General features: G+C 70.7%; 39 protein-coding genes (2 of these 39 only partly in view). 25 read left to right on the top strand and 14 right to left on the bottom strand.

The window, feature by feature from the left end:
- Both qcrB and ACYQ8Q_RS34270 read right to left on the bottom strand, forming a co-directional pair.
- Positions 1-1,033, bottom strand: the 5' portion of a protein-coding gene (gene qcrB / locus ACYQ8Q_RS34265; protein WP_460070498.1) for a cytochrome bc1 complex cytochrome b subunit. It extends 533 nt beyond the left edge of the window; the window shows 1,033 of its 1,566 coding nt (coding positions 1-1,033); it begins with the start codon at positions 1,031-1,033; the stop codon falls past the left edge of the window.
- Positions 1,030-1,275 carry a WhiB family transcriptional regulator gene (locus ACYQ8Q_RS34270; protein WP_460070499.1) on the bottom strand — a complete coding sequence of 82 codons (246 nt, stop codon included), beginning with the start codon at positions 1,273-1,275 and terminating at the stop codon, positions 1,030-1,032. Before ACYQ8Q_RS34270 ends, qcrB begins: the two co-directional genes overlap by 4 nt.
- Positions 1,276-1,469: 194 nt before the next feature.
- Between ACYQ8Q_RS34270 and ACYQ8Q_RS34275 the strand changes: the two genes are divergently transcribed.
- Positions 1,470-2,351, top strand: a complete 882-nt coding sequence (locus tag ACYQ8Q_RS34275; RefSeq protein WP_460070500.1) for a sigma-70 family RNA polymerase sigma factor family protein — start codon at positions 1,470-1,472, stop codon at positions 2,349-2,351.
- 28 nt (positions 2,352-2,379) lie between these two features.
- Here the strand turns inward: ACYQ8Q_RS34275 and ACYQ8Q_RS34280 are convergent, their stop codons facing one another.
- Positions 2,380-3,315, bottom strand: a complete 936-nt coding sequence (locus ACYQ8Q_RS34280; RefSeq protein ID WP_460070501.1) for a sigma-70 family RNA polymerase sigma factor — start codon at positions 3,313-3,315, stop codon at positions 2,380-2,382.
- Between the two features lie 185 nt (positions 3,316-3,500).
- Here ACYQ8Q_RS34280 and ACYQ8Q_RS34285 point away from each other — a divergent pair, with 185 nt between their 5' ends.
- Positions 3,501-3,962 carry a hypothetical protein gene (locus ACYQ8Q_RS34285; RefSeq protein ID WP_460070502.1) on the top strand — a complete coding sequence of 154 codons (462 nt, stop codon included), beginning with the start codon at positions 3,501-3,503 and terminating at the stop codon, positions 3,960-3,962.
- Between the two features lie 185 nt (positions 3,963-4,147).
- Here the strand turns inward: ACYQ8Q_RS34285 and ACYQ8Q_RS34290 are convergent, their stop codons facing one another.
- The 4 genes from ACYQ8Q_RS34290 to ACYQ8Q_RS34305 form a co-directional block, all read right to left on the bottom strand.
- Entirely contained in the window at positions 4,148-4,489 is a 342-nt protein-coding gene (locus tag ACYQ8Q_RS34290) for a hypothetical protein (RefSeq protein ID WP_460070503.1), read from the bottom strand.
- A 35-nt stretch (positions 4,490-4,524) separates the two neighbouring features.
- Positions 4,525-5,880, bottom strand: coding sequence for an NAD(P)/FAD-dependent oxidoreductase (locus ACYQ8Q_RS34295; protein WP_460070504.1), 1,356 nt, complete (start codon positions 5,878-5,880; stop codon positions 4,525-4,527).
- 71 nt (positions 5,881-5,951) lie between these two features.
- Entirely contained in the window at positions 5,952-6,353 is a 402-nt protein-coding gene (locus ACYQ8Q_RS34300; protein WP_460070505.1) for a DUF1003 domain-containing protein, read from the bottom strand.
- 82 nt (positions 6,354-6,435) lie between these two features.
- The gene (locus ACYQ8Q_RS34305) at positions 6,436-6,885 is read right to left on the bottom strand and encodes an SsgA family sporulation/cell division regulator (RefSeq protein ID WP_460070506.1); all 450 of its coding nucleotides are present in this window, start codon (positions 6,883-6,885) and stop codon (positions 6,436-6,438) included.
- Positions 6,886-7,142: 257 nt separating this feature from the next.
- On the opposite strand from ACYQ8Q_RS34305, the gene ACYQ8Q_RS34310 reads away from it, so the two are divergent.
- A complete protein-coding gene (locus ACYQ8Q_RS34310; protein ID WP_460070507.1) occupies positions 7,143-9,971 on the top strand; it encodes an ATP-binding protein in 2,829 nt (942 codons plus the stop codon).
- Here the strand turns inward: ACYQ8Q_RS34310 and ACYQ8Q_RS34315 are convergent.
- A complete protein-coding gene (locus ACYQ8Q_RS34315) occupies positions 9,907-12,693 on the bottom strand; it encodes an ATP-binding protein (RefSeq protein WP_460070508.1) in 2,787 nt (928 codons plus the stop codon). The two genes, ACYQ8Q_RS34310 and ACYQ8Q_RS34315, sit on opposite strands and share 65 nt — an antisense overlap.
- A 312-nt stretch (positions 12,694-13,005) precedes the next feature.
- Here ACYQ8Q_RS34315 and ACYQ8Q_RS34320 point away from each other — a divergent pair, with 312 nt between their 5' ends.
- The 6 genes from ACYQ8Q_RS34320 to ACYQ8Q_RS34345 all read left to right on the top strand — a co-directional run bounded on the left by ACYQ8Q_RS34320 (position 13,006) and on the right by ACYQ8Q_RS34345 (position 22,107).
- Complete coding sequence (locus ACYQ8Q_RS34320; RefSeq protein ID WP_460070509.1) at positions 13,006-14,004, top strand: ROK family glucokinase; 999 nt, start codon at positions 13,006-13,008, stop codon at positions 14,002-14,004.
- A 156-nt stretch (positions 14,005-14,160) separates the two neighbouring features.
- Positions 14,161-15,594, top strand: coding sequence for a sugar porter family MFS transporter (locus ACYQ8Q_RS34325; protein ID WP_460070510.1), 1,434 nt, complete (start codon positions 14,161-14,163; stop codon positions 15,592-15,594).
- The gene (locus tag ACYQ8Q_RS34330) at positions 15,591-15,875 is read left to right on the top strand and encodes a WhiB family transcriptional regulator (protein ID WP_460070511.1); all 285 of its coding nucleotides are present in this window, start codon (positions 15,591-15,593) and stop codon (positions 15,873-15,875) included. The genes ACYQ8Q_RS34325 and ACYQ8Q_RS34330 overlap by 4 nt, the downstream gene beginning before the upstream one ends.
- A gap of 209 nt (positions 15,876-16,084) precedes the next feature.
- Positions 16,085-18,880 (top strand): ATP-binding protein, encoded by a 2,796-nt coding sequence (locus tag ACYQ8Q_RS34335; RefSeq protein WP_460070512.1) that lies wholly within the window; start codon positions 16,085-16,087, stop codon positions 18,878-18,880.
- A gap of 118 nt (positions 18,881-18,998) precedes the next feature.
- Complete coding sequence (locus ACYQ8Q_RS34340; protein ID WP_460070513.1) at positions 18,999-21,773, top strand: helix-turn-helix transcriptional regulator; 2,775 nt, start codon at positions 18,999-19,001, stop codon at positions 21,771-21,773.
- Between the two features lie 37 nt (positions 21,774-21,810).
- A complete protein-coding gene (locus ACYQ8Q_RS34345; protein ID WP_460070514.1) occupies positions 21,811-22,107 on the top strand; it encodes a hypothetical protein in 297 nt (98 codons plus the stop codon).
- Between the two features lie 48 nt (positions 22,108-22,155).
- Here ACYQ8Q_RS34345 and ACYQ8Q_RS34350 read toward each other — a convergent pair whose 3' ends face one another.
- The gene (locus tag ACYQ8Q_RS34350; protein ID WP_460070516.1) at positions 22,156-23,685 is read right to left on the bottom strand and encodes a UDP-N-acetylglucosamine 1-carboxyvinyltransferase; all 1,530 of its coding nucleotides are present in this window, start codon (positions 23,683-23,685) and stop codon (positions 22,156-22,158) included.
- A gap of 718 nt (positions 23,686-24,403) precedes the next feature.
- On the opposite strand from ACYQ8Q_RS34350, the gene acnA reads away from it, so the two are divergent.
- Positions 24,404-27,133 carry an aconitate hydratase AcnA gene (gene acnA / locus ACYQ8Q_RS34355; protein WP_460070517.1) on the top strand — a complete coding sequence of 910 codons (2,730 nt, stop codon included), beginning with the start codon at positions 24,404-24,406 and terminating at the stop codon, positions 27,131-27,133.
- 69 nt (positions 27,134-27,202) lie between these two features.
- On the opposite strand, the gene ACYQ8Q_RS34360 is transcribed toward acnA, so the two are convergent.
- The gene (locus tag ACYQ8Q_RS34360) at positions 27,203-28,207 is read right to left on the bottom strand and encodes a helix-turn-helix transcriptional regulator (protein ID WP_460070518.1); all 1,005 of its coding nucleotides are present in this window, start codon (positions 28,205-28,207) and stop codon (positions 27,203-27,205) included.
- A gap of 55 nt (positions 28,208-28,262) precedes the next feature.
- A complete protein-coding gene (locus ACYQ8Q_RS34365) occupies positions 28,263-31,991 on the bottom strand; it encodes a S8 family peptidase (RefSeq protein WP_460070519.1) in 3,729 nt (1,242 codons plus the stop codon).
- A gap of 257 nt (positions 31,992-32,248) precedes the next feature.
- On the opposite strand from ACYQ8Q_RS34365, the gene ACYQ8Q_RS34370 reads away from it, so the two are divergent.
- The 4 genes from ACYQ8Q_RS34370 to ACYQ8Q_RS34385 all read left to right on the top strand — a co-directional run bounded on the left by ACYQ8Q_RS34370 (position 32,249) and on the right by ACYQ8Q_RS34385 (position 36,813).
- Complete coding sequence (locus ACYQ8Q_RS34370) at positions 32,249-32,974, top strand: response regulator transcription factor (protein WP_460070520.1); 726 nt, start codon at positions 32,249-32,251, stop codon at positions 32,972-32,974.
- Complete coding sequence (locus tag ACYQ8Q_RS34375) at positions 32,971-34,485, top strand: sensor histidine kinase (RefSeq protein WP_460070521.1); 1,515 nt, start codon at positions 32,971-32,973, stop codon at positions 34,483-34,485. Before ACYQ8Q_RS34370 ends, ACYQ8Q_RS34375 begins: the two co-directional genes overlap by 4 nt.
- Before the next feature lie 61 nt (positions 34,486-34,546).
- Positions 34,547-35,527 (top strand): phosphotransferase, encoded by a 981-nt coding sequence (locus ACYQ8Q_RS34380; protein ID WP_460070522.1) that lies wholly within the window; start codon positions 34,547-34,549, stop codon positions 35,525-35,527.
- Between the two features lie 203 nt (positions 35,528-35,730).
- On the top strand, positions 35,731-36,813 hold the full coding sequence (locus ACYQ8Q_RS34385; RefSeq protein WP_460070523.1) for a lytic polysaccharide monooxygenase: 1,083 nt from the start codon (positions 35,731-35,733) through the stop codon (positions 36,811-36,813).
- 57 nt (positions 36,814-36,870) lie between these two features.
- Here ACYQ8Q_RS34385 and ACYQ8Q_RS34390 read toward each other — a convergent pair whose 3' ends face one another.
- Complete coding sequence (locus ACYQ8Q_RS34390; RefSeq protein ID WP_460070524.1) at positions 36,871-37,872, bottom strand: acetylxylan esterase; 1,002 nt, start codon at positions 37,870-37,872, stop codon at positions 36,871-36,873.
- A 229-nt stretch (positions 37,873-38,101) separates the two neighbouring features.
- Between ACYQ8Q_RS34390 and ACYQ8Q_RS34395 the strand changes: the two genes are divergently transcribed.
- From ACYQ8Q_RS34395 to ACYQ8Q_RS34420, 6 genes are read left to right on the top strand one after another with little or no spacing between them, the layout of a single operon-like run.
- Entirely contained in the window at positions 38,102-39,088 is a 987-nt protein-coding gene (locus ACYQ8Q_RS34395) for an ABC transporter permease (protein ID WP_460070525.1), read from the top strand.
- Positions 39,085-39,963: a carbohydrate ABC transporter permease gene (locus ACYQ8Q_RS34400; RefSeq protein WP_460070526.1), complete on the top strand. Its 879-nt coding sequence runs from the start codon at positions 39,085-39,087 to the stop codon at positions 39,961-39,963. Before ACYQ8Q_RS34395 ends, ACYQ8Q_RS34400 begins: the two co-directional genes overlap by 4 nt.
- Positions 39,964-39,984: 21 nt before the next feature.
- Complete coding sequence (locus ACYQ8Q_RS34405; protein ID WP_460070527.1) at positions 39,985-41,640, top strand: ABC transporter substrate-binding protein; 1,656 nt, start codon at positions 39,985-39,987, stop codon at positions 41,638-41,640.
- Positions 41,637-43,190 carry a GH39 family glycosyl hydrolase gene (locus ACYQ8Q_RS34410; RefSeq protein ID WP_460070528.1) on the top strand — a complete coding sequence of 518 codons (1,554 nt, stop codon included), beginning with the start codon at positions 41,637-41,639 and terminating at the stop codon, positions 43,188-43,190. Before ACYQ8Q_RS34405 ends, ACYQ8Q_RS34410 begins: the two co-directional genes overlap by 4 nt.
- The gene (locus ACYQ8Q_RS34415; protein ID WP_460070529.1) at positions 43,187-43,867 is read left to right on the top strand and encodes a hypothetical protein; all 681 of its coding nucleotides are present in this window, start codon (positions 43,187-43,189) and stop codon (positions 43,865-43,867) included. Before ACYQ8Q_RS34410 ends, ACYQ8Q_RS34415 begins: the two co-directional genes overlap by 4 nt.
- Positions 43,864-45,915 (top strand): beta-galactosidase, encoded by a 2,052-nt coding sequence (locus tag ACYQ8Q_RS34420; protein ID WP_460070530.1) that lies wholly within the window; start codon positions 43,864-43,866, stop codon positions 45,913-45,915. Before ACYQ8Q_RS34415 ends, ACYQ8Q_RS34420 begins: the two co-directional genes overlap by 4 nt.
- Before the next feature lie 6 nt (positions 45,916-45,921).
- On the opposite strand, the gene ACYQ8Q_RS34425 is transcribed toward ACYQ8Q_RS34420, so the two are convergent.
- A complete protein-coding gene (locus ACYQ8Q_RS34425) occupies positions 45,922-47,877 on the bottom strand; it encodes an alpha-glucuronidase (RefSeq protein ID WP_460070531.1) in 1,956 nt (651 codons plus the stop codon).
- Positions 47,874-51,644, bottom strand: a complete 3,771-nt coding sequence (locus ACYQ8Q_RS34430) for a GH92 family glycosyl hydrolase (protein WP_460070532.1) — start codon at positions 51,642-51,644, stop codon at positions 47,874-47,876. The genes ACYQ8Q_RS34425 and ACYQ8Q_RS34430 overlap by 4 nt, the downstream gene beginning before the upstream one ends.
- A gap of 310 nt (positions 51,645-51,954) precedes the next feature.
- Here ACYQ8Q_RS34430 and ngcE point away from each other — a divergent pair, with 310 nt between their 5' ends.
- From ngcE to ACYQ8Q_RS34455, 5 genes are all read left to right on the top strand, one after another.
- The gene (gene ngcE / locus ACYQ8Q_RS34435) at positions 51,955-53,418 is read left to right on the top strand and encodes an N-acetylglucosamine/diacetylchitobiose ABC transporter substrate-binding protein (RefSeq protein ID WP_460070533.1); all 1,464 of its coding nucleotides are present in this window, start codon (positions 51,955-51,957) and stop codon (positions 53,416-53,418) included.
- Between the two features lie 6 nt (positions 53,419-53,424).
- Positions 53,425-54,351 carry a carbohydrate ABC transporter permease gene (locus ACYQ8Q_RS34440; protein ID WP_460070534.1) on the top strand — a complete coding sequence of 309 codons (927 nt, stop codon included), beginning with the start codon at positions 53,425-53,427 and terminating at the stop codon, positions 54,349-54,351.
- A 2-nt stretch (positions 54,352-54,353) separates the two neighbouring features.
- Entirely contained in the window at positions 54,354-55,280 is a 927-nt protein-coding gene (locus ACYQ8Q_RS34445) for a carbohydrate ABC transporter permease (RefSeq protein ID WP_460070535.1), read from the top strand.
- Positions 55,281-55,596: 316 nt separating this feature from the next.
- Entirely contained in the window at positions 55,597-56,796 is a 1,200-nt protein-coding gene (locus ACYQ8Q_RS34450; protein WP_460070536.1) for an ROK family transcriptional regulator, read from the top strand.
- Positions 56,797-56,932: 136 nt separating this feature from the next.
- Positions 56,933-57,671: the 5' portion of a sugar ABC transporter substrate-binding protein gene (locus tag ACYQ8Q_RS34455; RefSeq protein ID WP_460070537.1), read on the top strand. The gene runs 347 nt beyond the window's last position; the window shows 739 of its 1,086 coding nt (coding positions 1-739); it begins with the start codon at positions 56,933-56,935; its stop codon lies off the right edge, out of view.

Raw genomic sequence — 57,671 nt, forward strand, 5'->3', positions numbered from 1 at the left:
CGATGAACGGATACGCGCCCAGGGCCAGGAAGAGACCGACGCCCACCGTCAACGGAATCAGGTTGTCGAGCGCCAGGGTGTGACCCCAGAAGTCGACCTCCCAGCCCGGCATCACCCGGAGCAGTCCGTCCGCCACGCCCATGTACCAGTCGGGCTGCGATCCCGCCGACACCTGGTCGGCACGGTAAGGCCCGTACTTCCAGACGGGGTTGATCTGAGCGACCGAGGCCATGACGAAGACGGCACCGCTCACCGAAAGGAAATACCCGGCTGACTTGATGACGCGTACCTTGGCCGGGACTCCCACGACGTTGCCGTTGGTGCGTCCACGGCCCGGGTACTGGGTGTGCCGGTGGTGGAACATCAGGGCCAGATGGGCGGTCAGCAGTCCCACCATGAGGCCGGGGATGACCAGTACATGGAGGGTGTTGAAGCGCGCCACCAGCTCATTGCCGGGGAACTCGCCTCCGAAGAGGAACATCGAGAGGTACGTTCCGACGATCGGAACGGAGAGGATCGTTCCGTTCACCACGGCGAGTCCGGTCCCGGAGAGCAGGTCGTCGGGGAGGTCGTATCCCGTCAGCCCGGCGAACATGGCGAGGATCAACAGCAGGAATCCGACCACCCAGTTGAGCTCGCGCGGTGTGCGGAACGCGCCGGTGAAGAACACCCGCATCAGGTGGGCGAGCAGGGCGGCGACAAGGACCAACGCCGCCCAGTGATGGGCCTGCCGGATCAGCAGACCGCCGCGGACGTCGAAGGATATGCGCAGGGTCGAGTCGAAAGCCTCCGACACCATCTGGCCGCGTAGTGGTGCGTAACTTCCGCTGTACTGCACCTCCTTCATCGACGGATGGAAGTAGAAGGTCAGATACACGCCCGTGACGATGAGAACGACGAAGCTGTAGAGACAGATCTCCCCCAGCATGAAGGACCAGTGGTCCGGAAAGACCCGTCGTGCCTTTTCTCCGACCAGCCGGCGGACTCCCAGGCGTCCGTCGGCCCAGTCGGCGACTCGTTCGCCCCGCTTCATTTCACTGCCACCCGGGTCTCGGTTCCTCGCATCGCACGGCGTTCGCCTTCTGTCGTTCCGCCCCAGATGCCGTCCACCCGTCCCACCCGCACCGCCCAGTCGAGGCACCGCTCCGCGACGGGACAACGGCTGCACACGGCCTTGGCCTCGTCGATCTGCCGGAGCGTGGGACCGCAGTTGGATACGGGGAAGAAAAGTTCGGGGTCTACCTGCAGGCAAGCGGCCCGTTCACGCCAGTGCATGGCATGGTCACCTCGTTCGGCATTCAGGGGAGAAGAAGTGCGGCGTCGTCCGGTAAGACCGGGCAGCGGCCGTATGTGTGACACGCGGCCGCGGCGGGCCCGTGTCACAAGCTCCGGGAGTTGCCGGTCTCAAGGGGTGAGCCGACGCCCCTGCCGCGTGCGGGGCCGCGCGAGCGAGAGAGCGAGGATGCCCTATGGACCAGAGCGATGCGCTGCCGATCGACGAGCTGTGGGAGGAGCGGCGCTTCCTGCTCGATGTCGCCCACTGGACGCTGGGCGACCCGGGCGCGGCGGAAAGCGTCGTGGACGAGGCATATCGCCGGTGGTACGAGCTGCCCGACGCGGCGCGCCGGCAGATCACCGTCCCCCGGTCCTGGCTGGCGAAGACCGTGGGCGGGATGTGCCTGGACCGGCTCTCACAGCCCGGCCGGGGAGCGGCCGGCCCCGAGGACCGGCACAGGGCGCGGCCGTCGGAGGTGGAGGAGGAGGCCGGTCGGGTCGTGCTGAACGCGCTGGAGTCGCTGCCGACCGCCGAGCGCGCGGCGTTCGTGTTCCGTGCCTTCGGGATGGCCCCGGGCACGGCCGCCGACATCGTCGGCCGCACGGAGCCGGAACTCGCCGAACTCGCCGAACGCGCCCGACGGCGGCTGCAGTTGCGGCGCACCCGCTCCACGACACCACGGCAGCATGACGCCGTCGCCCGCGCCGTGCTCCAGGCGTGCGTCAACGAGAACGGCGAGCTGCTCACGTCGTTGCTCTGCTCGGACGCGACGGCGTTCTTCGACGGTGGTGGCAAGGTACGGTCGTTGACCGGACCGGTCCACGGCGATCGGCCGGTCGCCGACAGCCTGTTGACACTCCTGGCCCGAAGCCCGCACACCACCTTGAGCACCCATTCCGTCAACGGCCGGACCGGCCTCGTCGCCCGCTACGGCCGCCGGGTCGCCGCCGTCATCAGCCTCGACGTCGCGGACGACCGGGTCGCCCAGGTCTGGGTCATGCTCAACCCCGACAAGCTGCGGTCCTGGAACCGGCCCCGCACCGAGGGTGGCGCCGGCTCGGACGAGAGCCCCTGAGAACAAGGAGGAGGCCGTGCCGCAGCCGTCACACACCGTCCGCCACCGCGCCCGGGGACAACCCGGAACGGGAGCGCGAATCGAGAAACGCGGCGATCTTGCTCGGCGAGAACACCCACAGCACCTGGTGAATGCCGTGCTCCGAGGCGGCCGTGGTCATGAAGGCGATGACCCGGCCGTCCCGGTGGACCAGCACGCCCGTGGAGCCGTTGGCGGCGACCAGCTCGGGTACCGCCTCCCGCCACAGGCGCCGATAGGCCGAGAGCCTGGCCACCCGGGCACGACCCAGTACAGGTACCCGGGCACAGCCCCGCATGCCGTTGCCGTCCGAGAGGCTGACGGCATCCGGCGCGAGCAGGGCTTCCAGCGACGCCAGGTCTCCCGTCCTGGCCGCTGAGACGAAGGCGACCAGAAGGCGCCGGTGCTCAGCCGCGTCCACGGCCTCCCGCCGCTCGTCCGACAGGTGCCGACGCGCACGGCTGACGATCTTCCGCACATGGGCGAGGCTGAGTTCGAGCATGTCGGCGATCTCGGCGTAGGCGTAGTCGAACGCCTCGCGCAGTACGTAGGCGGCGCGCTCGACGGGAGTCAGTCTCTCCAGCACCAGCAGGAGCGCCAGCTCCACTGCCTCCGCGCGCTCGGCACCGACCTCGGGGTCCGCACTCGTGTCGACGGGTTCCGGCAGCCACGGTCCGATGTACGTCTCCCGACGTACGCGTGCCGACTGCGCGACGTTGATGGCCAGGCGAGCCGTGGCGCTGGACAGGAAGGCCGCAGGACTCAGCACCACCGAGCGGTCGGTTTTCTGCCAGCGCAGCCATGCCTCCTGGACGACGTCCTCGGCCTCGACCGTGCTGCCGAGGATGCGGTAGGCGATCCCGAACAGCCGTCCGCGGTGGTGGACGAAGACGGCGACAGCGTCCTCGAGATCGTCAGGTGTGGTGAGGGTCGGTTCGGCATACATGATCCACTGGCCTCCGTTGCTCCGGTTCATCCGCTGCATGGACCGCGATCGGCGGGCGCTTGTGACAGAAATGGACGACGCGCATGCACGGCCCCGCAAATCCCACTGTTCGAGACACTGAGATGCTCTGTCTGACACTCGAAGCACTGCATATGATGTCGACAAGGGTGAGGAGGGGAGAACGCATGGTCTCCGCGAGCCGTACGGCACACAGCATCGAGGTCACCGCCGAGGGTCTTCAGGAGGAACTGGCCCGGCTGCAGTTCCAGAAGCAGGCGCTGGAAAGGGAGTTGGCGGCGGTCGTGGCGCATCTCGGCTCGGTACGGCTGGCCCTGCGCGCTCTGGAGAGCGCGCTGGCCACTCCGTCGGCCGCCCTTCAGGTGGATGAGCACACCGTGCCCGGCGCGGCACCGGCGGATACCGGCCCAGATGCGGACAAACAGTACGGAAAGCTGACCGAGCAGATCATGGCGTACTTCGCCGAGGTCGGTGACGTCGAGGTACGGGCCCGTGAGGTCGCGGCGGCGCTCGGCCGTGACGCCGACAGCGGCAGCATCAACGCGGTCCGCAGCACACTCGATCGCCTCGTCGCCTCCTCCCGCATCCAGCGCGCGGGCAGGGGCCTGTACCGCACCGGACGCGCCTAGGCCCTGTCGTCACATTCCCGCCTGCCCCGCGGCGTCATGCACGCACTCTCGGCGCACCGGGCCCTGACCCGAGTACGTCCAGTACGCGAGTCAGGGCCCGGCACGCCGAGAGCACGCACCTGACGCCGCGGGGCCGCCCTTCGGGCGACGGCGGGAATGTGACGACAGGTCCTGGCGCACGGCGGTCACCGGGACGATCCCAGGATCACCACGACGCACACGATCATCGCCAGCGTGATCAGGGCCATCCCGGTGAGTGTTCCTCGCAGCCAGTGCCGGATCCGCACGTGGTGTTGCGCTTCCACCGCGTCCACGCGCTCGGCGATGTGATCGGTCACCAGGCGGGCGACGTGCTTCTGCTCGGCGACGTACCACTGCTCGATGTCCCGCTTCTGCTCGGGGGTGAGTCCCTCCACGCGCGCGGTGAAGGCCGCCACACGGCGGTACATCGCTCCCGTGTGAGCCTCCCGGTACAGGAAGCCCTCGATGCCGGGCAGGCCCCGGGCGGCCTCCTCGCGTGCGGTCACGGCGTACCCCCAAGGGAAACGAGAACCCCACATGGTCATGTCGTGCTGCCTTCCTTCGCACGGTCGGCTCCCGGCGTCCGCCCCCGCCCACCGGCGACGAACGCGTCCCGCGGGTGCTGGACGGAGGCGAGAGACACGAGATCCCGGCCCGTCAGGGCCGCGGTGAGCCAGACCGTCAGAACGCGGATCTTCCGCTCCCAGCTGGGCACCGCGAGCACGTGATAGCCCCGGTGCATCAGCCACGCGGGGAATCCCTTGATGACGACACCCTTGTACTGGAAGATTCCCTTCCCCAGCCCCAGCGTCGCCACCACGCCCAGGCTGTTGTGGCGGTAGTCGCGGACCCGCCGCCCCCGCAGGTCCGCCAGGAGGTTCCTGGCGAGACGTCTGCCCTGTCGCACGGCGTGCTGGGCGTTCGGCACCGTGCGCGCGCCGGGCACCGGCGAGGCCAGGTCGGGGATGGACGCGTCGTCGCCGGCGGCCCACACGTCCGGCACGGGTTCTTCGGCGGTGCCCACCCGCAGATCGGCCCGGGCCAGCAGCAGACCGCGCTCGTCGAGCGGCAGGTCCGTGTGGTTGCGCACGACCGGGTTCGCGGCGTTGCCGGCGGCCCAGACGAGCAGCGTGCAGTCGTACTCCTGCCCGTCGGAGAGGACGACGTGGCCGTCCTCGGCGGACAGCAGCTGGGTGTTGAGATGGACGTGTGCGCCGCGGCGTTCCAGGTGGTGCACCACCCACGCACCCGGCCTGCCGCTCACCTCCGGCAGGATGCGGCCACGGGCCTCGACCAGGTGGAAGGACAGGTCGTCGAAGCTCAGTTCCGGATAGGACCCGAGCATCGCGGTCGCGAGCGACAGCAGCTCTCCGAAGCCCTCGACGCCGGAGAACCCGCCTCCCACGAACGTGACGGTGAGCAGCTTGCGCCGCTCGGGGCCGGGCGGCATGGACGCGGCCTGGTCGAACGCGGTCATCAGCCGGTCACGGATCGCCACGGCCTCCTCCACGTGCTTGAGACCGATGGCCTGCTGTGCGAGCCCGGGAACGGGGAAGGTGCGGGTGACCGCGCCGGCCGTGACCACGAGAATGTCGTAGCGCAGCTCGTAGACGTCTCCGCGCACCGGGCGGACGGTCACCGTACGGTTCGTGCTGCTGATCGCGGTCACCGTGCCCGAGATCAGCCGGGTGCCGCGCAGATGCCGCCGCAGTGACACGACGGCGTGACGTGCCTCCACCGAACCGGCCGCCACCTCCGGCAGGAAGGGCTGATAGGTCATGTACGGGCGCGGGTCGACGACCGTGACCCGAGCCTCGCCCGGACGCAGCTTCCTCTGCAGGCCCCAGGCGGTGTAGAAGCCCGCGTAGCCGCCGCCGACGATCAGGATCTCTCGCATGACTTCCTCTGCTTGTTGTCCGTCACCCTGTAGACCGCGCGGGCCGGGCCGATGTGACATGTGCCGACGGCTCAGACCGTGGAGGTGGGTGCCTGCTCGGCCTTCTCGCCCGCGGCCGATCCGTCCGCGGCCACGGCGTTCACCGCTTGGTGGATCTCCACGGTGAGCGTGTGGACGAGTTCCGTGAGTTGCGTGTTGTGACGCAGTTCGAGCTCCTGCGCCGCGTAGTCGTGATCGGCCTTCTTGCGGGTGAACTCGGCCTGTCGGTTCTGGCCGATCATCACGAACGCGGACAGGAAGATGGCCTCGAGCGAGACGATCAGGGTGAGCGTCGGCCACGGGCTCTTCTCCACCCGGATCATCCACACCGCGAACAGGACCACGTGGAGGTAGACGAACCACATCGACCCGGCGAACCGGGTGATCCAGTCGGCGATCCGCAACTGGACGTCTTCGGCGCGCTCCTTCTGCACCTCCAGGGAGACAGGGTGCCTGCGCGTCGGGGACGGGGTCCGCGATCTCGTCCGGCGCCCGGCCGTCCGGCCCGGACGCCCCCTATCGCAGCGACTCACCGGGGTTGCCCAGGAGGTGGTGCACGGCTCCGTCCACGTCCAGGTGGCGTTCCTCGGCACCGGTGGGCACCACCGCGAAGGTGTGCCGCAGGAAGGACCCCAGGGCTCGTGCCGAGGCGGTCACGACGACCGCCTCCTGCTTCGGCCACGGGCACAGCGCGATGTGCACCCGGTCCGCCTCCGGGCTCCTGCAGGGCCAGATCCGGACGTCGCCGACGCCGGTGAGCCTTTCCAGCCCGTCGAGGAGGAGATCGCGGCCGACCACCCAGCGCACGGTCGCGTCGGTGCACCGGTGGAACGTCAGGGACACCGCGTAGGGATCGGTCCTGTCGTAGGACAGATCGAGCACCATGGGCCGGTCCACCCCTTCGGCGACGACCAGGCGGACCAGCATCCGGCACACCACCGGAGAGCAGCTGTCGGGTTCTCTCATCACATCACCGCTCGGTAAATCGGTGGGATCAAGGGGGAAAGCGGGGCACACGGTGTGCTGCGTCCTGTGCCCCTCGTGTGATTCAGCGACATCACGATTCTGAGAGGCCCCCAAGGGCTCGCACCATCAGTCAAATGACCCGTACGTCGCCGCGCAGTCACGTGACTGATGTTTCTCCTCGCCCACCGGTGCACGGTGAGCCCAAGCCTTCCCACCGCGCAGAGGGGGGAAGGAGGGCACCGACGTACGGAGTACCCATGGCACTCGGCTCGCGCCTCGAACGGCCGCCCCGGACCCCGGTCGGTGTGCGGCCCCCTGTGGTGGTGGGACGCGGACGGCAGCTCCGGGAGGTCATGGCGCTGCTCGGACAGGGCACGGCCGCGGGGCGCCCTCTGCTGCTGTCCGGCGAGCCGGGCGTGGGCAAGAGCGTGCTGCTCGGTGAGGTCACCAAGGCCATGTCCGAGGCGGGTGCCCAGGTGCTGTCGGCCGTCGGCGTCCGGTGCGAGGCCGGACTCGCCTACGCCGGTCTCCACCAGTTGCTGCTGCCGCTGAACGACCGGATACAGCGCCTGGAAGACCCGCAGCGGAGGGTTCTGCGCAGTGCGCTGGGCTACGGCGGCGATCCGGTGCCCGACGGGCTCCATGTCTGTGACGCGGTGGTCTCGCTGCTGCGCCGGGCGGCGACCGAGCGCCCCGTGTTCGTCGTCGTCGACGACCTCGCCCGTTTCGACCGGGCCAGCTCGGCGGTGCTCCGCTCCCTCGCCCGTCGGTCGGCCGGCGGTCCGGTCGGATTCCTCGCCGCCTGCAGATCGGGAGCCGAGACCTTCTTCGAGCGGGCCGGACTCCCCGCGTACGAGCTGCCGCCGCTGGACCGCGACGCGGCGGCGGAACTGCTCAGGGTCCGATTCCCGGGGCTGGCCGCACCGGCGCGGGAGCGCGTCCTGGCGCAGGCGCAGGGCAACCCGCTGGCGCTCGTGGAGCTGTCCGCCGCGCTGAGCGGCCCCCAGCACGACGCGCCGGCCGATCTGCCCGACGTACTGCCTCTCTCCGCCCGACTGCGCAGCCGCCATGCTTCGCGCGTGGCCCGGCTTCCGGCCGCATCGCGCCGGCTCCTGTTGCTCCTCGCCCTCGACGGCACCGGAGATCCGGGGGTCCTGTGTGCCGGTTCGGACGACCCGAAGGTCCTCGCGACCCTGTCAGCGGCGGCATCGGAGCGCCTGATCACCTTCGACGGCGCGAACCGCCGGGTCGCCTTCCGGCATCCGCTGATGAGGGCCGCGGTCGTGGAGGCCAGCACCCTGACCGAGCGCTGCCAGGCCCATCGCGCGCTCGCCGAGATCCGCGCGGAGGCACCCGAGCGGCGGGCCTGGCACCTCGGCCGGGCGACCCTGGTCCCCGACGAGCGGGTCGCCGCCCTGCTGGAGGAGGCCGGGCATCGCGCCGCCCGCCGAGGTGACGCCACATCGGCGGTCGCCACCTTCACCAGGGCCGCCGAGCTGAGCGCCCGTCCCGCGGACCGCGCACGCCGCCTGGTCCGGGCCGCCCACCTCGGCGCCGACGCCACCGGTGAGCCGCGCGTGGCGTCGGAGCTGCTCGACCGCGCCCGCCGCACGGACACCGACCCCATCGGGTCTCCGCTCACCGCCGCCACGGGGGCCCTCCTCCTGCTCAACGGCGACGACGGCGACATCGACATGGCCCACCGCCTCCTGGTGGAGGCCGTCGAGACCGGCAGCCACGGGTACGACGCCGAGGACGACGCCCTCATCGAGGCACTGCACCTGCTGCAGCTGGTGTGCTGGTCCGGTGGCCGCGAGGCCCTGTGGCAACCCTTCCGCGCGGCCCTCGACCGTCTGGAGCCGACTGCGCCGCCGCTGCTCTCCGCCTGCGGCAGGACGTGGGCGGACCTCACCGGCGCCGCCGGCCGCAAGGAACTCGACTCGGTCCTGGCCGGTGTCCGCAAGGAGGAGGACCCGGGGCGGCTCGTCCGCGTCGGCATGGCCTCCGTCCTCCCCGATCGGCTCACGGAACTGCGGGACGTCTCCTGGGAGGCGGTCCGCCGCGGACGCCGGGGCGGCCACGTACGCCGGTACATCGACGCGCTCATGCACCTGTGCCTGCAGGATTTCCCGGCCGGGCGATGGGAGGAGACCGGGGCACTGGCCGCCGAGGGACTGAGCGTCTGCGCGGATCGCCGGTACCCGTTCTTCTCCTGGTTCTTCGCCTACCACCAGGCCCTGCTCGCCGCCGTCCACGGGCGCTTCGACGAAAGCCGCAGTACGGCCGACCGGATCACGCAGTGGGCCATGCCGCGCGGGGTTCTGACGGCGGTGGCCTTCGCCGACCACGCCCGCGTCCTCGCCGAACTCGGCGCGGGCGACTACGAGTGCGCGTACCGCCATGCCGTGGCGATCGCTCCCGCGGGCCGACTCGCACCCCACGCTCCGCACGCGCTGTGGTCCTGCATGGACCTGGTGGAGGCGGCGGTGCACACCCGGCGCACTGCGGAGGCGACGGCACACGTACGTGCGCTGCGCAAAGCCGGTGTCGCGGCGCTCTCCCCGCGGCTGGCGCTGCTGGTGGCGGGCTCGGCCGCCCTGGTCGCCCCTGACGACGGCGTGGTCGGACGGTTCGAGCGGGCGCTCGCCGCCGCGGCGGCGCAGGACCTGCCCTTCGAACGGGCGCGGATCCGGCTGGCCTACGGGGAGCGGCTGAGGCGTATGCGTTCCGTCACCGAGGCCCGAGCCCAACTGGACGCGGCGGTCGAGGTGTTCGAGCAGCTGGGAGCGCGGCCATGGGCCGACCGGGCCGCGGGCGAGCTCCGTGCCACCCACCGGTCCCGTACCGGAGCGCCGCAAGGTTCCGTGACCCTCACCGCGCAGGAGCAGGAGATCGCCGTACTCGCCGCCTCCGGGCTGACCAACAAGCAGATCGGCGAACGTCTCCACCTTTCGCCCCGCACCGTGGGTACGCATCTCTACCAGCTGTTCCCGAGGCTCGGCATCACCTCACGCGCGGCGCTCAGGGACGCGCTCGCGTCTCTTCCTGTACGGCCAGGGCCTCACCGAGGGTCACCCGCGAGGTGATGCCGAGCTTCGGGAAGATCCGGTGGAGATGGGCCGCCACGGTTCGATGGGAGAGGAACAGACGTTCGCCGATCTGTTTGTTGGTCAGCCCGGCGGCGGCGAGTACGGCGATCTGGTGTTCCTGCTCCGTGAGCGGGCTGGTCCCCAGGCCCTGAAGGGCCCCACGGGTGGCGGTACGGCCGGTGGCCCGCAGTTCCTCGGCCGCTCGCGCGGCCCATGGGGCGGCCCCGAGACGGCGGAAGGTCCTGAGGGCGGCGACGAGGTGTGTCCGGGCGTCCTCGACGGCCCGTGCGCGCCGCAGATGCCGCGCGTAGGCCAGGCGGACCCGGGCGAGGTCGAAGGGCCAGCGCTCGGCACCGGGAACGGCGAGCGCCTCCTCGAAGGCGTCGGCGGCCCGGTCCTCGGGGGCGGCGATCGCGGCCGATCCGGCGGTGACCAGCGCCAGGCGGCCGGAGATGCCGGGCAGGCCCGTCTGCCGCATCGCGGCGACATGGGCGCGCGCCTCGGCCCGGCGGCCGCTGCGGACGGCGGCTTCCACGAGGTCCAGGGGAACCCACAGTGCCAGCGGGGCATGGGGGGCGAGCACGCCTGAAGGACTGATCGCCGATGCCTCCCGGTAGGCCACCTCGTGCTCGCCTCGTGCCAGGGCGGCCAGCGCCGTCATGTGCCGCGCGAAGTGCTCGACGGTCCGGGCGCCTCGGGGCACGGCCCACTCCGTGATCCCCTGTGCCAGCTTCCGCACCGTGCCGTCGTCGCCCCGCGCCGCGGCCAGCAGACCCTGGGCCCGGTGGAACTGCTGGGTCAGCATCTGATAGCCGTGGGCCTCGCACAGCGCGAGCCCCTCCTCGGCGAGACGGCCGCACTCGTCCCACCGGCCCGTCATGAAGTCGTCCAGGCACAGCACCACCAGCGCGAGGAGGGCCGAGGTGACCGCGCCGCCTCCACGCCCGTCCTCGACGACGCGCCGAAGCGCCGCACGGCACCCCGTCGCGCGGTCCACGAAGAGTGCCGCCATCGCGACCCGTTCGATCCGGCTCGGGTCCGTCTCCCGGTAAAGGTCCTGGATCACCGCGTCGAGCAGGCCGAGGACCGCCGGGGAGGAGCGCGCCGGGTCGGAGTAGACGCCGCCGAGGAGCTCCTGGAGGGGAGGCATCGGCACGGTCAGCTGCGCCAGGGCGGCGTGATACGCGTCCCAGAGCTCCGGTCTGCCCGCGCACAGACACACTCTGCGCAGGGTGCACAGCGCCTCGAAGAGCGCCTCGTCGTCGCCTTCGGACCGGCCGTCGCGGGTCGTGATCGCACCGACGAGCAGCCGGTGCGCGGTGTTGACGTCACCGTCGCGGTTGAGCAGCACCTGTGAGGCGGCCGCTGCCGCCCGCAGCGACCCCCTCAGTTCGGGGTCGGCACGCCGGGCCTCCACGAGCAGTTCGGCCGCGGTGCGCAGTTCGCCGGCGACGTCGGCGCCCACGAAGGCGGCTTCGGCCAGTCGTCTGCCCCGGTCCGCGGGGCCCGGAGTGAGGTCCGCGGACCGTACCAGCGCGTTGAACGCGCCGACGGCGTCGCCACGGCGTCGGACCCGGTGGGCGGTGTGCTCCAGGAGCGCCGCGACCTGCTCGTCCGGATCGGCCGTGGCCTCCGCCAGGTGCCAGGCCCGGCGATCGGGTTCACCGGCCAGCGCCTCGGCCAGAGCCCGGTGGGCGTCCAGACGCCGACCGCTGGTCGCGCCCGACACGACGGTCGCGCGGATCAGCGGATGGAGGAAGGACAGCCGACCCAGCCCTCGGTGCTCGATCCGCAGCAACTGCGCTCGCTCCGCGGGGGCGAGAAGGGACAGCACGTCCTCGCCGGGGGCGGCGGCCCGCAGTACCGACAGGTCGCCGCCGCCCTCCAGCGCGGCCAGGAGCAGCAGCCGACGGGTCGGGGCCGGCATCTCCGCGACCCGGGAGGAATACAGGTCCTGCAGCCGACGGCTGAGCGGGAGCACCTCGGACAGCACCACGCCCGCGCTGCCTCGCGACTCGCCGAGCGCGGCCGGAAGTTCCAGCAGCGCCAGCGGGTTGCCCCGGGCCTGCGCCAGGACCCGCCGCAGCTCACGCCCGGCGAGCAGCGGGAACCGGGAACCGACCAGGTCGGCCGCCGCGCCGTCGTCCAGCGGGGACAGGGCGAGCTCGGGGAGCCCCGCGTGCTCGAAGAAACTCTCGAACCCCGGACGGCAGGCGGCGAGAAGGCCCGCCCGGCTCCCGGTCAGCCGCCGGGCGACGAACGCGAGCGCCGCGGCGCTCGCCCTGTCGACCCACTGCAGGTCGTCGATGACCAGCAGAACCGGACGGCTGCGTGCGGCCCGGCGGAGCAGCGCCAGGACGGCCCCGTAGAGGATCAGCCGATCCACCGGGGCACCGTCACGCGTGCCCAGCGCCACGGTCAGGGCCTCGCGGTGCACCGGGTCGAGCCCGTCGCACTCGTGCAGCAACGGTTCGAGTACGTGGTGGAGTCCGGCGAAGCTCAGATCCGCGAGGAACTCGACCCCGTCGGAGCGCAGGACCAGCGCACCGGCCGTCGCCGCCGCCGTCGCCGCGGCATCCAGGAGCACGGATTTGCCGACCCCCGGCTCCCCGGACACCACCAGCACCCCACCGCGCCCGAGCACCTGGTCGACGTACGACCGCAGCAGCTCCAGCTCCCGGTCCCGTCCCACCAGCCCCTCGGTCGTGCCACGGGGCACCCACCCGTCACCGGCCACAGAGGCCCCCTTCGAGTTCCCACCGGACGGCGCCTTCGGTGACGTAGCCGAAACACGGTCCCGAGTGCCGGTATCGATTCCTTGTCCAACACCGTGTGACACCTCCGGTCGATCCGACGTGCTCCACGAAGAAGACAAGGCGCGGTCCGGATATGTGACACAGCGAGCGACGCCGGCTGACCGCAGTCGAATGACTCATGCAACTCGCCTCCGGAACAAGGAAGCTGAGCCCGTAGCCGGACCGACGGCGAGTCACCGCCTTCACACGGAATCACCCACGTGAGGAATCACACCATGTCTCTCGGTCTTGAACAGAACGGCGGGCTGACCGTCGGCGTGGATCTCGGCGGCACGAAGATCGCCGCAGGGGCGGTCGACCCCGCCGGGGAGGTCGTCTCCCGAGTGCGCATCCCCACTCCGCACGAACCGGAACGGATCGCCGGGGCGATCGCCGAGGCGGTCCAGCGGGTCCGCGGAGGCCGGGACGACGTCCGGGCGGTCGGCGTCGGAGCCGCCGGATACGTGGACGCGGACCGCTCGACGGTGCGCTTCGCGCCCAACCTGGGCTGGCACGACAAGGAGATCCGGGACATCGTCCAGCAGGCCACCGGGCTTCCGGTCGTCGTCGAGAACGACGCGAACGCCGCCGCATGGGGCGAGTTCGTCCACGGAGCCGGTGCCGGACACGACGACATGCTCATGGTCATGGCGGGCACCGGCCTGGGCGGCGGCATCATCAGCAGGGGCCGGCTCTTCCGCGGACGCTTCGGCATGGCGGGGGAGATCGGCCACTACCGGGCGGTCCCCGACGGGCTCCCGTGCACCTGCGGTCAGCGCGGCTGCATGGAGCAGTACGCGAGCGGGGCGGCCCACACGCGCCGCGCCCGTGAGATGGCGGCCGCCGATCCGGCGCGGGCCGCGGCGGTGCTCGCGCTGGGCGACGGCACCCCCGAGGGCCTTCACGGGCACCATGTGACCGAGGCCGCCCTCAGCGGCGACCCCTTCTCCCTGGAGGTGTTCGCGCAGTCCGGCCGCTGGCTGGGGCAGACCCTCGCCGACCTCGCCTCCATCCTCGACCCGTCCGTCCTCGTCATCGGCGGCGGCCTCGGCGACACCGGCGAGCTGATCAGGCGTCCGGCCGAGATCTCCTACCGCCGGGCCCTCGGTGGCGGCGAGCACCGCGTCTTCGCCGAGGTCCGTACCGCCACCGCCGGATCGGACGCCGGCCTCATCGGCGCGGCGAACCTGGCCCGCCTCCACGAACTGCTCTCCGCCCCGGCAGCCGGTCTCTGAGCGGTGGCGCGCCCGCCGACCGGCGCGAGAAAGGCGGTGTCCGGTCGCCGGGCCGTCGCCATCCCGATCCACGTCCTCTACGACCGGTACGCCCGCCTGACGGGAAGCTCCCGTCCGCGCTGGTGCGCACCCGGTCCTGCGAAGGAGCCCCTCTCCATGACCGCGAACGCCTCTTCCGCGGGGCAGACCCACTCCAGGGCCGCGCTCCGCCCGGCCAACCTCCGGCGCGTCACCTCCGTCTCGGCGGCCGCGTCGATCGGCGGCTTCCTGTTCGGCTACGACAGCGCCGTCATCAACGGAGCCGTCACCGGGATCCAGCACCGATTCGACGTCACCTCCAGCCAGACGGGCACCATCGTCGCCTCCGCCCTGCTGGGTTCCGCCTTCGGAGCCGCCGTCGCCGGGCGTCTGGCCGACCGCATCGGCCGTCGGCGTGTGATGCACCTCGCCGCGGTTCTCTTCGCGATCAGCGCACTCGGCTCGTCCATGCCCTTCTCCGTCTGGGACCTCGGTGCCTGGCGCGTCGTCGGCGGCATGGCGATCGGCCTCGCCTCGCTGATCGGGCCCACCTACATCGCCGAGGTCGCGCCCCCCGACCATCGAGGGCGGCTGGCCTCGTTCCAGCAGGCGGCCATCGTGCTCGGCATCACCGCCTCCCAGCTCGTCAACTGGGGCATCGCCCAAGGAGCCGACGGCAGGAGCGAGAACTCGCTGGGAGCGCTGCACGCCTGGCAGTGGATGCTCATGGCCGCCGTCGTACCGGCGCTCACCTACCTGTTCCTCACCCTGCGCATCCCGGAGTCGCCGCACTACCTCGTCGCGACGGGCCGGGAGACCCGGGCTCTCGCCGTACTGCGCGACCTGCAGGGCACGGACACGGGCGCCGAGGAGCGGGTCGCCGAGATCCAGCACGCTCTGCGGACCGACCACAAGCCGCGGGTACGGGATCTGCTCGACGCGCGTTTCGGGTTGCTGCCGATCGTGTGGGCCGGCATCGGGCTGGCCGTCTTCCAGCAGCTCGTCGGCATCAACGTCATCTTCTACTACTCGTCGCTGCTGTGGCAGTCGGTGGGCATCGACCAGGCCGACTCCCTGCTGATCAGCCTGTCCACGTCGATCGTCAACATCGTCGGAACCGTCGTGGCGATGCTCCTGATCGACCGGGTCGGCCGCAAACCGCTCGCGCTGACCGGTTCGGCCGGCATGGCCGTGTCGCTGGCCTTCGCGTCCTGGGCGTTCTCGTACAGGACGGGCAGCGGCGGCAGTCTGTCCATTCCGGACGCGCAGGGCGCGGTGGCGCTGGTCGCCGCCCACGCCTTCGTGTTCTTCTTCGCGGTCTCCTGGGGCGTGGTGCTCTGGGTGATGGTCGGCGAGATGTTCCCACTGAGGATCCGCGCCGCCGCGATGTCGGTCGCGACCGCCGCCAACTGGATCGCCAACTGGGCCGTCACCGAGAGCTTCCCCCGCATGTCGGACTGGAATCTGTCGTCCACCTACGCCCTCTACGCGGGCTTCGCCGTGCTCTCGTTCGCCTTCGTCGCCCTGCGGGTGCGCGAGACCAACGGCAGGAAGCTGGAGGAGATGGGATGACAGCGTCGTACACCCCCGGGACGAACAACCGGGAGCCCGTCGGTTCGGCCGCAGCGGCCTGCCGGGGTGCCGACATCGAGACCTTCTACCCCGCTCCGGGCGATCTCGCGACCGTCCGGCAGGCACTGACGCTCTGCGATCGGTGCCTGGTGCGGACTCCGTGCCGCCGGTACGCCCTCGACCATCGGGAGCGGTACGGGATCTGGGGCGGACTGACCGAGGAGACCCGGGAGACGCTCATCCGCATCGGGCCGGGTGGGGCCGCCGTACCGACGGTGTGAGCGCGCCCGGGGTGTGAAGGGCGACGGCTAGTGCCGCGGCAGGCAACGTTTGCCCGTCAAGGAGCGGCGTCCGGTGCGTGCTCTCGGCGTGCCGGCCGGAAGTCCTCGTACTGGATGTACTTGGGCTTTCGGCTGGTGCGGCGAGAGGGCGTGCCGGGCGTCGCGACGGGGCGAACGTTGCCTGTCGCGGCACTAGGATGCGGTGCGACGTGACTCCCCGCACGGAGGAAGCCGCACATGCACAGCCCGGCGTGCACGCGATGATCGGCCGCGATGAGGAGCTGCGGATCCTGCGCGGGCTGCTGGCGGACGCGGCGGACGGACGCGGCGGGGCGCTGCTGATCCACGGCACCGCGGGCGTCGGCAAGTCGGCTCTGCTGCGCTCGGTCGGCGCCGAGGGCACCAAGGGCGGTTTCAAGGTGCTGAGCGCGGCCGGTGCGGAGACCGAGCTGTGGCTGCCGCTGGCGGCTCTGCACCTGCTGCTGCAACCCGTCGCCGACGGCATGGCGAAGCTGCCGTCCTTGCACCGGACCGCGCTCGTCGACGCGTTCAGCGCCACGCAGACCGAGCCCCACATCTTCCGGGTCGCGCTCGCCGTGCTCGAACTGCTCGCCGACGAGGCCGACCGGCAACCGCTCCTGCTGCTCGTCGACGATCTGCAGTGGGTCGACGCACCGAGCCGGGACGTCCTCGGATTCGTCGCCCGGCGCACCCGCGATCTTCCCGTGGCGATCGTCACCGCGTCCCGGCTGCACGCTCCCGACTCCTGTGCCCCGAGCGCGCAGCCGGACCTCCCTCTGCAACCGCTCGGCCGGTCGGAATCCGCCGAACTGCTCGACGCGGGTGCACCGGACCTGCCGGCAGCGCTGCGCGCCCTCGTCCTGGAGCGCGCTGCGGGCAACCCGCTGGCCCTGGTCGAACTGCCCAAGACGGTGCAGGACGGCGCACCGCAGCTGGACGACCTGCCCCTGACCCAGCGGCTGGAGGACGCGTTCGCCGCGCGTACGGACTCGGTGAGCCCTCAGTGCCGGATGCTCCTGCTGGCCCTGGCCGTCGAGCCCAACGCGCCACTGAACCGGCTGCTGGAGGTGGCGAGCCGTCTGACGGGCACGGCGGTTTCCGTGGACGCGGTGCAGGAGGCGGTCGACGCGGGTCTGGCCGATCTGGTCGGCCGTACCCTCCGGTTCCGGCATCCGCTGATGCGCTCGGCGATCCACACCCGCGCCACGGTCGCCGACCGGCTGGCCACCCACCGCGCCGTCGCCTCGGCCATGGCCGACACCCCCGAGCTCCAGCTCCTCCACCTGGCCGCCGCGGCGCTCGGCCCGGACGAGGAACTCGCCGCTCGGCTGGAACGTTTCGCCGACACGGCACTGGCCCGGGGCAAGGTGGCCTCGGCCGTGCCTGCCCTCCGTCAGGCGGCCGAGCTCGTCCAGGACCCGCGCCGCAGAACCGGGATCCTGGTCCGGGCGATCGAGTCGGCCAGTGAGATCAACGACCGGATCCAGACCCAGCTGTTGCTGGACCGGGCCGACATGAGCGAACTCGGCCCGCTGGAAAGGGCCCGACTCATGGTCGTGTCCGACAAGGCGGCCTTCGAACCCGACGAGCCGCACCGCCGGATCGAGGACATGGTGACCACGGCGGCCGCCGCGTTCGACACGGGAGGCGTGCAGATCGCCGAGAACCTGCTGTGGCGGGCGGCCGCCCGGTGCTTCTTCCAGGACGGCGACGCTCGGGTGCGTACGCTGGCCGCGGCCGAGCTGGACCGATGGAACCCCGATCCGGACGCGCCCGTCGTCCTCACGGTACGGGCGTACACCGAGCCGTACCGGTACGGCGCCGAGGTGATCGCACGGCTCGGCGGCCTCCGGCCGGACCGCCTGGACGGCCGGATCACGCATTTCCTCGGCAGCGGCGCGATGGTCCTGGGCGATGCCACACTCGCCGCCCGCTACCTGTCCCTGGCCGCCTCGGCGTGGCGGTCGCAGGGCAGGCTCGGGCTGCTCGCCCGGTCACTCGCGGGCAGTTGGCCGCGGGTGTATCTCGGCCAGCTCGACCAGGCCCGCGAGGAGTCCGGCGAAGGGCTCGCCCTGGCCGAGGAGACCGGGGAATGGATCGTCTGGCTCGGGGTGAAGGCGACGGGGAGTCTGGTGGCGGCGCTGCGCGGCGAGACCGAGACCGCGGCCCGGATGCTCGGCGAACTGCGCGCCCACCGGTTGTTCCCCGGTATGCCGTTCGCGGCCGTCATGGCGCAGCAGACCGAGGGCCTGCTCGCACTCTTCGACAGCCGGGCGACCGAGGCGTACGACATTTTCGCACGCGTGTTCGATCCGGCCGACCCGCACCACCACTCGGTCAGCCGCTGGCTGCTCGCACCGGACCTGGCGGACGCCGCAGTGGCCGCGGGCACCGTGCGGCAGGCGCGGCAGCTGCTGGCCGGGCTCCCCGAACTGGCCGCCCGACTGCCCTCGGAAATGATGGTGGTGGCCCACGCCTACACCGAGGCGGTGCTGGCGCCGGACGACACGGCGGAGGCGCAGTACACCACGGCACTGGCCGCGTTGCCCGTCGGCTGGGTGCTGGCGCGGGCCCGGCTGCACCTGCACCACGGCCGTCGGCTCCGCAGGCTACGACGCAATGTCGACGCCCGGAATCCGCTGCGCAGCGCTCGCGACGAGTTCGACCGGGTCGGCGCGCGGCCCTGGGCCGACATGGCCCGCGAGCAGTTGCGCGCCGCCGGGGAGTCGAGCGGCCGACGGCAGGCGAACACCGGTGACCGGCTGTCGGCCCAGGAGATGCAGATCGCGGTGCTCGCGTCGCAGGGGCTGAGCAACCGGGAGATCGGTCAGCGCCTGTTCATCTCGCACCGCACCGTCGGAGCCCATCTGTACCGCATCTATCCCCGGCTGGGCATCACCAGCCGGGGCAGACTCGCCGCCGCGCTGGCGGCACTCCAGGAGGGGCACCCGGCGAGCGACTCCTCGGGCGCCGACGCCGGCTGACCCCACATGGCCGGTGCGAGAGCCCGCGGACCGGCCGACTCGTCCCGGTCGGCCACGGGCGCGGTGATCAGGAGACGGATTACCATGACCGGCGAGGATTCCTGACAAGGGAGCTGCCATGGCGAGGCGCGGTTCACGGGCCGGGCTCCTCGGCAGAGAGAACGAATGCAAGGCCCTCGACGATCTCGTGGCAGGTGCCAGAGCCGGGCGCAGCGGTGTCCTGGTGCTGCGCGGCGAGCCCGGGATCGGCAAGACCGAGCTGCTCGGACACCTGCTCGCGCGTGCCACCGGATGCCGCACCATCAGGGCGGCCGGCGTCCAGTCCGAGATGGAACTCTCCTACGCCGGCCTGCACCAGCTCTGCGCACCCCTGCTCACCGGTCTCGACCACTTGCCCGAACCTCAGCGCGACGCGCTCGGCACGGCCTTCGGACTGCACGCCGGCGCCGCACCCGACCGGTTCCTCGTGGGTCTGGCCACTCTGAGTCTCATCGCGGACGCCGGAGGTGACCAGCCGCTGGTCTGCCTCGTCGACGACGCGCAGTGGCTGGACGAGGCGTCCGCGCTGACCTTGGAGTTCGTGGCCCGGCGACTGCTCGCGGAATCGGTTGTGCTCGTCTTCGCCGTGCGTGAACCCAGCGCCGGCCACGCGCTCGGCAGCCTTCCCGAGCTGTCCGTCACGGGACTGGCCGAGCGCGACTCCCGGGCACTGCTCGACTCGGCCGTCACCGGTCCGCTCGATGAACGGGTGCGCGACCGTATCGTCGCCGAGTCTCGCGGCAATCCGCTGGCCCTGCTGGAGCTGCCACGCGGGCTGACCGCGGCGGAGATGGCCGCGGGCTTCGAGCCGCCGGACGCCCGGCCGTTGTCGAGCCAGATCGAGCAGGGGTTCCTCCGCCGGGTCCAGGCGCTTCCGGCCGAGACCCGACGCCTGCTGTTCCTCGCCGCCGCCGAACCGCTGGGCGACGTGACCCTGCTCAGGCGTGCGGCCGGGCGCCTCGGGATCGACGCCGACACCGCCGTGTCGCACGAGGGCGCGCGGGACCTGATCACCCTCGGCACCCGGGTGCGGTTCCGGCACCCGTTGGTGCGCTCGGCGGCCTATCGGGCGGCGGACCCGAGCGAACGTCGAGAGGCGCACAAGGCACTGGCCGAGGTCACCGATGCCCGGCTCGACCCCGACCGCCGGGCCTGGCACCTGGCCGACGCCGTTTCGGGTCCCGACGAGACGGTCGCCGTCGAACTGGAGCGCTCCGCGGGCCGAGCCCACGCACGCGGCGGTATCGCAGCGGCCGCCGCGTTCCTGCAGCGTGCGACCACGCTGACCCGGGATCCCGCGCGACGCGCCCAGCGCGCGGTGGACGCAGCAGGGGCGAAACTCCAGGCCGGGGCGTTCGAGTCGGCCGCCGCCCTCCTCGCCACCGCGGCGGCCGGCCCCCTCGATGAACTGGGTCGCGCACGGATCGAGGTGCTGCGCGCCGGGATGGCGTTCGCCCAGAACCGCGGCGGAGAGGCCCCGCCGCTGCTGCTCGCCGCCGCACACCGGTTCGGACGGCTCGACGAGGTCGCGCTCGCTCGGGAGACCTACCTGGACGCCATCGCAGCGGCGATATTCGCCGGCCGTCTGGCGCGCGGCCCAGGACTGCTGGAGGTGGGCGAGGCCGCCCGTGCGGCGCCGTCGGCACGGCAGCCACAGGTGTCCGACTTGGTGCTGGACGCCCTCGCGGTGCGACTCACCGACGGTTCCCCGGCCGCGGCGCCGATGATGGAGCGAGCACTGGAAGCGCTCTGCGACGAGCACCTCTCCGTACCGGAGCAGCTGAGTCGGCTCTGGCTCGCGTCCGTCATCGCCGCGGACCTGTGGGACGACGAGCGCTGGCACGCGGCTTCGACGCGCCATGTGACGATCACCCGTGAGGCCGGAGCGCTCAGCGCGCTCCCCGACGCCCTCGACTCCCGCACCTGTGTGCATCTCATCGCCGGGGAACTGGCGGCGGCCGAGTCGCTGACCGAGGAGACGGCGGCGGTGTGCGCGGCCACCGGCAACACCAGCCCCGGGCGGGTCGGTCCCCTCGGCCTGGCCGTCTGGCGTGGTCGCGAGGGCGAGGCCCGTGCGTTGATCGACGCGACCCTGGGCGAGGCGGTGCCGCGTGGCCAGGGGGCCACCGTCACCGTCACACGCTGGTACGAGGCGGTGCTCTGCAACGGGCTCGGCCAGTACGCGCAGGCGCTGGCGGCCGCCCGGGAAGCAACGGCCGAGCACCGGGAGTTCGCCTCGTCCCGGTGGGGGCTGGTCGAGCTGATCGAGGCGGCCGTACGGAGTGGCTCACCCGAGGCGGCCACCGACGCGCTGGAGCGCCTCTCGGCGACGACGCGAGCCGGCGGCACCGACTGGGCGCTGGGCGTGGAGGCGCGCTCGCGGGCGCTGCTCAGCGAGGGCGACACCGCGGAGCGGCTCTACCGCGAGGCGATCGAGCGGCTCGACCGGACGCGCGTGCGCATGGAACTCGCCCGTGCGCATCTGTTGTACGGGGAGTGGCTGCGCCGCGAGAACCGCCGCGTCGACGCCCGTGCCCAACTGGATGTCGCACACCAGATGTTCAGCCGGTTCGGGGCGGAGGCGTTCGCCGAACGAGCGCGAGGGGAGTTGCAGGCCGCGGGGGCGAAGGTGCGCAACCGAACGGTCGCGGCGACGACGGCTCTCACCCCGCAGGAGGCGCAGATCGCCCGGCTCGCCGGGAAAGGGCTCACGAATCCCGAGATCGGCGCCCAGTTGTTCATCAGCCGCCACACGGTCGAGTGGCACCTCCGCAAGGTGTTCTCGAAGCTCAACATCTCCTCCCGCCGGGAGATCCGCGCCGTCCAGTTCGAGGACGAGGCGACGTCGGCCTGATGCGCGATCGGAGCGCGGCAGACCTGACGTCAACGGCATGGCACTGTCACAGAAGCTCCCGGTACCCGGTCATCACTTCCAAAGGCTGAACCGACCGGAGGCAACAGTGTTCGAGCAGCGGACCGAGGCCGAGATGAGGCTGTACTCGGAGAAGACGGCCAGGGAACTCGCCTTGCAGAGACGGCGGCAGGAGAGTGACGCCATCCCGGAGAACAGTGATGCCGTCGAGAACGACGGCGTCAGCGATCCACCGACCTGGGACGACGAGGCGCAGGCACCCACGCCACACCCCCACAACCGTCCCCGAGACGCCGCCACCTCCCCTCCCGCCTGACGTTCATGCAGGTCAGAAGTGGTGCGGCGGCGCTCTCTGTGACGACCCTCAGATGTCCCGGAAGATCTCGATCTGCGCGCCGATCGAGTTCAGGCGTTCCGCCAGGTCCTCGTAGCCGCGGTTGATGACGTACACGTTCCGCAGGACGGACGTGCCCTCCGCCGCCATCATCGCCAGCAGGACGACCACGGCCGGGCGCAGGGCCGGCGGGCACATCATCTCGGCGGCGCGCCAGCGGGTGGGGCCCTCCACCAGGACCCGGTGCGGGTCGAGGAGCTGGAGGCGGCCGCCGAGGCGGTTGAGGTCGGTGAGGTAGATCGCGCGGTTGTCGTAGACCCAGTCGTGGATGAGGGTCTTGCCCGAGGCGACGGCCGCGATGGCCGCGAAGAACGGCACGTTGTCGATGTTCAGGCCGGGGAACGGCATCGGGTGGATCTTGTCGATCGGCGCCTCCAGCTTGGAGGGCCGCACGGTGAGGTCCACCAGCCGGGTGCGGCCGTTGTCGGCGGCGTACTCGGGCGTGCGGTCGTGGTCGAGGCCCATCTCCTCCAGGACCGCCAGCTCGATCTCCAGGAACTCGATGGGGACCCGGCGCACCGTCAGCTCCGACTCGGTGACGACGGCGGCGGCCAGCAGGCTCATCGCCTCCACCGGGTCCTCGGAGGGCGAGTAGTCGACGTCGGTGTCGATGTCCGGCACGCCGTGCACGGTGAGCGTGGTGGTGCCGATGCCCTCGACCCGTACGCCCAGCGCCTCCAGGAAGAAGCACAGGTCCTGGACCATGTAGTTGGAGGAGGCGTTGCGGATGACGGTCACCCCGTCGTGCCGGGCGGCGGCCAGCAGCGCGTTCTCGGTGACCGTGTCCCCGCGCTCGGTCAGCACGATCGGCCGGTCGGGGCGTACGGCGCGGTCGACGACGGCGTGGTACTGCCCCTCCGTCGCCGCGATGTCCAGCCCGAACCGGCGCAGCGCGATCATGTGCGGCTCGATGGTCCGGGTGCCGAGGTCGCAGCCGCCGGCGTAGGGCAGCTTGAAGGAGTCCATGCGGTGCAGCAGCGGGCCGAAGAACATGATGATCGACCGGGTGCGTACGGCGGCGTCGGCGTCGATCGCCGCCATGTCCAGGTCGGCCGGCGGCACGATCTCCAGGTCGACCCCGCCGTTGATCCAGCGGGTGCGCACACCGATGGAGTTCAGCACCTCGAGCAGACGGTAGACCTCCTCGATCCGGGCGACCCGGCGCAGCACCGTGCGCCCCCGGTTGAGCAGTGAGGCGCACAGCAGCGCGACACAGGCGTTCTTGCTCGTCTTGACGTCGATGGCGCCGGACAGGCGACGGCCGCCCACGACCCGCAGATGCATCGGGCCCGCGTAGCCCAACGAGACGATCTCGCTGTCCAGTGCTTCACCGATTCGAGCGATCATCTCAAGGCTGATGTTCTGGTTGCCGCGCTCGATCCGATTGACGGCGCTCTGGCTGGTGTTGAGCGCCTCGGCCAGCTGTGCCTGTGTCCAGCCACGGTGCTGCCGGGCATCACGGATGAGCTTGCCGATGCGTACGAGGTAGTCGTCTGCCATGAGGCCGAGGTTATCTCAGATATGAGATGGCGCCTGTTGGGGGGTCCGTTCGGGTGACGTCGCGTCAACGGCCCCTGCACCCCATCCTGGAGTCCGTCGGCGGGATGCGCCCGGCGAAGCGGCCGTCCGGGTTCTGCCCGTGGAGCGTCTCGCGCGGCTCCCGCTCGAAGTCCGGGAGCCGGTCGCCGAACAGGTGCGGGGCCGAGTCGGACCGGGAGGACGCCCAGGCGGTACGACCTGCCGGCCCAGGTGGCGCCGTACCGGGTCGCCGATCAGGGTGTACGGGGGAGGGGGCAGCGGCAGCGGTGCCGTGGCCGGGGGCGGGTCCTTCAGTCCGGCCGGCAGGTCCTCGGCCGGCATGTCCTCGTCCGGGTCGAGTCCGACCGTCCTGGTGAAGAACCGGGCCGGCGGCAGCGTCATGATCCCGGGCCCGCACCCCGCGTCCGGCAGCCGTCCGCGTCCGTCCAGCCCGAGGGTCCCGGCCAGGGACGCGGCAGCCGCCCCCGTTCGTAGTGGACCGCGCTCGCCGATGTGACGAGCCCGGGCATGACCATCCAGCCCTCATGTACTAGAGTTATCTCGACATCGAGATATCTGCCGAGGCGCACCGCGGCCCCGCGGATCACCGGTCCGGTAGTAAGGGTTACCTAACTTAGCCTGACCTCAGCGGATCGGCCAAGCCCGCGTGGCGGCAGGATGCGGTGGTACGCGCACATCAATGAAGGAGACCGTCGTGTCGGCGAACAGCTTCGACGCCCGCAGCACGCTGCAGGTGGGCGACGAGTCGTACGAGATCTTCCGCCTGGACAAGGTGGAGGGCTCGGCCCGACTCCCCTACAGCCTCAAGGTCCTGCTGGAGAACCTGCTCCGCACGGAGGACGGCGCGAACATCACCGCCGACCACATCCGCGCCCTCGGCACCTGGGACTCGCAGGCCCAGCCCAGCCAGGAGATCCAGTTCACGCCGGCCCGCGTCATCATGCAGGACTTCACCGGTGTGCCCTGTGTCGTCGACCTCGCCACCATGCGTGAGGCCGTCGCGGCCCTCGGCGGCGACCCGGCGAAGATCAACCCGCTCTCCCCGGCCGAGATGGTCATCGACCACTCCGTCATCGCCGACAAGTTCGGCACCAACGACGCCTTCCAGCAGAACGTCGAGCTGGAGTACGGCCGCAACAAGGAGCGCTACCAGTTCCTGCGCTGGGGCCAGACCGCCTTCGACGACTTCAAGGTCGTCCCGCCGGGCACCGGCATCGTCCACCAGGTGAACATCGAGCACCTCGCGCGCACGGTCATGGTCCGTAACGGCCAGGCGTACCCCGACACCCTGGTCGGCACCGACTCGCACACCACCATGGTCAACGGCCTCGGTGTGCTGGGCTGGGGCGTCGGCGGCATCGAGGCCGAGGCCGCGATGCTCGGCCAGCCGGTCTCCATGCTGATCCCGCGCGTCGTCGGCTTCAAGCTCACCGGCGAGCTGCCCACCGGCACCACCGCCACCGACCTGGTGCTCACCATCACCGAGATGCTGCGCAAGCACGGCGTCGTCGGCAAGTTCGTCGAGTTCTACGGCGAGGGTGTGGCGGCCACCAGCCTCGCCAACCGCGCCACCATCGGCAACATGTCCCCCGAGTTCGGCTCCACCGCCGCGATCTTCCCGATCGACGACGAGACCCTGAACTACCTCAGGCTCACCGGCCGCTCCGCGCAGCAGGTCGCGCTCGTCGAGGCGTACGCCAAGGAGCAGGGCCTCTGGCTGGACCCGAAGGCCGAGCCGGACTTCTCCGAGAAGCTCGAGCTGGACCTGTCCACCGTCGTCCCCTCGATCGCCGGCCCGAAGCGCCCGCAGGACCGCATCGTCCTCGCGAACGCCGCCGAGCAGTTCAAGAGCGACGTACGCAACTACGTCGCCACCGCCGACGAGGCGGGCGAGGAGTCCTTCCCGGCCTCCGACGCCCCGGCCGCCAGCAACGGCGTGCCCACCAACCCGGTCACCGTCACCGCCCCCGACGGCTCGACCTACGAGATCGACCACGGCGCCGTCACCGTCGCCGCGATCACCTCCTGCACCAACACCTCCAACCCGTACGTCATGGTCGCCGCCGCGCTGGTGGCCAAGAAGGCGGTGGAGAAGGGCCTGACCCGCAAGCCCTGGGTCAAGACCACCCTCGCCCCGGGCTCCAAGGTCGTCACCGACTACTTCGACAAGGCGGGCCTGACCCCGTACCTCGACAAGGTCGGCTTCAACCTCGTCGGCTACGGCTGCACCACCTGCATCGGCAACTCCGGCCCGCTGCCGGAGGAGGTCTCCAAGGCCGTCAACGACCACGACCTCGCGGTCACCTCGGTCCTCTCCGGCAACCGCAACTTCGAGGGCCGGATCAACCCCGACGTCAAGATGAACTACCTGGCCTCCCCGCCGCTGGTCGTCGCGTACGCCCTCGCGGGCTCCATGAAGGTGGACATCACCAAGGACGCCCTGGGCACCGACCAGGACGGCAACCCGGTCTTCCTCAAGGACATCTGGCCCTCCGAGGCCGAGGTCAACGACGTCGTGGCCAACGCCATCGGCGAGGACATGTTCAGCAAGTCCTACTCCGACGTCTTCGCGGGCGACCTCCAGTGGCAGTCGCTGTCCGTCCCGACCGGCAACACCTTCGAGTGGGACCCCGAGTCGACGTACGTCCGCAAGCCCCCGTACTTCGAGGGCATGGGCATGGACCCGGAGCCGGTCTCCGACATCTCCGGCGCCCGCGTCCTCGCCAAGCTGGGCGACTCGGTCACCACCGACCACATCTCCCCGGCCGGCGCCATCAAGGCCGACACCCCGGCCGGCAAGTACCTCACCGAGCACGGTGTGGAGCGTCGTGACTTCAACTCCTACGGCTCGCGCCGAGGCAACCACGAGGTCATGATCCGCGGCACGTTCGCCAACATCCGCCTGCGCAACCAGATCGCGCCGGGCACCGAGGGCGGCTACACCCGCGACTTCACCCAGGCGGACGCGCCGGTGTCGTTCATCTACGACGCCTCGCAGAACTACCAGGCCGCCGGCACCCCGCTGGTCATCCTGGGCGGCAAGGAGTACGGCTCCGGCTCCTCCCGCGACTGGGCCGCCAAGGGCACCGCGCTGCTCGGCGTCAAGGCCGTCATCACCGAGTCGTACGAGCGCATCCACCGCTCGAATCTCATCGGCATGGGCGTCCTGCCGCTCCAGTTCCCGGCCGGCCAGTCCGCCGACTCCCTCGGCCTGACCGGCGAGGAGACCTTCTCCATCACCGGCGTGACCGAGCTGAACGACGGCACCACCCCGAGCACGGTCAAGGTCAGCACCGACACCGGCGTCGAGTTCGACGCGGTCGTCCGCATCGACACCCCCGGCGAGGCGGACTACTACCGCAACGGCGGCATCATGCAGTACGTGCTGCGCAGCCTGATCCGCAAGTAAGGGTCCAGGCAGGCGGGTTGAGGGCCGTGCTCCCGGGTCACCGGGGGCACGGCCCTTCGCCGTGCAGGCTCACACCCACCCGCGCTGCGCCGCCCGCACCCCCAGCTGGAACCTGCTGGCCGCCCCCAGCCGCTCCTGCAGCTCGCTCACCCGCCGCCGCAGGGTCCTCAGGCTCACCCCCAGATGCCGGGCCACCGCCTCGTCCTTCATCCCGGCCGTCAGCAGCCGGACCAACATCGCCTCCTCCTCGGACAGTTCACGGTCCTGCACGGGCAGGCCGAGGGGAGTCGCCTGCTGCCAGGCCATGTCGAAGAGCTGCTGCAGCGCCTCGGTCACCGCGGAGTGCCGCACCACCACACAGCAGTACCCGCCCGCCGCCGACGCGGTCAGCGGAAGCAGCGCCCGGGACCCGTCGACCACCAGCAACTTGACCGGCACCGAGGGCAACACCCGGGCCCGCTCGCCGAGTTCACCCATCCGCAGGGCCTGGGCCAGCACCTTCGGATCCTCCAGCGCGGTCGCCGCGTAGATCCCCCGGGAGATGATCCCGCGGCTGAGCAGATCCGCCTGCAGATCCTGCTGCGGGGCGGGCGGGGCGAGATACGGGGGAGTGTCGAAGAGGCACACCTCGCGCTCGGCCCGCGCGTACAGCTCCTCCAGCCGGGCCGCGATGGCACCCTCGCCGGACACCACCTCGACCAGCCGGTCCGGCTCCTCGCGCAGCAGCCCCGCCTCGTACGCGGTCGCCAGTTTCTCGGCCGTCGACGCCAGCAGCTCGGACTCCGTCTCGCGCCGCCGGATCAGCGCCCGGACCGCCACCCGTGGGTCCACCGCCCGCATGCCGCCCACGGAGTCCGGCGGCTGCAGCAAACCGAGCGCGAGTAACCGGTTGCAGGCCTCGCGGACCTGGGCCGCGGAGCCGGCGCCCGTCAGCAGCGCCCAGCCGGCCGCCCCGGCATCGGGCTGATGGAGGATCGCCTGGTAGACCAGCTCCTCGAACGCGGAGACCCCCACCGCGGCCCAGGGGCCCGCGGCAGGGGTCTGACTTGCCGTGTCGTATGCCGAGTTCACCATGTCCCGGCACGGTAGAGGATCTTTGTTAAGGCTGAGGAGCAGTCCGTGGGTGCGCCTACTTCAGGCCGAACGCCCGCAGTACGGTCTGGTCGATCCCGTTGCCCTCGCGGTCCGCCGCCCGCACCCGCAGAGACACCGTCTCGGCGCCCTTCGCGGGCTTGAACCGGGCCTTGCCGTCCTCGACCTTCACTTCCTTCCAGGACGCGCCGTCGTCGTAGGAGACCCAGGCCTTCAGAGCGCGCGCCCGCACACTGCCCAGCTGGTTCGCGACCGGCAGCCCGACCTCCACCTGCTTGCCGCGTTCGGCCCGGTTGAGCAGGTCGAGGCCTCGGGGCGCGATGCCGACCGTGAGCAGCGGCAGCGCCGTCTGGCTGTCGGTGTGCACCGAGGTGAAGGTCCACTCGGTGTGTGTGCTCGTGGAGTACCTGGCCCAGGCCGCCCGCCGCTGCACGTCCAGGGCGAAGCGGTACGACGCCTTGTCCGCCGGCACGCCGAAGACGCCGTACCCGCCGAGCGTCGAGTCACCGATCAGCTGCCCGTCCGCGTACAGCTTGCCCTGCGCGGTGCTGTCGGCGCCGTCGATGTTGCCGTAGTGACCGGGCGTGGAATCGGTCAACTCCGCGACCCGGAACGTGAGTTTGTCACCGGTGCGCTGAGAGAGGCCGTACTCCTCGCTGGTTCCCGGCCGGACGACCTGGCGCAGCCAGTTCTCGGTGGTGGGGTCCGTGCCCGGCTCGGTGAAGGTCCGCAACGGGCTCCACTGGCCCCGCAACGTGTTCCACTTCGGGTAGACGACGTGCCAGGTACGGGTGTCGGGGTCGACGTAGTAGTACTCGTCGCGCTCCGTGCCCAGCTCGGTCTCCACGCTGCTCTCGATGCCGAAGCGCTGCCAGGGGCGGAACGTGTACACGGTGTCCGCGCCGATCTCGCCGGCCGTGGCCCCGTAGTAACGGGCCTTCTTCTTCACCGTGTTGGACTTGTCCAGGTCGTAGGTCTGCTCGGCGGTGATGGCGCCGCTCTGCGCCGCGAGCAGGTTGTAGACGTACGGACTGGTCGGCGTGCCCTTCAGCCTCAGCGTGACCTTCTTGCCGGTCTTCAGCAGGTCGCCGAGCTGGGCGCCCTCCTCGCCGGTGGCGATCATCAGCGGGACCGTGGTCGCGCGGTCGACCGCCTCGATCCAGAAACCGGCCTTCTTGCGGTAGGCGATGAGGTAACCCGCACCGGCCTTGGTCGCGTTGTCCAGAGCGCTCTGTGCCCGCTCCGTGGCGCCGAGCGCGACCACCGCCACCTTGCCCTTGACGTCGAGCCCCGCGAAGTCGGCCTCGGTACCGCCGCCCGCGTCCACCGCCTGCACCCGGTGCTCGCCGCTGAACTTCAGCGGGAAGTCCTCGTACGTCTGGGAGTAGTAGAGCGAGGACAGCGCGGTCTTCTCCGGGCTGGTGACGCTCGCCGTCAACTCCTTCGCGTACAGCCGGAACTTGGCGTAGAAGTCCAGGGTCCCCACGGAGACCTGCTTGGTCGGAGCCACATAGATGTGGTCGGTCCAGAAGCCCTGGCTGTAGGTGAGACCCCAGGAGCTGCCCGGCCCCTCGCGGTGCCAGCTGGTGCTGAAGCCCCGGAACTCGGAGTCGTCCTTGGTCTTCGGCTTGATCTCCACCGCCTCACGGGCGTCGAGGACGACCTCGGTGGCCCCGTTCACCGTGATCTCGGGATTGCCGACGACCGAGGTGCCGACGGCGATCCCGCCCCCGTCCCGGTCCGGGATCCAGGTGGAGATCGAGTACGTCCCGGCCGGCACCTGCCAGGTCCAGCCGCTGCCGATGTAGCCGTACTCGGTGGGGTAGGCGCCGTTCAGCTCCTGGAGCGAGTAGATCGACGCCCCGGTGGACGGCTTGCCGTCGCGGCCCAGGATCGAGACCTTCAGGTCGTAGGTCTTCGGCAACTTCTCGAAGCCGACGGCCGTGGTGACCCGGACGCCGTCGGCGGTCGCCGTGATGTGGCCCGTGTACCGGCCCTCGGCCTCCGCCCCGGGGTCGAGACCGACCGGGACCGTGGCGGTGCTCCGCGCGGGCACGGTCACCGTGCCGGCCCCCACCGTGACGTCGGCGAGCGACGACGCGATCTTCAACTCCACCGCCTTGTCAGTGGTGTTGGTGTAGGTGATGTCCTTGTCGACGGCCCCGGTGTCACCGTCCTCGAACGTGCCGAAGCTGAGCGTCGGCGTCGCGAAGACGTTCTGCGTGACGGCCCGCACGGCGTCGACCCGCCCGTCGCCCTGCTCGAACACCGAGTCGGTGGCGTTCGTCTTCGCCGTGCTGGCCAGGGCCTGCTTGATCTGCTGCCCGGTCCAGTCCGGATGCGCCTGAACGACCAGCGCTGCCGTACCCGCGACATGCGGGGTGGCCATCGAAGTACCGCTGGCCGTCGTGTAGTAGTCGTCGACCGGCGTACTGCCGGGCATGGAGGTGCCGACGGCGCGGGCCGCGGTGATGCTCACGCCCGGCGCGGTGATCTCCGGCTTGACCGCGGAGTCACCGAGGCGCGGGCCGCGGCTGGAGAACGAGGCCAGCTGGTCGGACTTGTCGACCGCGCCCACCGTCAGCGCCGAGTCGGCGATGCCCGGGGTGCCCACGGTCTGCTCGCCCGGACCCGAGTTGCCCGACGCGATGACGAAGAGGGTGCCGGTGGACGCGGACAACTCGTCGACGGTCTCACTGAGCACGTCCGAGGGGCCGGACGCCCTGCCGCCCAGCGACATCGAGACGATCTTCGCACCGGAGTGCGCCGCCCACTCCATGCCCGCGATGATCCAGGAGGACTGACCGTCGCCCGCGTTGTTCAGCACCTTGCCGACCAGCAGCTCCGCGCCCGGCGCCACCCCCTTGAACCTGCCCTCCGAGGCCGCGCCCGAGCCGACGATCGTGGACGCCACATGGGTGCCGTGACCGAAGCCGTCCTGCACGGTCTCGTCCGGTACGAAACTCTGCGACCCGGCGATCCTCCCGGCCAGGTCCGGGTGCCCGGTGTCCACGCCGGTGTCCAGGACCGCGACCTTCACGCCCGTGCCGTCGTACCCCGCCCGCCACACCTCGGGCGCGCCGATCTGCGGCACACTCACGTCGAGGGACGCCTTCACCTTGGCGTCCAGCCAGATCTTGTCGATGCCGTCGCCGAGCTGCCTCGCGGCCTTCGCGGTGGGCTCGGTGCCGAGCTTCGGGGCGATGTCCGCCCAGAAGGCGGTGGACTTCCTCGCGCTCAGCGCCGCGCCGTCGATGCCGGGCAGCGCCAGCGTCCGGCGCGCACCCTCAGGGGTCGCCCTGCCCTTGCTGTAGGTGGCGATCACCGGGGTGGCAGCGGTCTTCGCGTCCCCGTACCCCTGCTTGACCAGCTGGGTGACGTTGAACAGGGCCGGGTCGAGCCGTCCCGCCCGGATCAGCGGGACGGCGTCGGCGGGCAGGACGCTGATCTCGCCGTCCTGCTCGCTGGACAGGAAGGTGGCGGCCTCGCGGCCCGTGCCGCGCCGGACGTCGACGGCGTACCTGCCGTCCGGACCGGTGGTGAGCGACACGGTGTCGCCGGTGATGAGGGTGACGGTCTGCGGTGCGGCGGTGCTCGGCCCCGTGAGGGTGGTGGAGGCCGAGGATCCGGAAGCGGATGTGGTGACCGGGAATCCGGAAACGGGTGTGGTGAACCGGGATCCGGGAGCGGATGTCGCGGGCGTGATCGCCCCCGCGAGCAGTCCGGCCGCTCCTGCCACGGCCCACAGGGCGTGGAGTCTTCGCATGGGTGGACGTCCTCCCCTGAACGCGGAAAACGCTTCCGCACGGTGAGCGGAAGCCGAAGATCAGAGTGAGTGCCGGGGCTACGGCGACTCAAGGAGTTCCCGTGGCCGGAGCGTGCCAATGCCCCCTTCGGTCAAGGGAGTTGAGCAGGCCCCGACGGTCCGGGGAGCCCGGTCGTGCGCGGCCGCCCGCCGGATCGCACGGCTGCGGCTCAGTCGGAACACAGCCGTCCCCCAGACAACCGGGACAGTATCGGGACATGACTGCCACCCCGGGGTTCCGCAGCGGACGGGTCCGCGTCCTGATCGTCGACGACGAACCGGCGCTCACCGAAGTGCTGTCCGTGGCCGTCACCGAGGCCGGCTGGCGCCCCTACCCGGTGCCGGACGGGCACAGCGCGCTGCGCGAGGCCCGCCGCTGTGCCCCGCACGCCGTCGTCCTCGACGGCATGCTGCCCGACCTGGACGGCATCCAGGTCCTGCGCCGGCTGCGGTACGAGAACCCCGAGCTGCCCGTCCTCATGCTCACCGCCCGCGACGCCGTCGAACACCGCCTCGACGGTCTCGAGAACGGCGCCGACGACTACGTCACCAAGCCCTTCTCCCTCCAGGAGGTCGTGCTGCGGCTGCGCGGACTGCTGCGCCGCTCCGGCGCCGAACGCGTCCGCACCGACGACTCCGTGCGCGTGCTCGGCGATCTGATGGTCGCCGCCGAGTCCAGAGAGGTGCACCGCGGCGGCGCCGCCGTCGCCCTCACCGCCAAGGAGTTCGACCTGCTCAGCCTGCTCATGGAGCACCCCCGGCAGGTACTGAGCAAGGCCCAGATCCTCGACCGCGTCTGGAGCAGCTCCTTCGACGGCGGCGGCAACCTCGTCGAGGTGTACATCTCCAGCCTGCGCCGCAAGATCGACCGGGGCCGCGCACCCATGATCCACACCGTGCGCGGGCTGGGATACGCCATCCGGCCGGTGGAGGACGGAAGATGAACGCCCACCGCTTCGGGGGCCGTTCCCTGCGCACCCGGCTCCTGCTCTTCATCACCGCCGTCCTGATCGTCGTCTGCGCCGCGATGGCCCTCACCACCGTCTTCGCCCAACGCGCCTACCTGCTGGGCAATTTGGACGACCGGGTCACCAACGCCGCCGAACGCAGCCTCGGCGGGGCCTCCCTCCACCCGGACCTCGCGAGCGACCTGACCTTCCTCAACGAGAGCGGCCACCCGGCCGGTATGCTCGCCGCCCGGCTGGACGCCCATGGAAACGTCCTCGCGGCGGCCACGGTCGGCCAGGACGCCCCGCCCCAGCGCCTCAGCGACGCCCAGACGGCGGTGCTCTCGGGGGTCAGGACCGACGGCAGATACCACACCCGGACCGTCCCCGGCCTCGGCACCTACCGCCTGACCGCCCTGGACAACCACGGTGTCCGCGTGCTCACCGGCCTCCCGATGGACGACGTCCAGGACATGATCAGCGGCCTGGTCGTCATCGAGGCCGTCGTCGCCGCGGCGGGCCTGACCGCCGCCGGGGTCGGCTGCGCCGTCGTCATCCGGCGCCAGCTGCGCCCCCTCGGCCGGGTCGCCGCCACCGCCGTCGAGGTCTCCCACGCGCCGCTGTGCCGGGGCGAGGTCGCCGCACTCACCCGGGTCCCCGAACGCGACACCGACCCCGGCAGCGAGGCCGGCCAGGTCGGCGCCGCCCTCAACCGCATGATCGACCACGTCGAGTCCTCGCTCGCCGAACGCCAGCGCAGCGAGGAGCGGGTGCGCCGCAGTGAGGAACGCATGCGCCGCTTCCTCGCCGACGCCAGCCATGAACTGCGCACCCCGCTCGCCTCCATCGCCGGCTACGCGGAACTCATGAACCGCGGCACCGACCGCATCGAACCCGGTCTGGCCTGGCGCCGGGTGACCGCCGAGTCGGCCCGGATGACCGGCCTGGTGGAGGACCTCCTGCTGCTCGCCCGCCTCGACGAGGGCCGGCCGCTGCAGTCCGCTGAGGTCGACCTCGCCGGCCTCGTGGCCGAGGCGGTGTGGGACGCGCGGGCCGCGGGCGGCGGCCACGACTGGCAGCTCGAACTCCGCCTGGACGCCTCGCCCCTGGTCCTCGGCGACGAGGCCCGCCTCCACCAGGTGGTGGCCAACCTGCTGGCCAACGCCCGGGTGCACACCCCGGCCGGCACCCGGGTGCTGGCGACCGTGGAGGCCCGGGACGGCCTCGTCACCCTCCGCGTCCGCGACGACGGTCCCGGCATCCCGCCCGATCTGCTCCCCACCGTCTTCGAGCGCTTCACCCGCGCCGACACCTCCCGCGCCCGCGCCGTCGCGGGCACCGGATCCGGCCTCGGTCTCGCCATCGTCGCCGCGATCACCGCCGCCCACGGCGGCCGGATCGGCGTCCACAGCGAGCCCGGCCGCACCGAGTTCACCGTCGAACTCCCCCTGACCGGCGACCTGGGCGCCGACACCCTGACCTGGAGTTCCCGGGCCTCGCTGCTGTGATCCACAGAGTGGGTATCCTGATCCGCCGGCTTCCCGAACTGCGGCAGAAGAGGTGTCCCCCATGAGGAACTCGGGCGACTTCATCGCGGACATGTACGGCCTCGGCGCCGGACCCTGGACCATGACCCCCGTCACGCGTGGCGCGCTGGGGCAGATCTGGAGACTCTCCGGGAGCGGCTCCGCCTGGGCCGTGAAGGAACTCCTCTTCGCACGCGAGGAACCCGCCGTCGAGAACGAGGCCACCCTGCGCGACACCGCCGCGGGCCTCGGCGTCGCCGCGCCCCGTCTGATGCCCGCCCGCACCGGGTCGCATGCCGCGCGGCTCCCCGCCGACCGGGGCGGCTCCTGGCTGAAGCTGTACGACTGGGTCGACGGCACCCCGGCCGACCCCGCCGACCCGGCGCTGCTCGACTGGTGCGGCCGGACCCTCGCCCTGCTGCACCGGGCGGGAGAGGGCGCGAGCGAACTGCCCGTCGACTGGTACGAGGAGTGCTGCCCCGAGGCCGACTGGGCGGACCTGCACGACAGGGTCCGCCGGGCCGCCCCGCCCTGGGCCGAGGCGCTGAGCCGGTGCGTCGCTGGCCCCCTCCCGGAGCTGACCCGCTTCGTCTCCCCGTCCGACCCCGCCGATCTGGTCGTCTCGCACCGCGACGTACAGCCCCAGAACGTCCTGCTCGCCGAGGCCGGCCCGGTCCTCCTCGACTGGGACAACGCCGGCCCGGTCGCGGCCCGCCGTGAACTCGCCCAGGCCGTGTTCGTGTGGTCGGGCGGCAACGCCTTCCGCCCCGAGGCGGCCCGCCGGCTCTTCCGCGCCTACCGCGAGGCCGACGGCCCCGCCGTCCTCGACGACCTGAACGCCTTCTCGATGCTCTTCGCGACGGCCCTGAACTACGTCCATGTCCAGGCCGAGGGCGCGCTCGCCCCGGACGCCACCCCCGCCCAACGCGCGTTCGCGAGCGGCCAGACCGTCACGGCCCTCGACACCCTCCCCGACCTGTCCGCGGTGTCCCGTCTGCTGACCGAACTCAAGACCGAGCACTGAGAGCACCGTACGAGACCGTTTACAAGTCGGCCGTACGGCGCTACCTTCCGCCACAGACGAGGTGGGAGCGCTCCCATATCCGGGTCCCCGACGGACCGGAACCCGCCGGAGGCCCGGACACGGACCGCTCCCGCCTCGCGTACCCGCACCCCGCGCCACCCACCCCCACCTGCACGGTCCGTACACGGAAGGACGGACTCGCCATGTCTGTCATGATCACGACAAGCTCAGCGAAGAAAGCAGCCCGGTTACGCTCCCGGGCCCTCCTCCTCGTCCTCCTGGCCCTGCTGGCCACCGTCCCCGCCATCGGCCTGATCGTCACGACCGGCGGCCCGGCCGAGGCCCACGGCACCCCCATGAAACCCGGCAGCCGCACCTTCCTGTGCTGGCAGGACGCGCTGACCGACACCGGTGAGATCAAGCCGGTCAACCCGGCCTGCAAGAACGCCCAGCAGGTCAGCGGCACCACACCGTTCTACAACTGGTTCTCCGTGCTGCGCTCCGACGGCGCCGGCCGCACCCGCGGCTTCGTCCCGGACGGCCAGCTGTGCAGCGGCGGCAACACCAACTTCACCGGCTTCAACGCCGCCCGCAACGACTGGCCGCTGACCCACCTCACCTCGGGCGCGACCGTCGACTTCTCCTACAACGCCTGGGCCGCACACCCGGGCTGGTTCTACGTCTACGTCACCAAGGACGGTTTCGACCCGACGAAGACACTCACCTGGAACGACATGGAGGACCAGCCCTTCCTCTCCGTCGACCACCCGCCGCTCAACGGCTCCCCGGGCACGGTCGAGGCCAACTACTCCTGGACCGGTCAGCTCCCGGCGAACAAGTCGGGTCGCCACATCATCTACATGGTCTGGCAGCGCTCCGACAGCCAGGAGACCTTCTACTCCTGCTCCGACGTCGTCTTCGACGGCGGCAACGGTGAGGTGACCGGCATCCACGAGCCGGGCAACCCCAACGAGCCCGTCCCCGGCACCTGCACCGCCACCCGCCGCACCACCAACAGCTGGAACGGCGGCTACCAGTCCGAGGTGACCGTCACCAACTCCGGTGACGTCCCCATGCTCGGCTGGATGGTCGACTGGACCCTGCCCGCCGGCCAGACGGTGAACAGTCTCTGGAACGGCAACGCCACCTACAACGGCCAGGCGGTGATGGTCCACAACGCCGACTGGAACGGCTCCCTGAGTCCGGGCCAGAGCACGACCTTCGGATACGTCGTCTCCGGCTCGGGAGGTGACAGCGCCACCAGCCTGCCCTGTCGGGTGGGCTGACCGGACCCCGCACGGGGCGGACCCGGTGGGCACCCCACGCCCACCGGGTCCGTCGGTCTATGCGTCCCGCTCCTCCCACACCCTTTCCAGCCAGTGCAGTTGGCGTCGCACCTGTTCCGCCTCGCCCCCCTCGTGCCCGTTGAACGGGTACACGTGGATCTCCCGGCGCGGATCCGCGCCGCCGCTCAGCTCGCCGTACCGGTTGAAGGCCGCGTACGTCCCGCTCGGAGGGCACACGGTGTCGCGCAGCCCGGTGCCGAAGTGGGCCGGGGCCTGGGCCCGGCGGGCGAAGGAGACGCCCTCGATGTAGGAGAGGGTGCGGTAGGCGGCCTGTTCGGTGCCGCGGTGCACCGCGAGATACGCGGCGATCTCGCCGTAGGGGCCCGCGTCGGTGAGGTCCAGGGCGCGGCGGATCCCGCACAGCAGCGGAGCCGTGACCAGGACCGCGGCGAGGTCCGGCAGCAGACCCGCCACGGCCAGCGCGAGTCCGCCGCCCTGGCTGTTGCCGACGGCCGCGATCCGGCCGGCGTCCACCCCGGGCAGCGCGCGCAGGGCCGCCACCGCTCGGACGGCGTCCGTGATCAGCCGCCGGTAGTGACAGTCCCGCGGGGCCCGCAGACCGCGTACGGCCGGGCCGGGGCCACCGGGTGCCTGGGCGTGCGGATCGGGGGTCGAGCCGCCGTTGCCGTACTGGTCGCCCTGGCCGCGGTTGTCCATCAGCAGATGTGCGTACCCGGCGTTCACCCAGGTCAGCCGTTCATGGGGGAGGCCCCGGCCACGGCCGTAGCCGGCGTACTCGACGACGGCGGGCAGCGGGTCGCGGACCCCGGCCGGGCGGGAGTACCAGGCGCGGACCGGGTCGCCGGCGAAGCCGCGGAAGGTCACGTCCCAGGTCTCCGTCAGCCGTAGACCGGTGCCCACCGGGTCGGCCGACACCAACGCGTCGTACTGCGCGGCGTCCTTGAGGGTGTTCTGCCAGAACTCGTCGAAGTCGGCGGGTTCCTCCGGCAGGAAGCGGTAGGTCTCCAGCTCGCTCGGCGGCAGGTCGAACGCGGGCACGAGGGCACCTCGCAGGAATCGGTCCGGACAGGGAAAGTTGCGGAGGCGGTCGGGGCTGCGCTTGGAGGTTCTACCCCGCGCGGAGGTGTTCCCATGCCCGCCATCCGCCTCCGGCGTCTCGTGCCGCACCCATTGACAGCGCTTTCTGAGTGCCCCTAAGTTGCCGCGAAGTTACCGGTAAGAAGCTCGAAAGTTTCGGTATCGCGTTCCCGTCACGGGAGGCCCGAGCATGAGCACCTCCACCACACCGGCCCCACCGCCCGGCACTGAGGACCCGCCCCGGGCACCCGTCCGCCCCGACCCTCCGCCCCGGCGTCCCGGATGGCGCAGAACACTGCGCCGGGACTGGCGGCTGTACTCGCTGGCCGTGCTGCCCCTGCTGTTCTTCCTGGTCTTCCGCTATCTGCCGATGATCGGCAACGTCATCGCGTTCCGCCGGTTCGAACCGGGCGGCTCCCTCCTCGGCGAACAGTGGGTGGGGCTGCGCTATGTACGGATGTTCCTGACCGACCCCACCTTCTGGCAGGTCTTCCGCAACACCCTGTGGCTGGGCGCGCTGACGCTCCTGTTCTGCTTCCCGGTCCCGATCGTGCTGGCGCTGCTGCTCAACGAGGTGCGCCGACGCTCGCTGAAACGGTTCGTGCAGTCGGTGTCGTATCTGCCGCACTTCCTGTCGATCGTGATCGTCGCCGGGATCACCCTGCAGATGCTCTCCGTGGACGGCCCGGTCAACCACGCCCTCGGCTGGTTCGGCCACGACCCGATCCGGTTCGTCCAGGAACCCGGCTGGTTCCGCACCATCTACGTCGGCTCGGAGATCTGGCAGACCGCCGGCTGGGGCACGATCCTCTACCTCGCCGCCCTCACCACGATCGACGAGGACCTCTACGAGGCCGCCCGCATCGACGGCGCGAACCGCTGGCAGCAGATCTGGCACGTCACCCTGCCCGGCATCCGCCCCACCATGATCACCCTGCTGATCCTCAACATCGGCACCTTCATGGCGGTCGGCTTCGAGAAGATCCTGCTGCTGTACAACGCGCTGACCTATCCGACGGCCGACGTGGTCTCCACCTACCTCTACCGCGCCGGCGTGGAGTCCAACAGCTTCAGCTACGCCGCCGCGATCGGCCTGTTCGAGGCGGTCATCGGGCTGGTGCTGGTGACCTCCGCGAACCAGCTGTCGCGCCGCACGGTGGGGACGAGCCTGTGGTGAGGGCCCGGCGGGAGAGCCGCTCCTACCGGGTCTTCCAGGGCGTCAACGGGGTGGTCCTGACCCTGGTCGTCCTTGTGACCCTGTACCCGTTCGCCAACATCGTCGCCCGCTCCTTCAGCGGGGAGCGCCAGATCCGCGCCGGTGAAGTGACCCTGTGGCCCAAGGGGTTCAACCTCACCACGTACGACATCGTCTTCCACGACACGACGTTCTGGCGCAACTACGGCAACACCGTGCTCTACACGGTCGTGTCGACCGTCGTCGCCATGGTGCTGACGACCTGTTACGCCTACGTCCTGTCGAAGCGGCAGCTCAAGGGGCGGGGCGTCCTGGTCGGGGTGGCCGTGTTCACCATGTTCTTCACCGGCGGACTGATCCCGAACTACGTCCTGGTCACCAGTCTCGGCCTGAAGAACTCCGTGTGGGCGATCGCCCTGCCCAACGCGATCAGCGTCTTCAACCTGCTGGTGATGAAGGCCTTCTTCGAGGGGCTGCCGACCGAACTGGAGGAGGCCGCCGAGATCGACGGGCTCACCACGTACGGCATCCTGCTGAGGATCGTGCTGCCGCTGTCCAAGGCGGTCATCGCGACGATGGTGCTCTTCTACTCGGTGTCCTTCTGGAACTCCTGGTTCTCGGCCTACCTGTACATGGACCGCACCGAGCTGATGCCGGTCACCGTCTATCTGCGCAACATGATCGCGGGCGCCACCACCGGCGGCAACGCGGGCGCCGCCACCGAGCAGCTCAGCCAGGTCGGCGCGAACATCCAGGCGGTCACGATCGTGCTCACCTCGCTGCCCATCCTCTGCGTGTACCCGTTCGTCCAGCGCTACTTCGTCTCCGGCGTGATGCTCGGCGCCGTCAAGGGCTGAGCGCCCAACTAGGGAGTATCCGTGAAGAACGCAGGTCAGCTGTCACGGCGTCAGATCCTGGCCGCCGCAGGGTTCATCGGCCTCGCCGGGCTCACCGGCTGCGGCAGCGGCGACGACGGAGGGGACTCCAAGGACCTCTCCAAGAAGCGGGACGGCGCGATGAAGGAGTACCGCGTCGGCGAGCAGTTCAAGGCGGCGAAACCGCTGTCGTTCTCGGTGCTGCACAACAACAACCCCAACTACCCCCTGAAGAACGACTGGTTGTTCTGGAAGGAACTCACCCGGCGCACCGGCGTCACCCTGAAGCCGATCGCGGTCCCGCTGGCCGACTACGAGAAGAAGCGCAGTGTCCTCATCGGCGCGGGCGACGCCCCGTTCCTGATCCCCAAGACGTACCACCCCTCCGAGGTCGCCTTCGTCTCCTCCGGCGCGATCCTCCCGGTCAGCGAGTACGTGCACCTGATGCCCAACTACCAGGACAAGGTCAGGAAGTGGAAGCTGGAGCCGGAACTCGACTCCATCCGCCAGGCCGACGGCAAGTACTACCTGCTGCCCGGACTGCACGAGAAGGTCAAGTCGGGCTACTCGCTGTCGCTGCGCACCGACGTCCTTCAGAAGCTGGGCCTGGCCCTGCCCACCACCTGGGACGAGGTGTACGAGGTCCTCGGGGCGATCCGCGCCGAGTACCCCGACCGCTATCCGCTCTCCGACCGCTGGAGCATCAACACCCCGTATCCGGCAGCCGCGTTGATGAGTTACCTCGGCCAGGCGTACGGCGTCAGGGCGGGCTGGACGTACGACAACATCAGCTGGGACGCCAAGGAGGACGCCTTCGTCTTCACCGGCGCCTCGGACGGCTACCGCCAGATGGTCGAGTATCTGGCGAAGCTGGTCGCCGAGAAGCTGATCGACCCCGAGAGCTTCACCCAGACCGACGACGACGCGGTGCAGAAACTGCTCGGTGAGAAGTCCTTCGCGATCAGCGCCAATCCGCAGGAGCTGGTCCAGAACTACCGTTACAACCTGGAGAAGCAGGTCAAGGGCGCGACCATCGAGATGGTCCCGGTGCCGCTCGGCCCGGCCGGCCCGGTGGTGATCGGCGGGGCCCGGCTGGAGAACGGCGTCATGATCGCCGCCAAGGCCCTCAAGAGCGACACCTTCGTCGCGATGATCCAGTTCATGGACTGGCTCTGGTACTCCGACGAGGGCCAGCGCTTCGCCAAGTGGGGAGTCGAGGGCACCACGTACACCCGCTCGGGCGACACCTACGAGCTGAAGCCCGGCATCAGCCTGATGGGCTCCGACCCGGACGCCCCGAAGGACCTCCAGAAGGACTACGGCTTCTTCAACGGCGTCTTCACCTACGGCGGCAGCTGGGCCCTCGTCTCCTCGTCCTTCGGCCCCGACGAGAAGAAGTTCCAGGACGCCATGGCCCGGCGCGAACAACTCCCCATCGGCCCCGCCCATCCGCTGCAGTCCGTGGAGCAGGAACAGGCCACCCTCTGGGACACCCCGCTGCGCGACCACGTCGTCCAGAACACCCTGAAGTTCGCCCTCGGCAAGCGCCCGCTGTCCGAATGGGACTCCTATGTGGCCGAGTTGAAGGCCAAGAACATGGACCGGCTCGTAGACCTGCACAACAAGGCACGCGACCGCTTCACGAAGGAGAACCGGTGATCCGCGTCCCCGCCGCCCCGGCCGGCCGGCTCTCCGACGCCTGGCGGACCTGCGTCGGCACCGGCCGCATCGAACTCGCCCTGCGCCGCGACTACCAGGACTCCCTCGCCCTCCTCCGGCGCGACATCGGGTTCCGGTACATCCGCGGCCACGGCCTGCTCAGCGACGGCATGGGCGTGTACCGCCCCTACGAGCACGCGGGCACCCGGCACGTCCACCACTCCTTCACCTACGTCGACCAGGTGATCGACGCGTATCTGGCGCTCGGTGTCCGCCCGTTCCTCGAACTCGGCTTCATGCCGGAGGAGCTGGCGTCCGGCGACCAGACGGTCTTCTGGTGGCGGGGCCATGTCACCCCGCCCCGCTCGCACCGGGAATGGGCCGACCTCGTCCGGGCGACCCTGTGCCACCTCGTGGACCGCTACGGCGTCGACGAGGTGCGCACCTGGCCGATCGAGGTGTGGAACGAGCCCAACCTCGCCGACTTCTGGCAGGGCGCGGACGAGCAGGCGTACCACCGGCTCTACGAGGTGACCGCGCACACCGTCAAGGAGGTGGACGCCGGGCTCCAGGTCGGCGGCCCCGCGATCTCCCCGGGCGCCGACGACTGGCTGGACCGGTTCGCCGAGTTCGCCGCGCACCGCGAGGTGCCCGTCGACTTCGTCTCCAAGCACGCCTACACCTCCGGCCCCGCCCAGCACGTGCCGTTCGGCGTCCACCAGACCCTGGCCCCGGCGACCGACCTGCTGGACCAGTTCGCCACCCCGCGGGACCGCCTCAAGGGCACCCGGCTGGCCGGACTGCCGGTGCACATCACCGAGTTCAACTCCTCCTACCGCCCCGACAACCCGGTCCACGACACGGCCTTCCACGCCGCGTATCTGGCCCCCGTGCTGGCCCGGGGCGGCGACCTCGTCGACTCGTTCTCCTACTGGACGTTCAGCGACATGTTCGAGGAGGCCGGGGTCCCCACCGCCCTCTTCCACGGCGGCTTCGGACTGCTCACCCACCGGCAGGTCCGCAAGCCCACCTACCACCTGTACGCGTTCATGGCCCGGATGGGCCCCGATCTGCTCGCCCGGGGCGAGGACCATCTCGTCACCCGGCACGAGGACGGCCGGGTCACCGTCCTCGCCTGGGCGCCGGTCGACCCGGCCGGCGGGACACCCGGCCCCGAGGGGCACGCCCTGCGGCTGTCGCTGCCGGTGGGCGGGGCCGGCGACGGGGCGGGCGACGGGGGCGGGGACGGGCGCGGCGAGGGCGAGGTATTCGTTCGCCGGTCGACCGTCGACGATGAACGGGGCAACGCATACACGGCCTGGCGGCACATGGGCAGCCCCCGCTCCCCGGGCCTCGCCCAGCTCGACGTCCTGCACGAGGCCGCCGAGCCCGCCCGCTGCCATCGGCGGCTGCCCGTCCACGACGGCCGCACCACCCTGGACCTGACCCTCGCCCGCCATGAGATCACCCTCGTCGAACTGACCCCGGTCAGGGACGAGACACCGCCGTGGTGGGACGAGCGTCGGCTGCTGGGCCGGGAGCCCTCATGAGCGCCACGGCGACCGACTTCGGCACCGGGGTCCTCTCCCGCGCCGCCGCCCTGGTCCACACCCTGCTCACCGTCGAGGCGCTGTTCCTCGCGACGGCGGCCCCGGGCCTCGCGGGCCTGCTCCTCCTCGGCCCCGACCCCGCCAACCTGCCCCTCGCGGCCCTCTGTCTGCTGCCGCTCGGCCCGGCCTCCGCCGCCGCGCTGTACGCCCTCCACCACCGCAGCCGCGACCTCACCGATCTGCACCCGGCCCGCGCCTACGGCCGGGGCTGGCGTCTCAACGCCGTCCCCGTCCTCAGGCTCTGGACCCCCCTGCTGGCCTGGCTGACGGTGATCGCCTTCACCCTCACCCACTTCTCCGCCACCGGCCTGCCCCGCTGGTGGGCGGCCCTGCTCGCGCTCATCGGCGTGGCCTGCCTGCTCTGGGGCGCCCACGCCCTGCTGCTCACCTCGCTGTTCAGCTTCCGCGCCCGCGACACCGCCCGCCTCGCCGCGTACTTCACGGTCCGGCACGGGAAGGCCACCCTGGCCTTCGGCTCCCTGCTCGTCCTCGCCGCCGGACTGACCGCCCTGCTGACCGAGGCCCTGCCCGCCCTGCTCGCCGCCCCGCTGCTGCTCTCCCTGCTGCACGCCGGCCGCCCGGTGACCGCCGAGACCGAGGAGGACTTCACCGAATGAGCCAGCCCGGCCAGAACCCCCCGCGCCCCGCCCACCTCCCGCGCACCCCCAAGATCCCCTATGGCGGCGACTACAACCCCGAGCAGTGGCCGGAGCAGGTCTGGGACGAGGACCACCGGCTCTTCGACCGGGCCGGCATCGACACCCTCACCGTCGGCGTCTTCACCTGGTCCCTCACCCAACCCCGCGAGGAGTTCTACGACTTCACCGTCCTCGACCGCATCCTCGACCGGGCCGCCGCCGAGGGCCGCCGGATCTGCCTCGCCACCGGCACGGCCGCCCTCCCGCCCTGGCTGGCCAAGGCCCACCCCGAGGTCAACCGCACCGACTTCGAGGGCCGTCGGCACCGCTACGGTCAGCGCCACAACTTCTGCCCCAGCTCACCCGCGTACCGCAGGCTCGCCACCGCACTGGCCGGGCGTCTCGCCGAACGGTACGCCCACCACCCGGCACTGCTGGCCTGGCACATCAACAACGAGTACGGCGGCGCCTGTTACTGCGAGCGGTGCGCCGGGGCCTTCCGGGGCTGGCTGCGCGAGCGGTACGGCACCCTGGACGCCCTCAACGACGCCTGGTGGACCACCTTCTGGTCGCACCGCTACACCGACTGGGACGAGATCGAGCCGCCCAGCGCCCTCACCGAGCACTGGCGGGGCCCCGACCACACCGCCTTCCAGGGCATCACCCTCGACTACCAGCGGTTCATGACCGACGCCCTGCTCGGCTGCTTCACCGCCGAGAAGGAGGCGATCCGCGCCCACGACCCGGACACCCCGGTCACCACCAACCTCATGGGCGCCTACCGGCCGCTGGACTACCATCGCTGGGCGTCCCACCTGGACTTCGCCTCCTGGGACAACTACCCCCCGCTGGACGCCCCGCCCACGCGGGCGGCCCTCGCCCACGACCTGATGCGCGGCCTCAAGGACGGCACCCCGTTCTGGCTGATGGAGCAGACCCCGTCCACCACCGCCTGCCGTGACGTCAATCCCCTGCGCAGACCGGGGGAGTTGCGGCTCGCGACCTTCCAGGCGATCGCCCACGGCGCCGACGCGGCCCTCTACTTCCAGATGCGCGCCTCACGCGGCGCCTGCGAGAAGTACCACGGCGCGGTCATCGGCCACGCGGGCCGCGACGACACCCGGGTCTTCCAGGAAGTCGCCGCCCTGGGGCGGGAGCTGGAGGTCATCGGCACCGCCACCCTGGGCGCCCGCACCCCCGCCCGTACCGCCCTCCTCTTCGACTGGGACAGCTGGTGGGCCCTGGAGATCTCCGACGGCCCCTCCCGTCTGGTCCGCTACCTGGACGTCGTGCACTCCTACTACCGGGCCGCCCGGGAGGCCGGCGCCGACGTGGACATCGTCCCCGTCACCGCCGACCTCACCCCGTACGACGTCGTCCTCGCTCCCGTCCTGCACCTGATCAAGGGCGACCTGGCCGAGCGCCTGGAGGAGCTGGCCCGGCGCGGCGGCACCGTCCTCGCCACCTTCCTCAGCGCCCGCTCCGACGCGCACGACCGGGCCTTCCTCACCGATGTCCCCGGCCCCCTGGCCCCGCTCCTGGGCATCCGGATCGACGAGTGGGACGCCCGCCCCGCGGACGTCGTCCAGCCCGTCGAGCTGGCGGGCACGCTCTGCGAGGCACGACTGGTCTTCGAACTGGTGCGGCTGCGCGGCGCCGAGGCCGTCGGCACCTACCGCGCGGACTTCTACGAGGGCACCCCGGCGGTGACCCGGCACGCCTTCGGCGCGGGCGAGGGCTGGTACGTCGCCACGGCCCTCGACCAGCCCGGCGTCGACCGGGTGGTCCGCTCCGTCCTCGCCCGGCACGGCCTGATCGGACCGTATACCGCATACAGTGGACTGGAGACCGCACACCGTACGGCGCCGGACGGCACCCGTCTGCTGTTCCTCCTCAACCACACCACCCGCCCGGTCCGCCCGGCCGCCCACACGGCCGCCGTCGACCTGCTCACCGGAAAGCCGGTGGCGCAGGGCGAGCCGCTCCCGCTCGACCCGCTCGGCGTCGTGGTGCTGCGGCTGCGGTAGACGGTTTCAGTGGACGGTCCGCCCATGGGCGTCCGGCACCCCGGACTTGCGCAGGAAGTAGCTGTTGAGGTGGTCCCGCCACTCACGGGCACTGCGCACCTGCTCCTCGAACAGCTCCGCCACCCGCCCGTGCCGGGCCGGTGCCATCAGCCCGGCGAGGCCCGCCCACACCCGGCGGGCCTCCTCGGCCTCCTCGACCCCCTCGAAACGCGTGTCGTAGATGTGCTGGATCACGGTCTTCCCGCTGCTGAGCACATGCCCGTACGGCACATGGTGGAAGAACAGCAGCAGCTCGTCGGGACAGCTCGCGACGGACTCGTACACCTCGGCCCAGGGCCCGCCGTACTGGGCCGCGTACCCCGTCCCGGTCGCCGCGCTGCGGTCGACGCCGACACCGTCGCGGTCGGCGAAGTGGTAGGTGCCCCACGGGCTGTACTCGTAGCCGTCGACGCTCGGCCCGTAGTGATGCCCGGGCTGCACCATGAACCCCACCCCGAGCGGGGCCGTGTACTTCTCGTACGTCCGCCAGGAGCCGTCCAGCACCGCGTGCAGCCCGTCGGCCAGCCGCCGCGGCGCGGACGGGAACGTCAAGCCGATCCACTCGTCCAGGACCCGGTACGGATCGGCGTCCGGCCGCCAGGCCAGCCTGCCGAACGTGTACAGGTTCGCCTGCGCCAGCGGATGCCCCGTCCAGAACGGATCGTCGCCCGCGTTCGACACGGCGACGAGATCACGCGCCGACTCGCCCACGCTCGGCCCGCCCTCGCCCTCCGGCCGGAACCGCAGCACCTCGCTCCACATCGGCCCGAGCCAGCACACGTGCCGCTGCTGCCCCGTGTACTCCTGGGTCGCCTGCACCTCCACCGCATGCCGGGTCCGCGACAGCGCCCCGAGCACCGGTGAGACCGGCTCGCGCACCTGGAAGTCCATCGGCCCGTGCTTGACCTGGAGCACCGCGTTGCCGGCGAACTGCCCGTCCAGCGGCGCGAAATGGTCGTACGCCGCCCGCGCCCGGTCCGTCCTGCGGTCGCGCCAGTCCTGCCGGTGGTCGTAGACGAAGGCCCGCCAGTGCACCGTGCCGCCGTAGGGGGCGAGCGCGCCGGCCAGCAGGTTCGCGCCGTCCGCGTGACTGCGCCCGTAGGTGAACGGCCCCGGCTGGCCCTCGGAGTCGGCCTTCACCACGAACCCGCCGAAGTCGGGGATCGCCTCGTACACCCCGCGCACGGCCCCCGCCCACCACTGCCGCACCGCCTCCTGGAGCGGATCGGCCGTGGACAGCCCGCCGAGCACGACCGGCGCGGCGAAGGTCACCGACAGATGCGTCCGGATGCCGTACGGCCGCAACTCGGCCGCGATCGCCGCGACGTCGCCGATCCGGTCGGTCAGCAGCCGTGCCTCGACCGCGTGCACATTGACGTTGTTGACGCACACGGCGTTGATCCCGCAGGCGGCGAGCAGTCTCGCGTACGCCCGGATCCGGTCGAAGTCCTCCCGCGCCCGTCCGTCCCGCCAGAACAGCGAACCGCCCGCGTAGCCGCGCTCCACCTGGCCCATGACCGGGTGCACGGCCACGTTGTCCCAGTGGTCGAGCATCCGCAGGGCCGTCGCGGGACGGTGCGCCTCCCGGGGGAAGGCGCCCGAGAAGGCATCCTCGCCGAGCCGTACGACCTGGAACAGACCGTGGAGCAGCCCGTGTCCGGCGGAGGCGGTGACGGTCGTCGTACCGTCCTCCCGCTCGATCGTGAACTCCTCCTCGCCGCCCACGGGTTCGCCGTCGGCCGCCTCCAGCAGGAGGTCGCACGGACCGTCGCGGACGATCTCCCCGCCGAACCGTGCGCAGGCGTCGGACACTTCGCGGCGCACGGTGTCGGCCAGGGCACCCGAGCCCCGGATCAGGACGCGCCGGGCCCCCAGCGGCCGAAAGGCCTCCGGGGGCAGCCAGCCGGGATCGATCCCGTTCAAGAGAGCAACTCCACCTCGGACAGACGGACTTCACCGTCGAACACCAAGCGGTACCTCGCGTACCTACCCGGCGACTCCACACCGAACGCCCGCGTCTGCCGGTCCCAGGCGAAGGTCTGGCCGCTGCGGCGGTCCAGGGTCTTCCACGTCGTCCCGTCGGCGGAGCCCTCCAGCCGCCAGCTCCTGGGCGCCGCCGCCCGCTCGGCGGAGGTCAGCGTGTACTGCACGGCCTTCGTGGCAGCGCCGGTCGGCAGGGCGACGGCGCCGGACACGGTCGCGGCCGTCCCGGAGGTGTTGTCGGCCAGGGCCCCGGAGGCGGTGAGCGCGTCGGTCCGAGGCGTCGGCACCCGGTCGTCGCGGGTGATCGACACGGGCGCCGCGTCCTTCCCGCCGCCCCAGGCCGAGGGGCGCGGACCCATGGCGAACTCCAGGGTGCCACCCTTGGCGAGGAGTGCGTGGGGGAGCGAAGTCGACGTCCAGGTACGGCCGTTGACCTTCAGGCCCTGGACGTAGACGTTTCGCGCGCTGTTCTTCGGGGCCTTCACCACGAGGTCCCCGCCGTTCTCCAGGTGCACGGTCGCCTTCGTGAACAGCGGGGAGCCGACGGTGTACTCGCCACTGCCCATCACCAGCGGGTAGAAGCCGAGCGCGGAGAACAGGTACCAGGCCGACTGCTCGCCGTTGTCCTCGTCGCCGTGGTAGCCCTGTCCGATCGCGCTTCCGGTGTAGAGCCGCGACAGCACCTCGCGGACCTTCGCCTGCGCCTTCCAGGGCTGCCCGGCCGCGTCGTACATGTAGATCGCGTGGTGGGCGACCTGGTTGGAGTGCCCGTACATGCCCATCCGGACGTCGCGGGCCTCCGTCATCTCGTGGATGACCCCGCCGTAGGAGCCCACGAACTCGGGCGAGGCGGTCTCGGGGGTCGCGAAGTACGTGTCGAGCTTCTCCGCCAGGCCGGCCAGGCCGCCGTACAGGTTGGCGAGGCCCCGGCTGTCCTGCGGGGCGGTGAAGGCATAGCCCCAGCCGTTGGTCTCGGTGTAGTCGTAGCCCCACACCCGCGGGTCGTACCGCGACGACTCGACGCGCCAGGAGCCGTCCTCGTCCCGGCCCTGGAAGAAGCCCGCCCGGGTGTCGAACAGGTTCACGTACCCCTGGGCGCGGTTGAGGAAGTACGCCGACTCCTCCGCGTACCGCTGCTCGCCGGTCGTCCGGTACAGGGCCTGGCCCATGCGGGCGATGCCGTAGTCGTTGAGGTAGCCCTCCAGCGCCCAGGACAGTCCCTCGTGGGTGGCCGTGCTCGTGTAGCCGAGGAAGGGGGAGGTCGCCATGCCCTTGCGGCCCACGCCCGAGGACGGCGGGACGACGGTGGCGTTCTTCAGGGCCGCCTCGTAGGCCGCCTTCGCGTCGAAGCGGACGCCCTTGACATAGGCGTCGGCGAAGGCCACGTCCGAGGAGGTGCCGGTCATCAGGTCGGCGTATCCGGGCGAGGACCAGCGCGAGGTCCAGCCGCCGTCCTTGTACTGCTGCACGAAACCGTCCGTCAGCACGCCCGCCTGAGTGGGCGTCAGCAGGGCGTACGCGGGCCAGGTCGTCCGATAGGTGTCCCAGAAGCCGTTGTTGACGTACACCTTGCCGTCCACGATCTTCGCGCCGGTGTGCGTCGGGGTGTCCTGGCTCTCCATCGGGGAGAACGGAGAGGCGTACCGGTACGTCGAACCGACCTTCTCGAAGCCGGAGTTGGGATACAGGTACAGCCGGTAGAGGCTGGAGTAGAGGGTCGTCAGCTGGTCCGGAGTGGCTCCCTCGACCTCCACCTTGCCGAGGAGCGCGTCCCACTGCTGCCGGGCCCGCTGCTTCACCGTGTCGAAGCCGGTGCCGACCGGGATCTCCTGGCGCAGGTTGTCCCTCGCCTGGTCGAGGCTGATCAGAGAGGTCGCCAGCTTCAGGGTGACCGTCCGGTCGGCGCCCGCGTCGAACCGCAGATAGCCCTTGACCCCGTTCGACGCCCCGTCCGTGACCGGGGCGTCGAACTCGCCGTACACGAACAGCCGGGTCGCGCCCGTCGACAGCCCGGACTTCACGTCCGAGTAACCGGTGACGATCCCCGAGGCCCGGTCGAGCGTGAGCCCCGCCTGGTCGGTGACATTGTCGAACAGAACGCTCGCGTCGGAGCCCGGGTAGGTGAAGCGCAGGGCGGCCGCGTGGTCGGTCGGGGCCATCTCCGCCCTGAGCCCGTTCTCGAAGCGCACTCCGTAGTAGTACGGCCGCGCGGTCTCCTCCGTGTGCCGGAACGCCAGCGCCCGGGCCGTCCGCCCGGTGTCCGGGGTGCCCGCCGCGGCCGACGGCATCACCTGGAAGGTCTGCCGGTCGCCCATCCACGGGCTCGGCTCATGACTCGCGCCGAACGCCTGGATCGTGGGCAGATTGTCCGCGTTGTTCCCCCGCGCGTAGTCGTACAGCCAGCTCAGCGAGGACGCGTTCGTCACCGGGGTCCAGAAGTTGAACCCGTGCGGCACGGCCGTCGCCGGGAAGGTGTTGCCGCGCGAGAAGCCCCCGCTGGAGTTCGTCCCCCGCGTGGTCACCGCGTAGTCCGACAGATGCGCCCGCACCGGCTCCGGGGCGACCGCGCCCAGCGCGATGTCGTCCACCCAGCCGCGGAACCGCGCCGGGCCGCCGGGGGAGTCGTAGGCCACCAGGATCCGGTCGACCGTCTTCCCGGCTGCCACGGACCCGATCGCCGACTCCACGTCGTTCCACTGGTTGACGTACAGCACCTTCGCCGCGCCCTGCCCGCGCGGCGACAGCGGGAAGCCGTACCGGTCCACCGCGCCGAGCCCGCTGAGGTAGGTCCCGTCGGTGAACGCCAGGTCGACCGAGACGTTCGTCGCCGCGTAGTCCCGCTCGCCGTCGGCCAGCTGCGGGAAGATCCGGTACGCGAGCCGGGTCCGGGCGCCGACCCGGACGTTCACGTCGAAGACCTTGTTGTACGCGTACGCCCGTCCGGCGGCGGTGTGGCGCCCGGCGTACCGCAGCGCCCGCACCCCCGTGAACCCGGCCCGCGCCTTCGCCGTCGGGGAGCCGCTCGGGCCCCGGTCGACGGCGGTGAGCATGTCCGGCGGCACCGGCCCCTCGCTCCCGCCCGTCGCGAGCCGCAGATCGGCGAGCTGGAGGATGTCGGCGCCGTGGTTCCTGGTGATGTCGAGCCGGAAGTGCCGGTACTCGGCCGGCGCCGCGAGGGTGTACGTCTTCGTCTGGAAACGTTCGGTGAAGTCTTCGCCGGAGCGGCTGTCGAGGACCGTCCAGGTGCCGCCGTCCGCCGAGCCGCTCAGGGTCCAGTCGGCCGGGTCGCGTTCGGCGACGTCATTGGCCGAGGTGAGCGCGTACATGGTCACCGCGGCCGGGGAGTCCAGGTCGAACTCGGCCCAGCCGGTGGCCGCGAACGTCAGCCACTTGGTGCTCGGCTCGCCGTCGGCCAGGTTCTCCTTCACCTCGCCGCCCCCGGTGTTCTCGGCGCTCGCCCGGACCCCGGTGACCCGGTCGGTCACCTCACCGGGCAGCCCGCCGGTCGCGTAGCCTCCGTCGACCCCAAAGGCCCGCTCGGACGTGCTGGTCCAGTCCGGGGCGGGCTGGCCGGCCTCGAACGAGGAGGCGAACGCCCGGGCGGGCGGCGGGAGGTGCGCCGACCGGGCGACCGCCGTCGGAGCGCCGACCGTCATGACGAGGGCGGCCGTGACCGCCACCGCGCGTAACCGTCCGAACCACTGCATGCGTGTGCATCCTCCCCGCCCGGACCAGGGCCTTGGACAACGTTGTCCAGTGTGGTGCGCAGCCCTAGTAGGGGGCCAAGTGAGGGGTGATGTCAAGGATGTTGATTGCGCCGGACGGGGCACATGTCGTGGATTTTTCCGGCAGGGCGGCCCGGGATGCTTCATATTTCCGGGAGGTCTCAACTCGGAAAAGACCGATGGCCGACCGTGCCCTCGATCTTGCTCCGCCGGAGGGGAGTGGACTATACCTGTCGGCGATTCACGCGACCCGCAATGACTCTGCCCGACCTGAGAAGGCGAGGACTTGAGGATGGGATCCAGCTCCGCACACTCCGGTGCCGTGAACGGCGAATCGGCGGGTTTCGGCCGCCGCGATCTGATCAGGCGGTCCGCCGCACTCGGCCTGGTCTCCGTCCCCGCGCTCGGCTTTCTGACCGCGTGCGCGAGCAGCGGCGCCGGTGACGAGGACAAGGCCAAGGCCGGAAAGAAGACGGCGAAGAACCCTCTCGCGGTCAATGAGACCGCGCAGATGGAATTCGTGCTGTTCGACGGCGGTTTCGGCAAGGAGTACGCCGAGGACGCCGTGAAGATCTACGAGAAGGACTTCCCGAAGGCGAAGGTGAAGTTCTCGGCCACCCAGAAGATCCAGTCCACGCTCCAGCCCCGGTTCAACCAGGGCACCCCGCCCGACCTCATCGACAACTCCGGCGCCGAGCAGATGGACATGGGCGTCCTGGTCGGCAAGAAGCAGCTCGCCGACCTCACCCCGCTGCTGGACGCCCCGTCGTACGACGATCCGGCCAAGAAGGTCCGCGACACCCTGCGCCCGGGCATCGTCGAGATGGGCCAGTTCGACGGCGACCCGGTCTGGATCATGTACTACGCCTACACCGTCTACGGCGTCTGGTACTCGCAGAAGGCCCTGGACTCGCTGGACGCCGCCTATCCCGAGACCTGGGACGAGATGCTCGCGGTCTGTGAGAAGGCCAGGAAGAAGGGCATGGCCGGCTGGACGTACGCGGGCAAATACCCGTATTACCTCCCGTTCTCCCTCTATCCGATGATCGGCAAGGTCGGCGGCCGTGAAGTCCTCGACGCCATCGACAACCTGGAGCCGAACGCCTGGAAACACCCCGCCGTCAAGGCCTGTTTCGAGGCGTACTACGAGCTCTACAAGAAGGGGTACGTCCTCAAGGGCACCCCGGGCCTGGACCACATCCAGTCGCAGACCGCCTGGGCCGAGGGCAAGGCCCTGTTCCTCCCCAACGGCTCCTGGGTGGAGAACGAGTCGGCCAAGGTGATCCCGGCCGACTTCGACCTCGCCGTCTCCGCGCCCACCGGCATCGACTCCTCCGACGCCATGCCCTTCGGCACCATCTGGGCCTCCGGCGGTGAGCCCTTCGTCGTCCCCGCCAAGGCCAAGAACGGCTCCGGCGGCATGGAGCAACTGCGGATCATGCTCAGCGAGGCCTCCTCCAGGAACTTCACCGCCAAGGTCAAGTCGCTCACGGCGTACAACGGCGGCACCGACGGCATCACCCTCACCCCCGGTCTGAAGTCCGGTGTCGCCGCACTGGAGAAGGCCGGCGACAACGTGCTGAACCCGCGGATGCAGGACTGGTACGTCCAGTTGCAGAAGGAGCAGATCGGCGTCGGCGGTCTCGGCGAGATGATGGCCGGACGGCTCACTCCCGCGGAAGCCATCGCCAAGATCCAGGGATATGCCGACGCCGCCGCCAAGGACACCTCGATCAAGCACTACAAGCACCAGTAGGTGGCGATGCAGCACGGCAAATACCGGTTCATCGTGGGGTTTTTGGCGCTCCCTCTCGGACTGTACGCGCTTTTCGTGATCTGGCCGTTCATCCAGTCCATCTCCTACTCGTTCACGGACTGGACCGGTCTGAGTCCCGAATTCAAGATGGTCGGCCTCGGGAACTACCGCAGGATGCTGGACGACCAGATCTTCTGGAAGTCCCTGTGGCACAGTCTGCTGTTCGCACTCCTCGTGCCCCTGGTGACGATCGGACTCGCGCTTTTCCTGTCCTTCATGATCAATGTCGGCGGGCGGCGAAGAGAGGGAGGCCCCGCCGTTTCCGGCGTCCGGGGCTCCTCCTTCTACAAGATCGTGTATTTCTTCCCGCAGGTGCTGTCCATCGCGATCGTCGCGCTGCTGTTCGCCTTCGCGTACAACCCGGACAGCGGAGCGATCAATTCCTTCCTGCGCGGCATCGGGCTGGGCGGCGTCCAGCCGCTCTGGCTCGGCGATCCGGATCTCGCGCTGTGGTGCGTGATGGCGGTCCTCGTCTGGTCCACGGTCGGCTTCTTCGTGGTCCTGTTCTCGGCGGGCATGGCCTCCATCCCCGCCGACCTGTACGAGGCCGCCCTCCTCGACGGCGCGTCCCGGGTGGACACGTTCTTCCGGGTGACCCTGCCGCTGCTCTGGGACACCGTGCAGTCGGGCTGGGTGTACCTGGGCATCCTCGCCCTCGGCGCGGAGTCGTTCGCGGTCGTGCAGATCATGACGACCGGTCCCGGCGGCCCCGACTACTCGACCACCGTCTTGGTCCTGTACGTGTACCAGAAGGCGTTCCGTGACGGTCAGGCCGCCTACGCCACCACCATCGGCGTCGCCCTGCTCGTCGTCACGCTGGCCTTCGCCGCCGTCGTGATGCGGCTCGGACGGCGCGAGCGGCTGGAGTACTGACGATGAAGACGAGCGAACCGACGACCGAACCCCCGGCTCCCGTCCCGGTGACCGTCACGAAGGCGGACGGGCGCCCCGGCCGGCCGGACCCGGCCCGCAGGTCCGAGGGCCGGGTCCTGAACGTCTTCTCGCACGGCCTGCTTCTCCTGTGGGCCGTGATGGTCGTACTGCCGCTGCTGTGGGCGGTGATGACCTCCTTCAAGGACGACCGGTCCATCTTCTCCTCGCCCTGGGCGCTGCCCCGCACCCTGCACCTCGACAACTGGTCACGGGCCTGGACCGAGGCCAACATGAGCGGCTACTTCCTCAACACCGTTCTGGTGGTGGGCGGTTCGCTCCTCGGCACCCTGGTCCTCGGCTCCATGGCGGCCTATGTCCTCGCCCGCTTCGACTTCCCCGGCAACCGGTTCATCTACTACCTGTTCATCGGGGGCATGAGCTTCCCCGTCATGCTGGCGCTGGTCCCGCTGTTCTACGTGGTGAACAACATGGGGCTGCTCAACACCCTGCACGGCCTGATCCTGGTCTACATCGCCTACTCGCTGCCGTTCACCGTGTTCTTCCTGACGGCGTTCTTCCGCACCCTGCCCGCCTCGGTGGCGGAGGCCGCGTTCGTCGACGGCGCCTCGCACACCCGGATCTTCTTCCAGATCATGCTGCCCATGGCGAAGCCCGGCCTGATCAGCGTGGGCATCTTCAACTTCCTCGGCCAGTGGAACCAGTACATGCTGCCCACGGTCCTCAACACCGACCCCGACAAACGGGTCCTCACCCAGGGGCTCGTCCAGCTGGCGGTCAGTCAGGGCTACAAGGGGGACTGGTCGGGACTCTTCGCCGGCCTGGTCATGGCCATGCTCCCGGTGCTCGCGGCGTACGTCGTCTTCCAGCGGCAGGTGGTGCAGGGGTTGACAGCAGGCGCCCTGAAGTAAACCCGGCGTCTTCATGCGGCGTACACGGACCTCCGGTGCGCGTGTTGTCGTGTACGCCGCTTTTCACTGACTGTCCCCCCTTTTGATCACCACGCTCCGAAGTCCTTCACACCCGGAATGCCACTTTCCGCAACGCCCCGCAGCCACCCCCGCACACCCCGCGACGCTCTCTCGGGTGAGCGCGGGTCTGCTTGTTCGAGCGTGCGGATACTGTTCAACCTCTTGACGGGAGTGGACCCGAACGGCTCAGCTTAGAGTTCACTAGTTGGACATAGACGGGACCTCATCGAAGCGGTCCCGCGCGCAGGAGGTCGTCGTGGAGACTCCGGGGTCGCAGTCGTCGCTGCATCGGGCCAACCTGGAGCGGGTCGTACGCGCCGTGCGGCTGGCCGGGTCCCTGACGCAGGCCGAGATCGCCCGGACGACGGGGCTGTCCGCCGCGACCGTCTCCAACATCGTGCGCGAGCTCAAGGACGGCGGAACCGTCGAGGTCACGCCCACGTCGGCGGGCGGACGCAGGGCGCGGAGTGTATCGCTCAGCGGGGACGCCGGCATTGTCATCGGGGTGGATTTCGGCCACACCCATCTACGCGTCGCGCTCGGCAATCTCGCCCATCAGGTGCTCGCCGAGGAGTCCGAGCCGCTGGATGTGGACGCCTCCTCGACGCAGGGCTTCGACCGGGCGGAACAGCTGGTCATGCGGCTGATCGAGGCGACCGGCGTGGACCACTCGAAGATCGCGGGAGTGGGGCTCGGCGTGCCCGGCCCGATCGAGCTGGAGTCCGGCACCCTCGGCTCCTCGGCCATCCTCCCCGGCTGGATCGGCACCAGACCCGCCGAGGAGCTCAGAGGCCGCCTCGGTGTGCCCGTGCACGTGGACAACGACGCCAACCTCGGCGCCCTCGGTGAGCTGGTCTGGGGCAGTGGCCGGGGCGTTCGTGATCTTGCTTACATCAAGGTCGCGAGCGGTGTGGGGGCCGGTCTGGTGATCGAGGGGAAGATCTATCGCGGCCCGGGTGGCACCGCAGGAGAAATCGGACATATTACACTCGATGAATCCGGCCCGGTCTGCCGCTGCGGCAACCGGGGCTGCCTGGAGACCTTCGCGGCCGCGCGCTATGTGCTGCCGTTGCTCCAGTCCAGCCACGGCACGGACCTCACGATGGAGGGCGTCGTGCGGCTGGCCAGGGGCGGAGACCCGGGCTGCCGTCGCGTGATCGCCGACGTCGGCCGCCATATCGGCAGTGGAGTCGCCAATCTCTGCAACCTGCTGAACCCGAGCCGGGTGGTCCTGGGCGGTGATCTCGCCGAGGCCGGTGAGCTGGTGCTCGGTCCCATCAGAGAGTCCGTCGGCCGCTATGCGATCCCCAGTGCGGCGCGTCAACTTTCCGTTCTCCCGGGGGCGCTTGGCGGTCGTGCCGAGGTGCTCGGAGCACTCGCTCTCGCGCTCAGCGAGATGGGTGATTCGACCCTTTTGGACGGTACCCTGTCCAGCGCGACACCTGCCTTCACTTAGAGAACGAATGACGCCGTTGCCATCTCGTTAAGTATTTACTTCTTGACGTCGAACTTGCGGCCGAGTTGACTTCGAGCCACCTCGGCCGCAGCGTTGCGGCCCTGTCAGGGAGGCACACCCCAAAATGAACGCAACGATGCGTAGAGTCGTGATCGGCGCCACCGCCGTGTCCATGGCGCTGTCGATTGCCGCGTGCGGCAAGGCCGGCGACGACAAGGACAAGGACTCTGGCAGCAGCTCGGACAGCAAGTCCATCGGTCTGCTGCTCCCCGACAACGTCACCGCGCGCTACGAGAAGTTCGACCGGCCGTACTTCGACGCGAAGGTCAAGGAGCTCTGCTCCGACTGTGACGTGCAGTACGCGAACGCCGCGGCCGACCCGGCCAAGCAGGCCCAGCAGATGAGCTCCATGGTGACCAAGGGCGTGAAGGTCATCGTGATCTCCGCCCAGGACTCCGCCGCCATCAAGTCCTCCATCCAGTCCGCGGTGGACAAGGGCGTCAAGGTCGTCGCGTACGACCGCCTCGCCCAGGGCCCGGTCAGCGCGTACGTCTCCTTCGACAACGAGAAGGTCGGCCAGCTCCAGGGCGAGGCCCTGCTCGCCGCCCTCGGCTCCAAGGCGACCACGAAGTCCAAGATCGTCATGATCAACGGTGACGACGCCGACCCGAACGCCGCCCAGTTCAAGGCCGGTGCCCACAAGGCCCTCGACGGCAAGGTCACCATCGCCTACGAGCAGTCCGGCCTGTGGAAGGACACCGTCGCCGCCCAGAAGATGTCCGCGGCGATCACCCAGCTGGGCGCCAAGAACATCGCGGGCGTCTACGCCGCCAACGACGGCATGGCCGGTGGCATCGCCAACACCCTCAAGGGTG

The sequence above is a fragment of the Streptomyces sp. YKOK-I1 genome (genome assembly GCF_054660435.1).

Bases quoted from the DNA above. Each gene is read 5' to 3' on its own strand.
- acnA (WP_460070517.1), top strand. From the start codon at position 24,404: ATGAAGGAGACCGTCGTGTCGGCGAACAGCTTCGACGCCCGCAGCACG.
- ACYQ8Q_RS34365 (WP_460070519.1), bottom strand. From the start codon at position 31,991: ATGCGAAGACTCCACGCCCTGTGGGCCGTGGCAGGAGCGGCCGGACTG.
- ACYQ8Q_RS34270 (WP_460070499.1), bottom strand. From the start codon at position 1,275: ATGCACTGGCGTGAACGGGCCGCTTGCCTGCAGGTAGACCCCGAACTT.
- ACYQ8Q_RS34280 (WP_460070501.1), bottom strand. From the start codon at position 3,315: ATGTATGCCGAACCGACCCTCACCACACCTGACGATCTCGAGGACGCT.
- ACYQ8Q_RS34445 (WP_460070535.1), top strand. From the start codon at position 54,354: ATGAAGACGAGCGAACCGACGACCGAACCCCCGGCTCCCGTCCCGGTG.
- ACYQ8Q_RS34430 (WP_460070532.1), bottom strand. From the start codon at position 51,644: ATGCAGTGGTTCGGACGGTTACGCGCGGTGGCGGTCACGGCCGCCCTC.
- ACYQ8Q_RS34395 (WP_460070525.1), top strand. From the start codon at position 38,102: ATGAGCACCTCCACCACACCGGCCCCACCGCCCGGCACTGAGGACCCG.
- ACYQ8Q_RS34340 (WP_460070513.1), top strand. From the start codon at position 18,999: ATGGCGAGGCGCGGTTCACGGGCCGGGCTCCTCGGCAGAGAGAACGAA.
- ACYQ8Q_RS34385 (WP_460070523.1), top strand. From the start codon at position 35,731: ATGTCTGTCATGATCACGACAAGCTCAGCGAAGAAAGCAGCCCGGTTA.
- ACYQ8Q_RS34360 (WP_460070518.1), bottom strand. From the start codon at position 28,207: ATGGTGAACTCGGCATACGACACGGCAAGTCAGACCCCTGCCGCGGGC.
- ACYQ8Q_RS34415 (WP_460070529.1), top strand. From the start codon at position 43,187: ATGAGCGCCACGGCGACCGACTTCGGCACCGGGGTCCTCTCCCGCGCC.
- ACYQ8Q_RS34285 (WP_460070502.1), top strand. From the start codon at position 3,501: ATGGTCTCCGCGAGCCGTACGGCACACAGCATCGAGGTCACCGCCGAG.
- ACYQ8Q_RS34345 (WP_460070514.1), top strand. From the start codon at position 21,811: ATGGCACTGTCACAGAAGCTCCCGGTACCCGGTCATCACTTCCAAAGG.
- ACYQ8Q_RS34305 (WP_460070506.1), bottom strand. From the start codon at position 6,885: ATGAGAGAACCCGACAGCTGCTCTCCGGTGGTGTGCCGGATGCTGGTC.
- ACYQ8Q_RS34370 (WP_460070520.1), top strand. From the start codon at position 32,249: ATGACTGCCACCCCGGGGTTCCGCAGCGGACGGGTCCGCGTCCTGATC.
- ACYQ8Q_RS34350 (WP_460070516.1), bottom strand. From the start codon at position 23,685: ATGGCAGACGACTACCTCGTACGCATCGGCAAGCTCATCCGTGATGCC.
- ngcE (WP_460070533.1), top strand. From the start codon at position 51,955: ATGGGATCCAGCTCCGCACACTCCGGTGCCGTGAACGGCGAATCGGCG.
- ACYQ8Q_RS34325 (WP_460070510.1), top strand. From the start codon at position 14,161: ATGACCGCGAACGCCTCTTCCGCGGGGCAGACCCACTCCAGGGCCGCG.
- ACYQ8Q_RS34330 (WP_460070511.1), top strand. From the start codon at position 15,591: ATGACAGCGTCGTACACCCCCGGGACGAACAACCGGGAGCCCGTCGGT.
- ACYQ8Q_RS34295 (WP_460070504.1), bottom strand. From the start codon at position 5,880: ATGCGAGAGATCCTGATCGTCGGCGGCGGCTACGCGGGCTTCTACACC.
- ACYQ8Q_RS34380 (WP_460070522.1), top strand. From the start codon at position 34,547: ATGAGGAACTCGGGCGACTTCATCGCGGACATGTACGGCCTCGGCGCC.
- ACYQ8Q_RS34320 (WP_460070509.1), top strand. From the start codon at position 13,006: ATGTCTCTCGGTCTTGAACAGAACGGCGGGCTGACCGTCGGCGTGGAT.
- ACYQ8Q_RS34310 (WP_460070507.1), top strand. From the start codon at position 7,143: ATGGCACTCGGCTCGCGCCTCGAACGGCCGCCCCGGACCCCGGTCGGT.
- ACYQ8Q_RS34375 (WP_460070521.1), top strand. From the start codon at position 32,971: ATGAACGCCCACCGCTTCGGGGGCCGTTCCCTGCGCACCCGGCTCCTG.
- ACYQ8Q_RS34275 (WP_460070500.1), top strand. From the start codon at position 1,470: ATGGACCAGAGCGATGCGCTGCCGATCGACGAGCTGTGGGAGGAGCGG.
- ACYQ8Q_RS34440 (WP_460070534.1), top strand. From the start codon at position 53,425: ATGCAGCACGGCAAATACCGGTTCATCGTGGGGTTTTTGGCGCTCCCT.
- ACYQ8Q_RS34420 (WP_460070530.1), top strand. From the start codon at position 43,864: ATGAGCCAGCCCGGCCAGAACCCCCCGCGCCCCGCCCACCTCCCGCGC.